The 40,676-nt window shown below is 70.3% G+C and carries 46 protein-coding genes and 1 tRNA gene (1 of these 47 cut by a window edge); 36 read left to right on the top strand and 11 right to left on the bottom strand.

Features of this window, described 5'->3' with window-relative positions; translation table 11 throughout:
* Nucleotides 1-458, top strand: a 458-nt coding sequence (locus G537_RS44335) for a hypothetical protein (protein ID WP_026872019.1), incomplete at its 5' end; no start/stop codon positions are given.
* Nucleotides 459-605: 147 nt separating this feature from the next.
* On the opposite strand, the gene rsgA is transcribed toward G537_RS44335, so the two are convergent.
* Nucleotides 606-1,676, bottom strand: a complete 1,071-nt coding sequence (gene rsgA / locus G537_RS39725) for a ribosome small subunit-dependent GTPase A (protein ID WP_034852901.1) — start codon at nucleotides 1,674-1,676, stop codon at nucleotides 606-608.
* Nucleotides 1,677-1,943: 267 nt separating this feature from the next.
* Between rsgA and G537_RS0124840 the strand changes: the two genes are divergently transcribed.
* Together G537_RS0124840 and G537_RS39720 are read left to right on the top strand one after the other, a co-directional pair.
* Nucleotides 1,944-2,876: a cyclase family protein gene (locus G537_RS0124840; protein ID WP_026872413.1), complete on the top strand. Its 933-nt coding sequence runs from the start codon at nucleotides 1,944-1,946 to the stop codon at nucleotides 2,874-2,876.
* A 23-nt stretch (nucleotides 2,877-2,899) separates the two neighbouring features.
* Entirely contained in the window at nucleotides 2,900-4,063 is a 1,164-nt protein-coding gene (locus G537_RS39720) for a dienelactone hydrolase family protein (RefSeq protein WP_051249084.1), read from the top strand.
* Nucleotides 4,064-4,091: 28 nt separating this feature from the next.
* Here G537_RS39720 and G537_RS0124830 read toward each other — a convergent pair whose 3' ends face one another.
* Complete coding sequence (locus G537_RS0124830) at nucleotides 4,092-5,285, bottom strand: phosphoglycerate kinase (protein ID WP_026872412.1); 1,194 nt, start codon at nucleotides 5,283-5,285, stop codon at nucleotides 4,092-4,094.
* Between the two features lie 153 nt (nucleotides 5,286-5,438).
* On the opposite strand from G537_RS0124830, the gene G537_RS0124825 reads away from it, so the two are divergent.
* Nucleotides 5,439-6,449: a DUF7986 domain-containing protein gene (locus G537_RS0124825; protein ID WP_026872411.1), complete on the top strand. Its 1,011-nt coding sequence runs from the start codon at nucleotides 5,439-5,441 to the stop codon at nucleotides 6,447-6,449.
* Between the two features lie 113 nt (nucleotides 6,450-6,562).
* On the opposite strand, the gene G537_RS0124820 is transcribed toward G537_RS0124825, so the two are convergent.
* Both G537_RS0124820 and G537_RS0124815 read right to left on the bottom strand, forming a co-directional pair.
* Nucleotides 6,563-7,747, bottom strand: a complete 1,185-nt coding sequence (locus G537_RS0124820) for a Gfo/Idh/MocA family protein (RefSeq protein WP_026872410.1) — start codon at nucleotides 7,745-7,747, stop codon at nucleotides 6,563-6,565.
* A gap of 24 nt (nucleotides 7,748-7,771) precedes the next feature.
* On the bottom strand, nucleotides 7,772-8,830 hold the full coding sequence (locus G537_RS0124815; protein ID WP_026872409.1) for a sugar phosphate isomerase/epimerase family protein: 1,059 nt from the start codon (nucleotides 8,828-8,830) through the stop codon (nucleotides 7,772-7,774).
* 270 nt (nucleotides 8,831-9,100) lie between these two features.
* Between G537_RS0124815 and G537_RS0124810 the strand changes: the two genes are divergently transcribed.
* Entirely contained in the window at nucleotides 9,101-9,556 is a 456-nt protein-coding gene (locus tag G537_RS0124810) for a hypothetical protein (protein WP_155888755.1), read from the top strand.
* On the opposite strand, the gene G537_RS0124805 is transcribed toward G537_RS0124810, so the two are convergent.
* Both G537_RS0124805 and G537_RS0124800 read right to left on the bottom strand, forming a co-directional pair.
* Nucleotides 9,553-9,876 carry a DUF167 family protein gene (locus G537_RS0124805; protein ID WP_342665229.1) on the bottom strand — a complete coding sequence of 108 codons (324 nt, stop codon included), beginning with the start codon at nucleotides 9,874-9,876 and terminating at the stop codon, nucleotides 9,553-9,555. The genes G537_RS0124810 and G537_RS0124805 overlap by 4 nt on opposite strands.
* Before the next feature lie 8 nt (nucleotides 9,877-9,884).
* On the bottom strand, nucleotides 9,885-10,187 hold the full coding sequence (locus G537_RS0124800) for a YggT family protein (protein ID WP_034852896.1): 303 nt from the start codon (nucleotides 10,185-10,187) through the stop codon (nucleotides 9,885-9,887).
* Between the two features lie 198 nt (nucleotides 10,188-10,385).
* Between G537_RS0124800 and G537_RS0124795 the strand changes: the two genes are divergently transcribed.
* From G537_RS0124795 to G537_RS0124725, 15 genes are all read left to right on the top strand, one after another.
* Nucleotides 10,386-10,472 (top strand) — tRNA-Leu (locus G537_RS0124795).
* 166 nt (nucleotides 10,473-10,638) lie between these two features.
* Nucleotides 10,639-11,253, top strand: a complete 615-nt coding sequence (locus tag G537_RS0124790) for a ribonuclease D (RefSeq protein ID WP_026872405.1) — start codon at nucleotides 10,639-10,641, stop codon at nucleotides 11,251-11,253.
* Nucleotides 11,254-11,407: 154 nt separating this feature from the next.
* Nucleotides 11,408-12,367, top strand: coding sequence for a KpsF/GutQ family sugar-phosphate isomerase (locus G537_RS0124785; protein ID WP_026872404.1), 960 nt, complete (start codon nucleotides 11,408-11,410; stop codon nucleotides 12,365-12,367).
* 2 nt (nucleotides 12,368-12,369) lie between these two features.
* On the top strand, nucleotides 12,370-13,071 hold the full coding sequence (gene lptC / locus G537_RS0124780; RefSeq protein ID WP_026872403.1) for an LPS export ABC transporter periplasmic protein LptC: 702 nt from the start codon (nucleotides 12,370-12,372) through the stop codon (nucleotides 13,069-13,071).
* Nucleotides 13,068-13,937, top strand: coding sequence for an LptA/OstA family protein (locus tag G537_RS0124775; RefSeq protein WP_064742206.1), 870 nt, complete (start codon nucleotides 13,068-13,070; stop codon nucleotides 13,935-13,937). The genes lptC and G537_RS0124775 overlap by 4 nt, the downstream gene beginning before the upstream one ends.
* A gap of 9 nt (nucleotides 13,938-13,946) precedes the next feature.
* Complete coding sequence (gene lptB, locus G537_RS0124770; RefSeq protein ID WP_051249080.1) at nucleotides 13,947-14,735, top strand: LPS export ABC transporter ATP-binding protein; 789 nt, start codon at nucleotides 13,947-13,949, stop codon at nucleotides 14,733-14,735.
* Between the two features lie 14 nt (nucleotides 14,736-14,749).
* Nucleotides 14,750-16,288, top strand: coding sequence for an RNA polymerase factor sigma-54 (gene rpoN, locus G537_RS0124765; protein WP_026872400.1), 1,539 nt, complete (start codon nucleotides 14,750-14,752; stop codon nucleotides 16,286-16,288).
* Between the two features lie 147 nt (nucleotides 16,289-16,435).
* On the top strand, nucleotides 16,436-17,020 hold the full coding sequence (gene hpf / locus G537_RS0124760) for a ribosome hibernation-promoting factor, HPF/YfiA family (RefSeq protein WP_026872399.1): 585 nt from the start codon (nucleotides 16,436-16,438) through the stop codon (nucleotides 17,018-17,020).
* 21 nt (nucleotides 17,021-17,041) lie between these two features.
* The gene (gene ptsN / locus G537_RS0124755; protein ID WP_026872398.1) at nucleotides 17,042-17,500 is read left to right on the top strand and encodes a PTS IIA-like nitrogen regulatory protein PtsN; all 459 of its coding nucleotides are present in this window, start codon (nucleotides 17,042-17,044) and stop codon (nucleotides 17,498-17,500) included.
* A gap of 57 nt (nucleotides 17,501-17,557) precedes the next feature.
* Nucleotides 17,558-19,075 carry an FGGY-family carbohydrate kinase gene (locus G537_RS39715; RefSeq protein ID WP_051249078.1) on the top strand — a complete coding sequence of 506 codons (1,518 nt, stop codon included), beginning with the start codon at nucleotides 17,558-17,560 and terminating at the stop codon, nucleotides 19,073-19,075.
* A 57-nt stretch (nucleotides 19,076-19,132) separates the two neighbouring features.
* Nucleotides 19,133-19,888, top strand: a complete 756-nt coding sequence (locus G537_RS39710; protein ID WP_051249076.1) for a GntR family transcriptional regulator — start codon at nucleotides 19,133-19,135, stop codon at nucleotides 19,886-19,888.
* The gene (locus tag G537_RS0124740; RefSeq protein WP_026872397.1) at nucleotides 19,885-20,628 is read left to right on the top strand and encodes an SIS domain-containing protein; all 744 of its coding nucleotides are present in this window, start codon (nucleotides 19,885-19,887) and stop codon (nucleotides 20,626-20,628) included. Before G537_RS39710 ends, G537_RS0124740 begins: the two co-directional genes overlap by 4 nt.
* Nucleotides 20,629-20,708: 80 nt before the next feature.
* Nucleotides 20,709-21,995 (top strand): ABC transporter substrate-binding protein, encoded by a 1,287-nt coding sequence (locus tag G537_RS0124735; RefSeq protein WP_026872396.1) that lies wholly within the window; start codon nucleotides 20,709-20,711, stop codon nucleotides 21,993-21,995.
* Nucleotides 21,996-22,310: 315 nt separating this feature from the next.
* The gene (locus G537_RS0124730; protein ID WP_034852894.1) at nucleotides 22,311-23,204 is read left to right on the top strand and encodes a carbohydrate ABC transporter permease; all 894 of its coding nucleotides are present in this window, start codon (nucleotides 22,311-22,313) and stop codon (nucleotides 23,202-23,204) included.
* Nucleotides 23,201-24,028, top strand: a complete 828-nt coding sequence (locus tag G537_RS0124725; RefSeq protein WP_051249074.1) for a carbohydrate ABC transporter permease — start codon at nucleotides 23,201-23,203, stop codon at nucleotides 24,026-24,028. Before G537_RS0124730 ends, G537_RS0124725 begins: the two co-directional genes overlap by 4 nt.
* Before the next feature lie 52 nt (nucleotides 24,029-24,080).
* Here G537_RS0124725 and G537_RS0124720 read toward each other — a convergent pair whose 3' ends face one another.
* Nucleotides 24,081-24,311 (bottom strand): DUF1150 family protein, encoded by a 231-nt coding sequence (locus G537_RS0124720; protein WP_051249072.1) that lies wholly within the window; start codon nucleotides 24,309-24,311, stop codon nucleotides 24,081-24,083.
* A 13-nt stretch (nucleotides 24,312-24,324) separates the two neighbouring features.
* Nucleotides 24,325-24,789: an Hsp20 family protein gene (locus tag G537_RS0124715; RefSeq protein ID WP_034852892.1), complete on the bottom strand. Its 465-nt coding sequence runs from the start codon at nucleotides 24,787-24,789 to the stop codon at nucleotides 24,325-24,327.
* A gap of 182 nt (nucleotides 24,790-24,971) precedes the next feature.
* Between G537_RS0124715 and G537_RS39705 the strand changes: the two genes are divergently transcribed.
* The gene (locus tag G537_RS39705; protein ID WP_051249070.1) at nucleotides 24,972-25,469 is read left to right on the top strand and encodes a Fur family transcriptional regulator; all 498 of its coding nucleotides are present in this window, start codon (nucleotides 24,972-24,974) and stop codon (nucleotides 25,467-25,469) included.
* A 2-nt stretch (nucleotides 25,470-25,471) separates the two neighbouring features.
* Here G537_RS39705 and G537_RS0124705 read toward each other — a convergent pair whose 3' ends face one another.
* Entirely contained in the window at nucleotides 25,472-26,260 is a 789-nt protein-coding gene (locus tag G537_RS0124705) for an MBL fold metallo-hydrolase (protein ID WP_026872391.1), read from the bottom strand.
* Between the two features lie 203 nt (nucleotides 26,261-26,463).
* On the opposite strand from G537_RS0124705, the gene G537_RS0124700 reads away from it, so the two are divergent.
* From G537_RS0124700 to G537_RS0124665, 8 genes are all read left to right on the top strand, one after another.
* Nucleotides 26,464-27,429, top strand: coding sequence for a CobW family GTP-binding protein (locus G537_RS0124700; protein WP_026872390.1), 966 nt, complete (start codon nucleotides 26,464-26,466; stop codon nucleotides 27,427-27,429).
* Entirely contained in the window at nucleotides 27,426-28,454 is a 1,029-nt protein-coding gene (locus G537_RS0124695; protein ID WP_026872389.1) for a WD40 repeat domain-containing protein, read from the top strand. Before G537_RS0124700 ends, G537_RS0124695 begins: the two co-directional genes overlap by 4 nt.
* On the top strand, nucleotides 28,451-28,747 hold the full coding sequence (locus G537_RS0124690; RefSeq protein ID WP_026872388.1) for a hypothetical protein: 297 nt from the start codon (nucleotides 28,451-28,453) through the stop codon (nucleotides 28,745-28,747). The genes G537_RS0124695 and G537_RS0124690 overlap by 4 nt, the downstream gene beginning before the upstream one ends.
* Nucleotides 28,748-28,787: 40 nt before the next feature.
* A complete protein-coding gene (locus tag G537_RS0124685; protein WP_211230499.1) occupies nucleotides 28,788-29,195 on the top strand; it encodes a GFA family protein in 408 nt (135 codons plus the stop codon).
* A 157-nt stretch (nucleotides 29,196-29,352) separates the two neighbouring features.
* Nucleotides 29,353-29,523, top strand: coding sequence for a hypothetical protein (locus tag G537_RS43895; protein ID WP_155888754.1), 171 nt, complete (start codon nucleotides 29,353-29,355; stop codon nucleotides 29,521-29,523).
* Nucleotides 29,520-30,266 (top strand): metal ABC transporter ATP-binding protein, encoded by a 747-nt coding sequence (locus tag G537_RS0124675; protein ID WP_026872386.1) that lies wholly within the window; start codon nucleotides 29,520-29,522, stop codon nucleotides 30,264-30,266. Before G537_RS43895 ends, G537_RS0124675 begins: the two co-directional genes overlap by 4 nt.
* Complete coding sequence (locus tag G537_RS0124670) at nucleotides 30,263-31,138, top strand: metal ABC transporter permease (protein ID WP_026872385.1); 876 nt, start codon at nucleotides 30,263-30,265, stop codon at nucleotides 31,136-31,138. Before G537_RS0124675 ends, G537_RS0124670 begins: the two co-directional genes overlap by 4 nt.
* A 24-nt stretch (nucleotides 31,139-31,162) precedes the next feature.
* The gene (locus tag G537_RS0124665; RefSeq protein WP_034852890.1) at nucleotides 31,163-32,110 is read left to right on the top strand and encodes a metal ABC transporter substrate-binding protein; all 948 of its coding nucleotides are present in this window, start codon (nucleotides 31,163-31,165) and stop codon (nucleotides 32,108-32,110) included.
* A 132-nt stretch (nucleotides 32,111-32,242) separates the two neighbouring features.
* On the opposite strand, the gene G537_RS39700 is transcribed toward G537_RS0124665, so the two are convergent.
* Both G537_RS39700 and G537_RS0124655 read right to left on the bottom strand, forming a co-directional pair.
* Nucleotides 32,243-33,268, bottom strand: coding sequence for a TIGR01620 family protein (locus G537_RS39700; RefSeq protein ID WP_051249068.1), 1,026 nt, complete (start codon nucleotides 33,266-33,268; stop codon nucleotides 32,243-32,245).
* A complete protein-coding gene (locus tag G537_RS0124655; RefSeq protein WP_026872383.1) occupies nucleotides 33,265-34,653 on the bottom strand; it encodes a YcjX family GTP-binding protein in 1,389 nt (462 codons plus the stop codon). Before G537_RS0124655 ends, G537_RS39700 begins: the two co-directional genes overlap by 4 nt.
* A gap of 150 nt (nucleotides 34,654-34,803) precedes the next feature.
* Between G537_RS0124655 and G537_RS0124650 the strand changes: the two genes are divergently transcribed.
* The 7 genes from G537_RS0124650 to G537_RS0124620 all read left to right on the top strand — a co-directional run.
* The gene (locus G537_RS0124650) at nucleotides 34,804-35,592 is read left to right on the top strand and encodes a YdcF family protein (RefSeq protein ID WP_026872382.1); all 789 of its coding nucleotides are present in this window, start codon (nucleotides 34,804-34,806) and stop codon (nucleotides 35,590-35,592) included.
* Between the two features lie 42 nt (nucleotides 35,593-35,634).
* Nucleotides 35,635-36,273, top strand: a complete 639-nt coding sequence (gene bluB / locus G537_RS0124645; protein ID WP_026872381.1) for a 5,6-dimethylbenzimidazole synthase — start codon at nucleotides 35,635-35,637, stop codon at nucleotides 36,271-36,273.
* An 89-nt stretch (nucleotides 36,274-36,362) separates the two neighbouring features.
* Entirely contained in the window at nucleotides 36,363-37,415 is a 1,053-nt protein-coding gene (locus tag G537_RS0124640; protein ID WP_026872380.1) for a zinc-dependent alcohol dehydrogenase, read from the top strand.
* A gap of 25 nt (nucleotides 37,416-37,440) precedes the next feature.
* On the top strand, nucleotides 37,441-38,769 hold the full coding sequence (locus G537_RS0124635; protein WP_026872379.1) for an ABC transporter substrate-binding protein: 1,329 nt from the start codon (nucleotides 37,441-37,443) through the stop codon (nucleotides 38,767-38,769).
* 181 nt (nucleotides 38,770-38,950) lie between these two features.
* Nucleotides 38,951-39,517, top strand: a complete 567-nt coding sequence (locus G537_RS43890; protein ID WP_026872378.1) for an SIS domain-containing protein — start codon at nucleotides 38,951-38,953, stop codon at nucleotides 39,515-39,517.
* Between the two features lie 6 nt (nucleotides 39,518-39,523).
* Nucleotides 39,524-40,411 (top strand): carbohydrate ABC transporter permease, encoded by an 888-nt coding sequence (locus G537_RS43885; protein WP_026872377.1) that lies wholly within the window; start codon nucleotides 39,524-39,526, stop codon nucleotides 40,409-40,411.
* On the top strand, nucleotides 40,411-40,676 hold the 5' end (the start) of the coding sequence (locus tag G537_RS0124620; RefSeq protein ID WP_051249067.1) for a carbohydrate ABC transporter permease. Its footprint extends 598 nt past the window's final position; 266 of the gene's 864 nt are visible here — the first part of the coding sequence; the start codon lies at nucleotides 40,411-40,413; its stop codon lies beyond the right edge, outside the window. The genes G537_RS43885 and G537_RS0124620 overlap by 1 nt, the downstream gene beginning before the upstream one ends.

The following is a 40,676-nucleotide window of genomic DNA, read 5'->3' as shown; positions in this document are numbered from 1 at the left end:
GCGCCGCGGCGAAGGAGACGCGCCGCCACCGGGTGGCCCGCGCCGTCGCCTGCTCGGTCGCCGCCAACCGCGACCTCGATGCCGAGACCTGCGAGGCGCAGATCGCCGCGATGTGGAAGCGGCTGGTCGACGACCCGGCGATCGACGCCGACCTCTCCCTCTCCGAGCATGCGCTGGAGGCGATCGTCTTCCAGCTCTGCCGCGACCTGCGCATCCGCCCCGACCCGGCCTGGCTGGACCCGGAGTATTCCGGCGCCGACTGGTTCGGACGGCGGAAGAAGGCGGCCAAGGACGGCGACAAGCCCCCCGTGCCCTGGTGGCCCGAGGACGGACCGGATGCCGGCCGCTACTGGCATCTCGACGAGAGCGACAAGATCCCGGTCCAGGGCTGGTATGACATCGAGACCGGCAAACGGCTCGACCGCGCTCCCTGGCTGCCGAAACCGGGCAGCGGCTGAGCGCGGCCTGCGGATCGTCTGCCATTCAGGGCCGAGATCCCTCAAGCCATCCTTCCTCGCCGCCATTGCGACAAGGCGAAGCCGTATCCAGGGCCGGTGCGGGCCCTGGATGGCTTCGTTATGCGCGCATGACGGCCCGCCCGTGCTTCAGCCCCAGTCCCCCCGCTTCTTGCCGGCGCGGTATTGCTTGTGCCGCTGGATCCAGACCTTGCGCGCCCGTTCCCGCGCCAGCGGATCCTCCTTGCGCTCCAGATGCGCCAGCTCGCGCTGCAGCTTGCCCCAGGCACGCCAGCGCTCCGGGTCCAGGCGGCCGTCCTCCAGGGCGGCGCGCACGGCGCAGCCCGGCTCGGTCTCGTGCCGGCAGTCGGCGAAGCGGCACTCCGCCGCCAGCGCCTCGATATCGGCGAAGGTCGCGGTGACGCCGTCCCCGGCGTCCCACAGCCCGAGCTCGCGCATGCCCGGCGTGTCCAGCACCAGCCGCCCGTCGGGTAGCAGCACCAGCTCACGATGGGTGGTGGTGTGGCGGCCGCGGGCATCGTCCTCGCGGATCGCGCCGGTCGCCATCAGCGCCGTCCCGGCCAGGGCGTTGACCAGGCTGGACTTGCCGACGCCGGAACTGCCCAGCAGCACCGCCGTCCGGCCCGGCGCAAAGCCGTCGCGCAGGCCGTCGATGCCTTCGCCGGTGACGGCGGAGACGACATGCACCGGCACGCCCAGCGCCACCGCCTCGATCTCGGCCAGCGCCCCGTCGCGGTCGGGGCAGAGGTCGGCCTTGGTCAGCACCACGACGGGCGCGGCGCCGCTTTCCCAGGCGGTGGCCAGGTAGCGCTCGATCCGCCGGGCGTTGAGGTCGGCGTTCAGCGAGGTCACCAGGAAGGCGACGTCGGCATTGGCCGCCACCACCTGGCCGGTCGGCCGGCCGGGACCGGCGGCCTTGCGGGTGAAGGCGCTGCGCCGCGGCAGCAGCGCCTGGATGGTGGCGCTGCCTTCCTCGGGGCGCAGGGCGGCGGCCACCCAGTCGCCGGCCACCGGGTAGTCGCCCTCCAGCGCCTCATGGGCGAAGCGGCCGGACAACGCGCCGGTCATCTCGCCGAGCGGGGTGACGAGGCGGTAGGCGCCGCGCTGCTGCACGGTGACGCGCGCGGGCTGGAGGCCGCGGGCGACGAAGGGACGGAAATCGTGCTGGAGCGCCGGACTCCAGCCATAGTGGTCGATCAATGTCGGATCCTCGATCGGGAAGCCTGTCAGGCGCCGGCCGAGGGACCCGGATTGTCAGACGGTCGGAACGGCGGCGCAGCGAAGGGAGGCGCGGAGCGCGCGGACAAGGACAGTCATCGTCACACCCTCCTTTCCGGGCCGTTCATAGGACGCCTCAAGCCTTATGCCGACGGGGGCGGGCCGTCAAGCCGGCCCGCGACTTCGTGCTTGGAGCGCGGCCGGGGCTCGGGCGATGCTCGTCCGCGCGAACCATCGAAGGGGGCTTCCATGCTGCGGATTTCGGCTGCGACGGCCGTCCTGTCCCTTGCGCTCGCGGCCGTGCCGGCGGCGCAGGCGGCGGAGGGGCTGTGGAGCGTCTACGACTCGACGCTGAAGAGCGCGAAATACATCGACCTGACCCACGCCTTCGCGCCGGTGCAGCCGGTCTGGCCGGGATTCGGCAATGCCGAGTTCAAGCCGGCGATCGCCGGCAACGAGCTGCCGGACTACGCCAAGAAGGGCGACGAGTTCACCTATGCCAAGCACGGCTTCGTCGCCTCGGCCTATTCGTTGCCGACCGACCAGTACGGCACCCAGCTCGACCCGCCGGCGCATTGGGACGAATACGGCGCCACGATCAGCGACCTGCCGCCGACCTTCGCGGTGCGGCCGCTGGTGGTGATCGACATCCATGAGAAGGTGGCGAAGGATCCCAGCTACGCCATGACGGTGGAGGACATCGCCGCTTGGGAGGGCAAGCACGGCACCATCCCGGAGGGCAGCGTCGTCATGGTCCGCACCGACTGGTCGAAGAAGTGGGAGGATGTCGAGCACTTCAATGACAAGCCGTTCCCGGGCGTGTCGCTGGACGCGCTGAAGTTCCTGCATCTCGAGCGCCGCATCCTGTTCCACGGGCACGAGCCGCTGGACACCGACGCCACGCCGACGCTGGAGGGCGAGGCTTGGCTGATGCACAACCACTTCACCCAGGCGGAGGGCGTGGCGAATCTCGACCAGGTGCCGGAGGCCGGGGCGCTGATCACGATCGGCTTTGCCAAGCCGCTGGGCGGCACCGGCGGCTATGCCCGCTACATCGCCATCGCCCCGGCCGACTGGCCGCACGGCGTCACCATCGCCGAGGCCCCGGGCGCGCCGCTGCCCAAGCAGACCGCCCCGCTGCGCCGCGGCCCCGACGGCGTGATGCGGCCGACGCCGCAATAGGCGAGGGAGGGGAGAGACGTCCGATGCGTGTCCGAGCTTTTGCGCAGGTGGCCGCGGCTGCGGCTGTGCTGACCTTTGGTGGGATCGCGATGGCGGCCGAGGCGGATCACGAGACGAAGGGGGTGACCGAGAACAACCTCCCGGTCTTCTACCAGAAGCTGAAGGACCAGCTGCATTTCGCCCTGGCCTGGGACCAGGCCGGCGGCGATTTCCCGCGCTGGCGGGCGGAGGCGCGGGCGAAGTTCTGGGATCTGCTGATCCAGCCGGACGACGCCACGCCCTTCGACGCGCAGGTGGTGGAGGAGCAGGACCGCGGCGGCTACGTCGCCCGCAAGGTCGTGCTCTCGATCACCCGCAACAGCCGCATCGCCGCCCTCCTCCTGGTGCCGAAGGGGCAGGGGCCGTTCCCGGCCGCGCTGGTGCTGCACGACCACGGCGGCAGGTTCGACATCGGCAAGGAGAAGATGGTCGAGCCCTGGGGCGACGAGGCGCGGCTGGCCTCGGCGAAGGCCTGGGTCGACAAGTACTATTCCGGCCGCTTCATCGGTGACGACCTCGCCCGCCGCGGCTATGTCGTGCTGGCGACCGACGCGCTGGGCTGGGGCGACCGGCAGAACAACGGCCCGGACTCGCAGCAGGCGCTGGCCTCGAACCTGTTCAATCTCGGCTCGTCGCTGGCCGGCACCATCGCGGTGGAGGATGTTCGCGCCGCCCGCTATCTCGCCGCGCTGCCCGAAGTCGACAAGGACCGGGTCGCGGTCATCGGCTTCTCCATGGGCGCCTTTCGCGCCTGGCAGGTCGCGGCCCTGACCGATACGGTCACGGCCGGCGTCGCGGTCAACTGGATGGCGACGCTGGATGGGCTGATGGTGCCGGGCAACAACCAGCTCAAGGGCCAGTCGGCCTTCAACATGCTGCACCCGGGCATGTTCCGCTGGTTCGACTATCCCGACGCGGCCGCGATCGCGGCGCCGAAGCCGATGCTGTTCTATGCCGGCGAGACCGACCACCTGTTCCCGGTGGCCTCGGTGCGCCAGGCCTTCGCCAAAATGGAGAAGGTCTGGGCCGATGCCGGCGCGCCGGAGCGCTTCGCCGCCAAGGTCTGGCCGAACGCCCACATCTTCCGGGCCGAGGCGCAGGCGGAAGCCTTCGACTGGCTCGACCGGCAGTTCGGCCGGCAGGAGTAGGGGGAGGGCAGGGCCCTCCCCATCGCGGTCAGCGCTTCAGCGCGGCGACTCCGGGCAGGTCCTTGCCCTCGAGCCATTCCAGGAAGGCGCCGCCGGCGGTGGAGACATAGGAGAAGCGGTCCTCCACCCCGGCATGGCCGAGGGCCGAGACGGTGTCGCCGCCGCCGGCCACGGTCAGGATCCTGCCGGCCTGGGTGAGATCCGCGGCCGCACGCGCCACCGCCACCGTGCCGGCGTCGAAGGGCTGCTTCTCGAAGGCGCCGAGCGGCCCGTTCCAGACCACGGTCGCGACCTTGGCCAGCCGGTCCTTCAGCTGCGCCGCGGTCTTCGGCCCGACATCCAGCATCATCGCATCGGCCGGGATGGCCGAGACGTCGACCGCCTCGTTCGGCGCGCCGGCCTCGAAGGCGCGGGCGACCACGCCGTCGACCGGCAGCACGATCTCGCAGCCGGCGGCCTCGGCCTTCTGCGCGATCGTCCGCGCGGCGTCGGCCATGTCGTGCTCGCACAGGCTCTTGCCGACATTCACGCCCCGGGCGGCCAGGAAGGTGTTGGCCATGCCGCCGCCCAGCACCAGCTGGTCGACCTTGGCGACGAGGTTGCCGAGCAGGTCCAGCTTGGTCGAGATCTTGGCGCCGCCGACGATCGCCAGCACCGGGCGCTTCGGCGCCTCCAGCGCCGCGGTCAGCGCGTCCAGCTCGGCCTGCATCAGCCGGCCGGCGACGGCCGGCAGGTGGCGGGCGATGCCCTCGGTCGAGGCATGGGCGCGGTGCGCCGCCGAGAAGGCGTCGTTGACGTAGAGGTCGCCGAGGGCGGCGAGGGCCTTGGCGAAGGCCGGGTCGTTCTTCTCCTCCTCCGGATGGAAGCGGACATTCTCCAGCAGCAGGATCTGGCTGTCCTTCAGCGCCTTCACCGCCGCCTCGGCCTTCGGCCCGACGCAGTCCTCGGCGAAGGCGACCGGCCGCTCCAGCACCTCCTCCAGCGCCGGCAGCACGATCGGCTTCAGGCTGAACTCCGGGGTCACGCCCTTGGGCCGGCCGAAATGCGACAGCAGCACGACGCGGCCGCCCTTCTCGGCGATCTCGGCGATGGTCGGGGCCAGCCGGTCCAGGCGGGTGGTGTCGCTGACATGCCCGTCCTCGACCGGCACGTTCAGGTCGCCGCGCACCAGCACGGTCTTGCCGCGCACATCCACGTCGTCGAGGGTCTTGAAGGCGCTCATCGGCTCGGCTCTCTGGTCTGGGGGACAAGATCGCCGGCACCGAACCACAGCCGCCGCCGCGACGCAACCGGGCCGGTGGATCGAGATCGGGGGGTGGAAGGCGACGGCATCGCGTGCTACCCGGACTCCCCGGCCTCTGACGAGGAATCTCCCATGGCGACCGGCATCGACCTTTCGGGCCTGATCAAGTGGGGCCAGCGCGACGACTGGAAAGCCGTCTGGGAGGACGTGTTCCTCGAGCACGTCCAGCCGGGCTGCGACTCGTTCGATCTGGAGCCGGACGAGCTCATGGCGATCATCGGCGAGCATGACTTCATGATGCTGTGGCGATGCGCCTTCGAGGATTTCCTGACCCGCAGCCGCGAGTCGGACGGGCAGACGATCGCCGCCGACTACATCAAGCGCCGAGGCTGGAAGGAGACGGTGCCCACGAAGCGCTACATACGGGAGCTCGAAACCTCGCTGATGGGCCTCTACGAGGTCAGCGACGTCGCCCCCGGCCAATCCTTCCTCGCCCGTGACCTGATCCGAAGCATCGAACCGATCCGTGTCAGCGAGCGCCGCGAGATCCGCACGCCTGAGCCCGGAGACAGGATCGGGGCTCGGCTGATCGAGTACGGCGGCAGGACCATAACAACCGGCGGCGTGCTGGTGTTCGATGCCGAGGCCGCGGACCGGCTCCTCGATGCCCTCGCCGAGATGCAGAAGCGGGTGCAGCAGGAACTCGGGGAAATCGCACGGAACGCCGGCAAACCCCAGTCCGATGCCGCCGCGCGGAGCGCGTCGCAGATACTCGTCAGCATGCGCGCGGCGCCGGTGTTCAGCCGGATCTGGCTTGAGCACAGTATACCGCGCCGGCTCGGCCTGCAGTGGCCGACGATCGTCGACGACGCTCCCGAACCGAGCGACCTGTCATCCGAGGCCGAGGAGCGCTTCCGTGACGAGCTGGACGCGTATTACCGGGAGATGCTCGACCTGCCCATGAGGATGCTGGACGGGGTGTCCCCGCGCGAGGCGGCGCGGACGGCCGAGGGCAAGGAGAAGGTGGTCGCTTGGCTGAACTTTCTCGAACACCGAAACCGTCTCGATCCTGACGACGAGATGCCGAGCTACGACTTCACCTGGATGTGGGAAGAGCTGGGCGTGCTCGACCGGCGGCGGTGACTGCATGGCAGACGTAGGTTGGGTTCGCGGTAAGCGAACCCAACACTCGCGAGCGCTGACGGCGGGATGTCGGGTTCGCCGGAAGGCGAACCCGACCTACGCATCTCCCGGCCTCAGATCTTCGTCCAGGCCGCGTCCTTCTGGGACGAGGCGACGCAGGCGGCGATGAAGCGCACGCCGGCCAGGCCGTCCTCGACGGTCGGCACCAGCATGCTGTCGGGTGCCGGGTCGCGCTTCTCCAGCCGGGCCAGGATCTGCTCCGCCGCGTCGCTGTAGATCTGGGCGAAGCACTCCAGATAGCCCTCGGGGTGGCCGGGGGGCACGCGGGTGGCGTGGGCCGCGGCCGGGCCGCTGCCGGGGCCGCCGCGGGTCAGGCGGCGATGCGGCTCGCCCAGCGGCATGAAGGTCAGATAGTTCGGGTTCTCCTGCGCCCATTCGAGGCCGGCCTTCTCGCCGTAGATGCGCAGGCGCAGCCCGTTCTCGTTGCCGCTCGCCACTTGGCTGGCCCAGATCATGCCGCGTGCGCCGCTGCCGTAGCGCAGCAGGATGTGGGCGTTGTCGTCCAGCCGCCGGCCGGGGACGAAGCTCTGCAGGTCGGCGGCCAGCGCTTCGGCGGCCTCGCCGATGACGAAGCCGGCCAGATTGTAGGCATGGGTGCCGATGTCGCCGACGCAGCCGGCCGGGCCGCTGCGGGCCGGATCGACCCGCCACTCCGCCTGCTTGCTGCCGGTGTCCTCGGTCTTGGTCGCCAGCCAGTCCTGGGCGTACTCCGCCTGCACCAGCCGGATCCTGCCCAGCGCGCCCTCGGCCACCAGCGCCCGGGCCTGCCGGATCATCGGATAGCCGGTGTAGTTGTGGGTCAGGGCGAAGACCTGGCCGCTCTTCTGCACCGCCGCCACCAGGTCCTCGGCATCGGCGACCGTCGTCGTCATCGGCTTGTCGCAGATGACGTGAAAGCCGGCCTCGAGGAAGGCCTTGGCCGGGGCATGGTGGACGTGGTTCGGGGTGACGATGGCGACCGCGTCGATCGCCGGCCCGCCGCCGTCGCGCAGCTTCGTCTCGCCTTCCAGCATCGCCTGCCAGCTCGGATAGGCGCGGCCGGGGGCGAGCCGCAGATCGGCGGCCGAGGCCAGGGCCTTCTGCGGGTCGCTCGACAGCGCCCCGGCCACGAACTCCCAGCGGTCGTCCATCCGCGCCGCCAGGCGGTGCACCGCGCCGATGAAGGCGTCGCGGCCGCCGCCGATCATGCCCAGACGCAGGCGCCGGCTGGGCGCCCGTTCCGCGGTTCCGGAAACCATGATGTCCTCCCTAGCTCTGGCCACTCAGCGGTCGATGCCGAGCAGGCGACGATTCGCCGCCTCGTCGGTGCCGCCGGAGGCGAAATCGTCGAAGGCGCGCTCGGTGACGCGGATCAGATGCGAGGCGATGAAGGGGGCGCCCTCGGCCGCGCCCTGCTCGGGGTGCTTGATGCAGCACTCCCATTCCAGCACCGCCCAGCCGTCGAAGCCGTACTGCGTCAGCTTCGAGAAGATGGCGCCGAAATCGACTTGGCCGTCGCCAAGCGACCGGAATCGCCCGGCCCGGTCGGCCCAGGAGGCGAAGCCGGAATAGACGCCCTGGCTGGCGGTCGGGTTGAACTCCGCATCCTTCACGTGGAAGGCGCGGATCCGCTCGTGGTAGCGGTCGATGTAGCCGAGATAGTCGAGCTGCTGCAGCACGAAATGGCTCGGGTCGTACAGGATGTTGCAGCGCGGGTGGTTGCCGACCCGCTCCAGGAACATCTCGAAGGTGTGGCCGTCGAACAGGTCCTCGCCGGGGTGGATCTCGTAGCAGACGTCGACCCCGGCCTCGTCGAAGGCGTTCAGGATCGGCGTCCAGCGCCGCGCCAGCTCGTCGAAGGCGGTCTCGATCAGCCCGGCCGGGCGCTGCGGCCAGGGATAGACATAGGGCCAGGCGAGGGCGCCGGAGAAGGTGGCGTGGGCCTTGAGGCCCAGGCGCCGCGAGGCCTGGGCGGCGTAGCGCAGCTGCTGCACCGCCCATTCCTGCCGCGCCTTCGGGTTGCCGCGCACCTCCGGCGCCGCGAAGCCGTCGAAGGCCTCGTCATAGGCCGGGTGCACGGCGACGAGCTGGCCCTGCAGGTGGGTCGACAGCTCGGTCAGCGCCAGGCCGTGCTGCTTCAGCGTGCCCAGCACCTCGTCGCAGTAATCCTGGCTTTCCGCCGCGCGCTTCAGGTCGAACAGGCGGGCGTCCCAGGACGGGATCTGCACGCCCTTGTAGCCAAGGCCGGCGGCCCAGCCGGCGATGGCGTCCAGGCTGTTGAAGGGTGGGGCGTCGCCGGCGAATTGGGCGAGAAAGATGGCCGGTCCCTTGATCTCTCTCATGTCTTCCTCCTCCGTGGGGTGCCGAGCACCCCCTCCCTGGGCGATGATTTGTTCGATGCGCGAAGCCTAACAACCCGTCCGGCCGACGCGCAATGCAATCGATTACAGCACGAGCGTGTTTGACTACCATCGTTTGGTTCCGCAGCGGGCTTGTCAAATTATTGTCCGATGAATGGTGGACTATTCACAGGAATCTGGTGCGGAAGCGAAGTACGGCGTAAGATAATTGCCCGAGTCGCCCGGAGAGGCGGGACGTGAATGGAGGCCAAGATGCGTTCGGTCGCGCTGGTCGCCGGTCTGGCGATCGTTCTCGGGCTCACCGCCTGCACGCCGCCCTCGGCGCTCGACACCAATCCGCAATATATCCGCATGACCCGGGCGGAGTTCGACCGCGTGGTGCTGGGACGGCCGTTCCTCGTGCAGGGCGTGCTCGGCGGGCCGGACCGTCTGTTCGAATACCGCCGCAACGGCAAGTACACGCTCAGCGGCCTGGACGGAAACGGCCGGCCGGTCCTGCTGCGCGAGGGCAATTGGCGCTTCGAGGCCGGCACGGTCTGCACCGGCCGGCTGAGCCGCAGCGAGCCCGGCGACAGCTGCGTCACCATCTTCTCATCCCCGCTGGCCGCAGCGCCGGACGTGATGAACTGCAATGTCCGCTGGGTCGGCGAGCGCGGCAGCCTCGACGACGGGACGGTGCATCGCTGCCGGGCCACCGTCCGGCGCTAGTTGCGGAAGCCGGCGGCCCAGGCTTCGAGGCGGGCGGCGAGGGCGGCGTCGCCGTCGATCTCGATCAGCTTGGTGCGGTCGGTGGCGCCGCCGACGATGGCCAGCGCCGATTTCGGCAGGCGCCAGCTCTTGGCCAGAAGCGCGACCAGCGCCTCGTTCGCGGCGCCGCGCTCCGGCACCGCCGTCACCGCGGCCTTCAGGAGCGGGGCGCCGTCGGCGTCGACCGCGCGCCCGGTCACCGCGTTGCGCCCGGCCCGCGGCGTCAGCCGCACCGTGACGCGCACGCCGCGCGGCCCGGCGACAAAGAGCGGGCCGGCCACGGCCAAGCTCATCCCGTCAGCAGTGCGACATAGATGTTCCGCAGCACCATCTGCAGGAAATAGATGATCAGCAGCAGCACCACCGGTGAGATGTCGATGCCGCCGAGATTGGGCAGGAAGCGGCGAATCGGCCGCAGCGCCGGCTCGGTCAGCCGGTAGAGGGCGTTGCCGATCTGGTAGACCACCTGGTTGCGCGCGTTGACGACGTTGAAGGCGACCAGCCAGCTCAGGATGGCGGCGGCGATCACCACCCAGACATACATCTGCAGCACGATGTCGATGATACGGAAGAGTGGGTCGATGACGATCATGCGCCTGTTCCAGAGGTGGTCCGTGCCGGCCCGGTCGCCGAATCCGCCCGTACCGTACCCATGCGGCCCCGGGGGAACAAGCGATGCGACGCGAAGGGACGGGCGCCCCGGCCGGCAAAATCACCAATCTTTCACAAAGCGCGAATTCCCCTGTTGACAGGGGGTGGGGTGGCATCCTACATCACGGCCCGCCGCATCGCCCAGGTGGCGGAATTGGTAGACGCGCAGGTTTCAGGTACCTGTGGCCGAGAGGTCGTGGAAGTTCGAGTCTTCTCCTGGGCACCATCTTCCTGATGGGCCCGACGATGCGATGCAGTGGCAACGACCCGCTTGTCCAAGCGGGTCTTTCCTTTTGGGGCCGACGTCCAGCTTCGGGGGAGGCCCAGGGCCGCGGCCGGATATGCGCCGCGGCCATACAGGTGCCGCGGCCGAAGACGGAAGGTGGCGACCGGTGTCCGAACCGATTCTGCATGACGGGGATCTGCCCGACGGCCTCGATCTCGGCGACGTGATCGCGATCGACACCGAGACCATGGGCCTGAACCCGGTGCGCGACCGGCTGTGCCTGGTCCAGCTCAGCGCCGGCGACGGCGACGTCCATCTCGTCCAGTTCCGCCGCGGCGCCTATCACGCGCCGAATCTGGCCGCGCTGCTGACCGATCCGGCGCGGCTGAAGCTGTTCCACTTCGCCCGCTTCGACATCGCCGCGCTGCAGGCCTATCTCGGCGTGGTCACGGCGCCGGTCTACTGCACCAAGATCGCGTCCCGGCTGGTGCGCACCTTCACCGACCGGCACGGCCTGAAGGATCTGTGCCGCGACCTGCTGGGGGTCGAGCTGTCCAAGCAGCAGCAGAGCTCGGACTGGGGCAGCGACCAATTGACGCCCGAGCAGCTGCGCTACGCCGCCAGCGACGTCCTGTATCTGCATGCGCTGAAGGCGAAGCTGGACGAGATGCTGCGGCGCGAGGGGCGCGAGGCGCTGGCCCAGGCCTGCTTCGGCTTCCTGCCGGCGCGAGCCGCGCTCGACCTCGGCGGCTGGGCGGATCTGGATATCTTCGCCCACTAGCCCGATATGGGGTCACATTCGTGCCGTCTTGTGGCGGTACGTGGATCGGCCGGGCCGACGGGGTTCGTCCGGTTCGATCCGGAATCGATGGTTCGTGGTCCACGCCTTCCGGACCGGCTATAGCAGCCGCGGCGTGAACCATTCGGGAGAAGGCATGGTGGCAACCGCAGGGATCGAGGCCGGCCGCAAGGCGCTGCTGGTGGAGCGTGACGCGCTCGACCGCCTCGCCGAATCGCTCGACGCCAGCTTCGACCGGGCCATCGACACGATCCTCGGCGCCGAAGGCCGGGTCGTGGTCAGCGGCATCGGCAAGAGCGGCCATGTCGCGCGCAAGATCGCGGCGACGCTGGCATCGACCGGCACCGCGGCGCTGTTCGTGCATCCGGCCGAGGCCAGCCACGGCGACCTCGGCATGATCCATCGCCAGGACGTGGTGCTGGCGCTGTCCAATTCCGGCAACACCGCCGAGCTGGCGGATGTCATCGCCTATACCCGACGCTTCGCCATTCCGCTGATCGGCATGACCAGCCGGGCGCCGTCGAACCTCGCGGACCAGTGCGACACCGTGCTGCTGCTGCCGCCGGCGCCGGAGGCGTGCCCGACCGGGCTGGCGCCGACCACCTCGACGACCATGATGATGGCGCTGGGCGACGCCCTGGCGGTGGCGCTGATGCATCGCCGCGGCTTCTCCTCCGACGACTTCCGGGTCTTCCACCCCGGCGGCTCGCTCGGCACCAGGCTGATCCGGGTGCAGGACATCATGCACGCCGAGGCCGAGCTGCCGCTGGTCACCCCGGAGACGCGGATGGACGAGGCGATCATCGAGATGAGCCGCGTCGGCTTCGGCTGCGTCGGCGTGATCGACGGCGGCCGCCGCCTGGTCGGCGTCATCACCGACGGCGACCTGCGCCGGCACATGAGCGCCGGCCTGCTCGGCCAGGTCGCCGGCGAGGTGATGACCCCCGGCCCGCGCACCATCCGCCCGGCGGCGCTGGCGGCGGAGGCGCTGGGGCTGATGAACCGCTACAAGGTGACCAACCTGTTCGTCACGACGGAGGACCGGCCGGTGGGCATCCTCAGGGTGCATGATTGCCTGCGGGCGGGGCTGAGCTAGGCATGGTGGTGGCGCCGCAGTCGCCGGGCCCGGACGGGGCGAACCGCAGCGCGACCGCTGCGGGCCGGCGCGCGCGCCTGGCCGCAGCCGGCCGCGCCGGCAGCATCAGCCGGTCCTACAGCCGCATGGTCGGCGTGCTGAAATACGCGCTGCCCGCGATCGGCTTGGTCATCGTCGCCCTGATCGTGCTGTGGCCGGAGCTGCAGCACACCCAGGTCGACATCTCCGATGGCGCCCCGCGCCCGGCCGCCGCCGCGGGCGAGATCCAGAATCCGCGCTACAGCGGCGTCGACGAGGCGGCCCGGCCCTATACGGTCTGGGCAACGCTGGCGAAGCAGGTGCAGGACGAGGTGTTCGACCTGAACCGTCCCAAGGGCGAGATGAAGCTGCCGAGCGGCATGGTGCTGAATCTCGACGCCCAGACCGGCAAGCTGGACCGCGGCGCCAAATCGGTGCATCTCAGCGGCAACGTCACCCTGCGCCGCAGCGACGGCACCACCATGGTCACCGACGCCGCGGATATCGATCTGGCCGACAAGGGCGCGCGCAGCAGCATGCCCGTGACGGCGGAAGGGCCTTTCGGTACGCTGTCGGCCGGGGGCTTCAAGGTCGAGCAGCAGGGCGACGTCATCATCTTCACCGGGCCGACCAAGCTGCTGCTGAAGCCCGGCGCCGACAAGGCCTTCCAGGGAACGCCGCAATGATCCGTCCGCTGATTCTCGCTGTCCTGCTCGCCGCCGTGGCCGTGCCGGCCGCGGCGCAACAGCAGCTGCAGCTCGGTGGCGGCAAGGGCGAGCCGTCGGAGATCCAGGCCGACGACGCGCTGGAGTGGCACCAGAACGACAAGACCTACGTCGCCCGTGGGAACGCCGTGTACAAGCGCGGCGACCTGACGGTGAAGGCCGACGTGCTGACCGCCTATTATCGCGAGCTGCCGGACAAGAGCACCGAGATCTTCCGGGCCACGGCCGAAGGCAACGTGCTGATCACCCGCGGCGAGACCACCAACGCCACCAGCGGCAAGGCGGTCTACGACGTTGACGCCCAGACCGTCACCCTGACCGGCGGCAACCTGAAATTCGTCAACAATGACGACGTGATCACCGCGACCGACAGCATGCAGTACCGCCAGGCCGAGGACGTGGCGATCGCCCGCGGCAACGCCACGGCGGTGCGCGCCAAGGAGCAGAAGACCCTGCGCGCCGACACGCTGATCGGCCATTTCGCCCCGAACGAGAAGGGCGAGAAGGAGCTGTCGGTGGTCGACGCCGAGGGCAATGTCAAGCTGACCACGGCTACCGACGTGGTCACCGGCCAGACCGGTCGCTATGACGTCAAGAGCCAGTTCGCGACCATCACTGACAATGTGCGCATGACCCGCGGCGGCAACCAGCTGAACGGCGACTATGCCGAGGTCGACATGGCCAGCGGCGTCAGCAAGCTGCTGACCCGGCCGGGTCAGGGCGGCCGCGCCCGGGCCTTGCTGGTGCCGGACGAGAGCCAGAAGACACCCGGGCAGCCCGCGGCGCCGGGCCAGGCCGCGCCGGCCCAGCCGGCGCCGAAGAAGTAGGGGGCGGGCATGGCCAGACCGATCACTCCGCCGCATTCGCCCGACTCGACAGCCGCGCCGCGCCTCGTCGCCAAGAATGACGGGCTCGTCGCTCGCAACCTCGGCAAGCAGTACAAGAAGCGCCCGGTGTTGCGGGGCGTCAGCCTGCAGGTGCAGCGCGGGGAGGCCGTCGGCCTGCTCGGCCCGAACGGCGCCGGCAAGACCACCTGCTTCTACATGATCACCGGGCTGATCCAGCCGGACTACGGCACGATCCTCCTGGACGGCCAGGATCTGACCGACCTGCCGATGTACCGCCGCGCCCGGCTCGGCATCGGCTACCTGCCGCAGGAGGCCTCGATCTTCCGCGGCCTGACGGTCGAGCAGAACATCCGCGCCGTGCTGGAGATCTCCGAGCCGGACCGCTCGACGCGGGAGGCGGTGCTGGAGGACCTGCTGGCCGAGTTCTCGATCAGCCATCTGCGGCGGACCCCGGCCCTGGCCCTGTCGGGCGGCGAGCGCCGGCGCGTCGAGATCGCCCGGGCGCTGGCCAGCCATCCGCATTTCATGCTGCTGGACGAGCCGCTGGCCGGCATCGATCCGATCGCCGTCGGCGACATCCGCGACCTGGTGGCGCATCTGCGCGACCGCGGCATCGGCGTGCTGATCACCGACCACAACGTGCGCGAAACGCTCGATATCGTCGATCGGGCCTATATCCTCCATGATGGGCGTGTCCTGGACGAGGGCAAGCCATCCGACATCGTCGGCAATGAGGAGGTGCGGCGCGTGTATCTGGGCGAACGCTTCAGCCTGTAAACTGTCGGGCGACCATGGCCATCTCGCAACGCCTCGGGCTTCGGCAAAGCCAGGCGCTGGTCATGACGCCGCAACTGCAGCAGTCGATCAAGCTGCTGCAGCTGTCCAATATCGAGCTCTCGACCTTCGTCGAGGCCGAGCTCGAGCGCAACCCGCTCCTGGAACGGGAGGAGGGCGAGCGCGATGACGACGGCGGCGACGGGACCGGCGACCGGATCGACATCGAGCCCCCGGATTCCGAATCTGGGCGGCCGGTGGCGGCCGATGTCGCGCTGACCGCGCCGGAGCCGCCGGCCATCGTCTCGACCGACGCCCCTCTCGACACCGACTGGAGCAACCTGTTCACCGGGTCCAGCGCCACCGACCGCAACGAGGACTACGGCGGTGAGGCGCAGTTCGCCGGCGCCGGGCGCGGCCGGACGGATTTCGCCGATGATCTGCCGGGCCTCGAGGAGACGCTGGCGGAGCGGCTGAGCCTGCGTGACCACCTGCTGAGCCAGATCGCGATCGAGATCCCCGGCCCGGCCGACCGGCTGATCGCGGCACGCCTCGTCGATCTGCTGGAGGAGACGGGCTATCTCGGCGTCTCGGTCGAAGAGGTCGCGGCCGGCCTCGGCTGCCCGCCCGAGCGGGTCGAGGCGGTGCTGCGCCGCTGCCAGCGTCTCGACCCGCCCGGCATCTTCGCCCGCAGCCTGGCCGAATGCCTGGCGATCCAGCTGGCCGAGCGGAATCGCCTGGACCCGGCGATGCAGACGCTGCTCGATCATCTCGACCTCCTGGCCCGGCGCGATCTGCCGGCGGTGATGCGGCTGTGCGGCGTCGACGCCGAGGACCTCGCCGAGATGATCGCCGAGATCCGCGCTCTCGACCCCAAGCCCGGCGCCGCCTTCGACCATGAGGTGGCGCAGACCCTGATCCCGGACATCCTGATGCGGCCGCAGCCGGAAGGCGGGTGGGTGGTCGAGCTGAACGCCGACACGCTGCCGCGGGTGCTGGTCAACCGCCGCTATCACGCCGAGATCAGCCGGGGCACGCGCAGCAAGGTCGAGCGCGACTATGTCGGCACCTGCCTGGCCGACGCCAACTGGCTGGTGCGCGCCCTCGACCAGCGCGCCAACACCATCCTCAAGGTCGCTTCCGAGATCGTGCGCCGGCAGGACGCCTTCTTCGTCCGTGGCGTGCAGCATCTGAAGCCGCTGACGCTGAAGGACGTGGCCGAGGCGGTCGACATGCATGAGAGCACGATCAGCCGGGTGACCACCAACAAGGTGATCGCCACCCCGCGCGGTGTGTTCGAGCTGAAGTACTTCTTCACCCAGGCGATCCAGGGGGCCGACGGCGCCGACGCGCATTCGGCCGAAGCGGTGCGGCACCGCATCAAGTCCCTGATCGACGCCGAGCCGGCGGACGCGATCCTGTCCGACGACCGGATCGTCGAAATCCTGCGCGGTGAGGGGATCGACATTGCGCGGCGGACCGTCGCCAAGTACCGTGAGGGGATGCGGATACCATCCTCCGTCCAGCGACGGCGTGAGAAGGGTTTGAGCCGATGAGCGCTCCCCCCGCAGCCCGGGTCCAGGCCCCCTTCGTTGACAGGAAGGCGCCCCATCCCTACGGTCGCCGCCCGAAGGCGGCCCCCCACGGCCGCCCCGTTGTTTTTGGGCGCCGATTTTTCATCGTGCAGCAGTGAAGCGACAGCCATGCAACTGACCGTCCGAGGCAAGCAGATCGACGTCGGTGACGCCTTGCGCACCCATGTCCGCGACGCCCTCACCAGCACGACCGCGAAGTACTTCAACAACGCGATCGAAGCGAATGTCGTTTTTTCGCGCAACGCGCATCTGATCCGGAGCGACCTGTCGGTCCATGTCGGCCGCAACATCCTTCTGCAGAGCAATGCGGAGGCCGAGAGTCCGTACCACGCCTTCGACGCCGCCGCCGACAAGCTGGCCAAGCGCCTGCGCCGGTACAAGCGCCGGCTGCGCGACCACCACCACAACGGCGAAGCTCAGCCGGCGCTGCCGGCCCAGGCCTACATCCTCGAGGCCGAATCCGAGGAGCTGCTGGAGGGCGAAGAGCCGAACCAGCCGATCGTGATCGCCGACGTCTCGACCACGATCGAGAGTCTGACGGTGCTGCAGGCGGTGATGCGCCTCGACCTCGGCGACCTGCCGGCACTGATGTTCCGCAACCAGGCCCATGGCCGGCTCAACATGGTGTTCCGTCGCCCCGACGGGAACATCGGCTGGGTCGATCCGAAAGGGACCGAGGATGTCGCCGCCTGAGGGCGGCGCCTCCGATCCGTCATGATCGATTTTCTTCGCCCCGAGGCGATTCTCGCCAATCTGAAGGCTGCCAGCAAGAAGCAGGCGCTGCAGGAACTGGCCCGCCGTGCCGCCGAGCTGACCGGCCAGCACGAGCGATTCATCTTCGACGTGCTGCTGGAGCGTGAGCGGCTGGGCTCGACCGGCGTCGGCCGCGGCATCGCCATCCCGCACGGCAAGCTGCCCAACCTGCAAGGGGTGTTCGGCGCCTTCGCCCGGCTGGAGCGGCCGATCGATTTCGATGCGGTCGACGAACAGCCGGTCGACCTGGTGTTCCTGCTGCTCGCCCCGGAAGGGGCGGGGGCGGACCATCTGAAGGCGCTGGCCCGGATCAGCCGCATGCTGCGCGACGAGGGCCTGTGCGAGAAGCTGCGCGGCTGCCAGAGCGCAGACGCGATCTACGCCCTCCTGTCGCAGAGCGAGTCGGTGAACGCCGCTTGACCCGATGCCCTCCGCTCCGCTAGCCGGAGCGGATCGGCTTTTGTCAGCGGTTCCGCCATGCCGTCGTTCCTGCTCGGCCTCGACGCCGGCACCTCGGTCATCAAGGCCGCGCTGTTCGGGCGCGACGGCCGGCAGCACGCCGCTGCGATCCGGCGCACCCAGATCTCGCACCCGCACCCTGCCTGGTCGGAAAGCGACCCGGAGACCGTCTGGGCCGCCACGACCACGGTCATCCGCCAGGTCCTGGCCGAAGCCGGGGTGGATGGTTCCGCCGTCGCCGCGATCGGCGTCACCGGGGCCATGGTCGGGGCCTGGGTGATCGACGCCGCAGGCCGGCCGCTGCGCCCCGGCATCCTGTGGGACGACGGCCGCAGCCAGCCCTGGATCGAAGCGATGCTGGCCGGTGATCCGGCCTTCCTGTCGCGCATCTTCGCCTCCTCCGGCTCGGTCATGCAGCAGGGCTGCACATTGCCGGTGCTGCGCTGGCTGCTGGATCACGAGCCGGGGGTCATGGCCCGGGCCGACACCGTCTTCGGCTGCAAGGACTATCTCCGCTTCCGCCTGACCGGGATGCGCGCCACCGACCCGACCGAGGCGGCGGTCGCGCCCGGCGACGCCAGGTCCCAGGACCGCAGCGAGGCGATGCTGGAGCTGTTCAATCTCGGCCCGCACCGTCACCTGCTGCCGCCGGTGCTGGCGTCCGAGGCGGTCGCCGGCACGGTGGCGGAGGCCGCCGCGGTGGAGACGGGGCTGCGCGCCGGCACGCCGGTCGTCACCGGCGCCGGCGACGTCGCCGCCAGCGTCATCGGCTCGGGCGGGCTCGAAGCCGGCTCGGCCTGCACCGTGCTCGGCACCACCTGCCTGAACGGCGTGGTGCTCGACGCCCCGTCCTTCGAACCGCCGGATCTCGGCCTGCTGTTCAGCCTGCCGGGCGGGCTGTGGCTGCGCTGCATGGTCAATGTCGCCGGCACCAGCAACCTCGACTGGTGCCTGCGCAGCCTGTGCCCCGACCTGGCGCGGGACCCCGACCCCTACGCCGCGCTGGAGGCGCTGGCCGAGGCCGCCCGGCCGGGCGCCGGCGGCGCCGTCTATCTGCCCTATCTCAGCGAGGTCGGCATCATCGCCCCCGCGGTCTCGGCCGCGGCCCGGGCCCAGTTCGCCGGGCTGGCCCCGGGGCACGGCCGGCCCGAACTGGTCCGCGCCGTCTATGAGGGGCTGGCCTATGCCATCCGCGACTGCTTCGCCGCGATGGCCGAGCGGCCGCAGAGCGTGCTGCTGTCCGGCGGCGGCGCCCGCAGCCGCTTCTGGGCGCAGATGATCGCCGATGTCCTCGGCCTGCCGGTCGAGATCCCGGACGGCGGCGAATACGGGGCCTGCGGCGCGGCCCTGTTGGCCGGGACCGGCATCGGGTGGTATCCCTCGATCGGCGAAGCGTCGCGCCGGGTCCGCATCATCCGGCGCACGCATCGTCCCGATCCGGCGCTGCGGGAGGAATACGATGCCGCCTACAGGCGCTACGGCGGACATCGCGATGCGCTGTTGCGCATGGCCGCCGGTATGTCCGACCTTTCTTGACGGGGGGCGGATCGGCCTCCATCATGCCAATTGTGGTCTAGACCACCAGGGCCTGCCATGACCGACCTACAGCCCACGTCGACGGACAAGCCGATCTATCAGCAGATCGCCGAGGATCTGGCCGACCGCATCCGCAACGGCGGCTTCGCCGTGGGCGACCGGCTGCCCTCCGAGCGCGATCTGGCCGACCAGCTCGGCATCAGCCGGATGACCGTGCGCCAGGCCTTCAAGAGCCTGACCGATGCCGGGCTGATCGAAAGCCGGATCGGCCGCGGCTGCTTCGTCGCCCGGCCGAAGGTCGACCAGCGGCTGCAGCGGCTGACCGGCTTCAGCGAGGATATGGCCCGGCTCGGCCGCCGCGCTGCCAGCGTGATCCTGCGCCAGGCCGTGGTGCCGGCGACGGGCGAGCCGCGCGAGGCGCTGGGCGTGGCCGAAGGAGCGCACTTGGTGCTGCTAGAGCGAGTCCGCCTGGCCGATGCCGTGCCGATGGCGTTCGAGATCACCTGGCTGCCGGAGGCGCTGGTGCCCGGCATCCTCGACCGCAACGATTTCCGCAACGCCTCGCTGTACGAGGTGCTGCGCCGCGACTACGGCCTGGTGCCCTGGCAGGCGGAGCAGACGGTCGAGGCCGACCTGCCCGACGTCATGACCGCCAGCGCCCTCGATATCCCGCGCAGCGCGCCGATCCTGGTCTTCACCCGCCGCACCGTCGACGCCGCCGGCCAGGCCATAGAATTCGTCCGCTCCGCTTATCGCGGCGACCGTTACAAGATGCGGGCGCGGCTTTCCCCACCGGACACCACGGAGCCATGACCGCAGCCGCCACGCTTCCGGGCGCCGCCGCCTATCTCGCCGGCATCGCCGACCGCATCGCCGCCCTGACCGCGACCCAGGGCGAGGCGATCGGCGCCGCGGCCGCGGCCTGCGTCGAGACCATCCGGCGCGACGGGCTGATCTACATCTTCGGCACCGGCCATTCGCATCTGATGGCGGAGGAAGGGCATTTCCGCGCCGGCGGGCTGGCCTGTGTGGTGCCGATCCTGGCCTCCTCGGTGATGCTGCACGAGGGGGCGGTGGTCTCGGGGGCGCTGGAGCGGATGTCGGGCCTGGCCGCGCCGCTGCTGAGCCGTTATCCGATCGGTCCGGACGACACGCTGTTCGTGTTCTCCAACAGCGGCGTCAACGCCGTGCCGGTGGAGGCGGCGCGCCATGGCCGGGAGAAGGGGGCCCGGGTCGTGGCCGTGACCTCGATCGCCTATTCCCGCGCCGCGGCGGCAGGCCGCCCGACCCTGGCCGAGACCGCCGAGATCGCCATCGACAACCAGGGTCCGCCCGGCGACGCGTCGGTGACGGCGGCGGACGGGCTGATCGTCGGGCCGATCTCGACGGTGCTGGGCGCCGCCATCTGGAACGCGGTGCTGAGCGAGACGGTGGCGCGGCTGGTCCGGTCGGGCGAGGTGCCGCCGGCCTATATCAGCGCCAACATGCCGGGGGCGAAGGAACGCAATGCCGCCCTGGTGGAACGCTACCGGGCGCGCAACCCGCATCTGTAACCGAACGGGGCGGCCCCGGCGGACGCTCGGCCAACGACGCGCCGCATCCGGAGCCGCCGGATCAAACAGGGGAGAGGGCAATGGCGACGAAGTGGTCGATCGTGACGGGCGTGGCCGCGGCCGCGCTGATCTGGGGCGCCGCCGCCCAGGCGGCGCCGGTGCAGCTGGTGCTGTGGCACATGGAGCAGCCGCCGCACCGCGTGGCGCGGGTGCAGGAACTAATCGACGCCTTCAACAAGAGCCACCCCGAGATCGCGGTGAAGCAGGAGCCGCAGAGCTGGGGCGAGATCTACGCCAAGGCACCGGCCGCGCTCGCCGCCGGCAACGCGCCGGACCTGCTGTTCGCGATCCCGGACTTCACCCCGATCCTGAAGGATCTCGGCGCGCTGCAGTCGGTCGAAGGCTTCGTCAAGCAGCTCGACGCGCAGCACCATTTCGTGCCCAGCGCGCTGGCGCCCTACAGCTATGACGGCGGGGTCTGGGCGGTACCGCTGTACAATATGGCGATGTCGCTGTGGTACCGGAAGAGCGTCTTCGAGGAGGCCGGGCTGACGCCGCCGAAGACCTGGAGCGAGTGGAAGGCGGCGGCGGAGAAGCTGACCGCGGACGGCCGCTTCGGCATCGGCCTGCCGGCCAACAAGCATCTCTACACCGACCAGACCGTCTACGACCTGATGGTCAACGCCGGCGCCGCCGACATCTACAATCCCGACGGCACGCTGCGCTTCGACAATCCGCAGACGGTGAAGGCCTACGACTTCTACAGGGATCTCTACCAGTACTCCTCCGCCGACGCGCCGGGCTGGACCTGGGGTGAGGCCGAGGCCTGCTTCGCCAGCGGCGGCTGCGGCATGATCCTGCAGTTCACCGTGATCAGCACCTATGACAGCCAGGCCGAGGGCGACGCCCAGGATCTCGGCGTGGCCCCGATTCCGCACGCCGACGACCGCAAGGAGTCCGGCACCATCGCCTATTCCAATGCGGTGATGATCCTGGCCAAGGACGAGGCGAAGCGGAAGGCGGCCGAGACCTTCATCGCTTGGCTGCTGGAGCCGGAGACCTATGGCCGCTTCCTGAACATGGAGCCGGGGCTGTTCCTGCCGGTCACCGCCGACGGGGCCAAGGCGAAAAGTCTGTGGAGCGACCCGCTGGTGGTGAAATACAAGCCGCAGATCGAGGCGATGATCGCCAACAGCCGCAACGGCGCACTGTTCGGCTTCACCGGCGGCCACACCTTCCCCAGCATCGCCGCCATCTCGGCCCAGAACATCCTGGCCGAGACGCTGCAGAAGGTGGTGATCGACGGGGTGCCCGCCGCGGAGGCGGTGAAGCAGGGCCAGGCGAGAATGCAGGAGGCGGTGAAGTAAGGGAGGGGAGCGTCGCGGCTCCGTTGCGCCCCGTCGCCATCCCATGACCTTCACGGATCTCTCGGCAGTCGTTCGCGCAACCTCTCCCGCTTGCGGGAGAGGTCGGACATCCGAAGGATGTCCGGGTGAGGGCATGCCGGCCTGGCCGAAAGCACAGGCGTTCCGCGAGCGAGCGTGTGATCCTCTCTTTCTCCTGAAGCTGTGGTTCCAGGCGTCTCGGCCGCATCGCCCTCACCCGGTCTCGCTGCGCGAGCCCGACCTCTCCCGCAAGCGGGAAAGGCAACGCGCTCCAGCACCGACGGTGGGCACCGGCCGATGAGGTCTGCGCGAACACGCGCCCGGGCCGAGGCGGTGGCCGGCGGGCTGATGGTGGCGCCGGTGCTGGTGTGGCTGGCGGCGACCATCCTCTATCCGCTCGGCGCCGCGGTCGCGATCAGCCTGCGCGACATCCGCGTCATCGGCTCCGACGGCGGCTTCGTCGGGTTCGGCAACTACGCGGATGTGCTCGGCATGGCCCGGCTGTGGGCGGCGCTGGGCCGCAGCCTGGTGTGGGTCGCCGGCAACGCCGTGCTGCAGACGCTGCTGGCCCTCGGCACCGCGCTGCTGCTGAACCAGCGCTTCCGCGGCGTGCGCCTGGTGCGGGTCTGGGTGATCCTGTCCTGGATCGTGCCGACCGTCGTCGTCGTCATCATCTGGCGCTGGCTGCTCGGCACTTCGGGCGGCGTGGTGAACTACCTCCTGGTGACGCTCGGATTGACCGATCGGCCGGTCGGCTTTTTCGCCGGGCCGGGCAGCGCCATGGCCTCCCTGATCGTGATCAACTCCTGGCGCTGGTTCCCCTTCGTCGCGGTGATGCTGCTGGCCGGGCTGCAGCGCATCCCGGCCGACCTCTACGAGGCCGCGGCGATCGACGGCGCCGGCCCCTGGCAGCGCTTCCGCCGTATCACCTGGCCGCTGCTGCAGCCGACCATGCTGGTGCTCGGCGTCATCGGCACGCTGCTGTCCTTCAACGTCTTCGACATCATCTGGCTGACCACGGCGGGCGGCCCGTCCGGCGCCACACAGACCCTGCCGGTGCTGATCTACGAGACGGCCTTCAGATCCTACCGGCTGGGGCAGGCGGCGGCGATGTCGGTGCTGGTCAGCGTGGCTCTGATGGTCCTGGCCGTCCTCCTGACCCGGGCCCTGGCGCCGAAGGGGGACGGGTGAGGCGGAGCCTCGGCCAGAGCCTGGCGATCGGCGGCGGGCTGCTGGGCCTCGCCGTGCTGGTGCTGCTGCCCTTCTGGTGGATCGTCACCGGCTCGATCAAGGCGCCGCGGGAGATCATCGCCCGGGCGCCGACCCTGGTGCCGGAATCCTTCACCCTGCGTCATTTCGAGAAGCTGCTCGGCGCCTCGGACTATCCGCGCTATCTCGGCAACAGCCTGCTGGTCGGGCTCGGCTCGACCGCGATCACCGTGCTGCTCGCCGTGCTCGCCGCCTACGGCTTCTACCGGCTGCGCTTTCCCGGGCGCGAGCTGCTGTTCCGCGCCGTGCTGGTGGCCTATGCCTTCCCCGGCATCCTGATCCTGATCCCGCTCTACGGGATGATGTCGCAGGCGGGGCTGATCGATACGCCGGCGGCGCTGGTGGTGGTCAACGTCACCTTCGCCTCGCCCTTCGCCATCTGGATGATGCGCAGCTTCTTCGCCGCGATCCCGGCGGAGCTGGAGGAGGCGGCACTGATCGACGGCGCCTCGCGCCTCGCCATCCTGGTCCGGATCATGGTGCCGCTGGCCGCGCCCGGCATCGCCAGCGTCGCCATCTTCGCCTTCATCGCCAGCTGGACCGAATATCTCTTCGCCTCGGTGCTGATCCTGTCCGACGCCAACCGCACCCTGCCGGTCGGCTTCGCCGGCATCATCGGCCAGTACCAGATCGACTGGGGCCTGCTCCTCGCCGGGGCGACGCTGGCGACCGTCCCGGTGGTCCTGCTGTTCGGCATCGTCGGCCGCTGGTTCATCGCCGGGCTGACCGCGGGCGCCGTGAAATAGAAAGCCCCGCCGGTGGCGGGGCTTTCGCGTCGGTTCAGCGGGAGAGGCCGGGTCAGTGGGCGCTGACCGGCTCCATGTCGTTCTGCCGGACCACGGCGAAGGCCAGGTCGCGGTCCTTGACCACGGCCAGCGGGGTGCCGTCGGCGCCGTGCACGGCGAAGGCGGGCTCACCCTCGACCTCCACCGGCTTGACGAAGGCGATCTGGTTCAGGCCCAGCGCCGCGAAATCGGTCGGCGACATCTGGGTGAAGGTGGGGATGGCGTTGGTGTTCATGATGGTCATCACGGGTTTCGGTTCAGCCTTCGGCGTCGGTGGTGACGTCGATCGCGGTCTTGCCGTCGGACTTCGCCGCGGAGCGGTTGATGGCGATCGTCCGGACCTTGGCCTCCGGCACCGGCCGGCGAAGGTCGATGTTCAGGAGCCCGTTGTCGAGCGAAGCCCCGGTCACCTCGATGCCCTCGGCCAGCACGAAGGCGCGCTGGAACTGGCGGGCGGCGATGCCGCGATGCAGGAACATGCGCTCCTTGTCGTCGGTCTGCTTGCCGCGGATCACCAGCTGGTTGTCCTCGATCTGCACCGACAGGTCTGCGTCGGTGAAGCCGGCGACCGCCAAAGTGATGCGAAGCTGGTCCTCTCCGATCTGCTCGATGTTATAGGGGGGATAGCCGTCGCTCGGCGTCCTGCCGATCCGGTCGAGCGTCCGCTCGAACTGCTCGAAGCCGAGCAGAAGCGGGCTGTTGAACAGCGACACCCGCGTCATCGTCACTCCTCCTGAGAGCGAGCTGCCGGAACCCCCGGCTCGGGCGGCCCGGTTCCCCGGCGCCTGCGGAGAAGGACCACGCGGCATCCCTCTCCCGTTAGTAAGGAAATGGGGGGTGACCGGTCGGTTTCAAGATCGGCCGACATGGCGTTGGGGCGATGCCGCATGCTATCACTGACGGCATGAGACAGAAGCTGGAAGGCTCGCCGGCGGCGCCGAAGGGCAAGGCCGTCGCGGCACCGAAAACCGCCCGCCGCGGCCGGCCCCCGCGCGCCGGCCTGTCACACTGGCAGCAGCGGGTGCTCGACCTGGTGCGGGCGAGCGCCGAGCCCGCCAGCGCCTACGACATCCTGCGCGAGATGAAGGGCGACGGCATCACCGCCCCGCCGGTGGTGTACCGGGCGCTGAAGGGGCTGCTCGACCGCGGCCTGGTGCACCGGATCGAATCGCTCAACGCCTATGTGGTGTGCGGCGGGCCGGACCACCATCACACCCATCCTGCGCAATTCGCCATCTGCCGCGACTGCGGAAGGGTGGAGGAGATCACGGATTCCGCGGTCGACGGGCTGATCGAGGCCTGGACCGGGCGGATCGGCTTCGTCGCCGACAGCCGCACCATCGAGATCCTCGGCCGCTGCCGCGACTGTGTCGCCCGCACCGCGGCTGCCGCTGCGGGCTGAACTCAGCCGGCCGGGCTGCAGCTCTTCGCGGCTTCCGCCTTGGCCAGTTGATGGGTGCGGGCCAGCAGCTCGGCGTCGCCGGGCTCGCCACCACCGGGCACAGCGATCTTCGCCGCTTTGCCGTAGCGGGCGATCACCGCCTCGACCGATTGCGGCCAGCGGCAGAGGTCGGATTCGGCGATGGTGCCGAGCGTGTTCCGCTCGGCCGCCCGTATCATGCAACTGCCGAACAGCACAGCGCTCTCCGGCAGGAAGGCGACGGTGTTGTCGCGGGTGTGCGCCGGGCCCGGGTAGAACAGCTCGACCGTCCGGCCGGCAGCGGTGATCGTGGTCGATTCGCCGCTCCAGCTCCGCTGGATCGTGCCGGCGCCCTGCGCCGCGGCGGCTTTCACCGTCTCGTCGCGGGCCAGCGACCAGCCGCCGCGGGCATGCACCGCCGCCAGCCCGGCCAGCCGGTCGTCATGCGCATGGGTCACCACCAGATTGACCGGCCGGTTCGGCGCCACCTCCGCCAGCCGCCCCAGCAGCGCCACGGTCTGCGCCGGCGTCCAGGCGGTGTCGATCAGCAGCGCCTCCTCGGGCCCGATCACGGCCAGGCCGTTGGTCGGGACCCAGTCCTGCTCGAGCTTCTTCCAACTCGTGTGCATCCAGACGCCGTCGGCCAGCTCGCGGAACCCGAGCGGCGGCGGGGTCTCCCCGTCCTGCGCCCGGACCGGCCGCATCAGGGCCAGCGACAGGCCGGCGGCGCAACCGCACAGGAAGGCGCGGCGGGACGGGACGGAAGCGGGCATGTCGGTCCTCGGCTTTTAGGGGCGGCGGGACTGGCCGCCCTGCCTCGTGCCTCGCGGAAAATTTGGGCGATTCTGGGGCACGATGCAGGACCGGCGCCGGACGCAGTCCTGTGCATACCATCCCATCGGCCAATGGGCGATAGGCTTGCGTTCTGTTAATATGTTATATAGTAACAATTAGATATCCGAACCCCGAGGCCGTCATGTCCCGCATCCCCGTCACGCTGCTGACCGGCTATCTCGGCGCCGGCAAGACCACGCTGCTGAACCGCATCCTCTCCGAGGCTCACGGCAAGCGTTACGCCGTGATCGTCAACGAGTTCGGCGAGATCGGCATCGACGGCGACCTCGTGGTCGGCGCCGACGAGGAGGTGTTCGCCATGAACAATGGCTGCCTCTGCTGCTCAGTGCGCGGCGACCTGATCCGGATCATCGGCGGGCTGATGAAGCGGGCGGGCGGGTTCGACGGCATCCTGATCGAGACGACCGGGCTGGCCGACCCGGCCCCGGTGGCCCAGACCTTCCTGGTCGACGACGAGGTGCGCGAGCGCACCGCCCTCGATTCGATCGTCACCGTGGTCGACGCCCGGCACATCGAAGCGCGGCTCGACGACAGCGACGAGGCGGAGGAGCAGGTGGCCTTCGCCGATACCATCCTCATCAACAAGACCGACCTCGCGGACGAGGGCGGCCTGGCGGCGGTCGAAGCGCGGTTGCGCGCCATCAACCCGATGGCGCGGCTGCTGCGCACGCGGCGCTGCGACATCGATCTCGGCGCGGTGATGGGCAGCGGCGCCTTCGACCTCGACCGGCTGCTGGCGCTCGACCCCGACCTGCTCGACGGCCACGCCCATCACCATGAGCACGACGAGGGCGTCGGCAGCGTCTCCTTCCGGCTCGACCGGCCGCTCGACGGCCGCCGCTTCGTCGACTGGATCGGCATGCTGCTGGCGATCCGCGGCGCCGACATCCTGCGCAGCAAGGGTATCCTCGATTTCGCCGGCGAGGACCGGCCCTTCGTGTTCCAGGGCGTGCACATGCTGCAGGAGGGCGATTTCGCCCCGGCCTGGCGGCCCGGCCAGCCGCGCGAGAGCCGCTTGGTGCTGATCGGCCGCAACCTCGACGCCGCCGTGCTTCGCGCCGGCTTCGAGGGTTGCGCCGCCGCATGAGCCTGCTGCTGCCGCCGAAGGCCCTGGCGGAGGAGAAGGGCACGATCTGGGCCTGGCCGGCGCCGGTCGTGGCCGCCGCCTTCGATACGGCCGGGCATGTCGCCTTCGGCCTGGGCGACGGCACCGTCCGGCTGGCGGACCCCGCCGCATCGGAGGCGACGGCCGTGCCGGCGCATGGCGGTGCCGTCCTGGCGCTGGGGCCGGACGTCGCCGAGGGCTTCCTCAGCGGCGGCGACGACGGCCGCCTGCTGCGCATCGGGCCGGACGGGACGGTGGCGGAGATCGCCGCCGTGCCGGGCCGCTGGATCGCCGCCGTGGACGCCGCACCCGCCATCGGGCGCCGCCTCGCCGTCGCCGGCCGCGAGATCCTGGTGTTCGATGCCGCGGGCTCGCCGGTCACGCGGCTGCAGGGGCCGGCCGCGATCGACGGCGCCGCCTTCGATCCGCGCGGCCGGCGTGTCGCCGCGGCGCATTACGGCGGCGTCACCGTCTGGACGCCGCGCAAGCGCGAGTGGACGGCGAAGCTCTTCGCCTGGCAGGGGGCGCATCTCGCCGTCACCTGGCATCCGCGGTCGCGCTTCGTCGTCTCGGCCATGCAGGAGAAGGCGCTGCACGCCTGGCGCCTGTCTGACGGCGTGCACATGCAGATGCCGGGCTATCCGGCCAAGCCGCGGTCTCTCGCCTGGGCCGATGGTGGGAAGGCGCTGCTGACCTCCGGCTCGGAAGGCGTCGTATCCTGGCGCTTCGCCGGCCGCGACGGCCCGATGGGCGGCACCGCCAGCGAAAGCGGCTGGGCCCGCGGCGTGCCGATCACTCGCGTCGCGGCGCATCCGCAGCTTCCGGTCGCGGCCGCCGGCGCCAAGGACGGCTTCGTCGCGCTGATGCCGCTCGACGGCAGCGGCTATGTCCCGGTGCTGCGCCCGAACGGCGCCGCGGTCGAGGCACTGGCCTTCTCGCCGGACGGGCGCTGGCTGGCGGCGGGCGATGCCGGCGGCCGGGCGGCGCTGGTCGACCTGCAGCCATGATGGACCCGTCCGATGTCGCCACGCGCCGGGCCCGGCACTGGCCGGAGGCGCGGCGAGTGCTGAGCCATCCCGATTTCCACCACGGCTTCCGCGAGGCCCAGTCGGGCCGTCCCTTCGACCATCGCCGCGCCGACGCCTTGCCGCGGCTCGGCCAGATCCGCTACGAGAACGGGCGGCAGATCGCGGCCGAATGCGCCGTCCTCGGCCTGGCGGTGGACTGGCGGTCGCCCGGCCATATCCCGCCGGCGCTGAAGCATCTGGTGCTGCGCCGGCTGCGGACCGGCCGGCGATAGGCTAGGGTGGAGCTCTGGTCCATGCGGGGCGGGGTGCGCCATGATGCGGATCGACGGCCGGTGCCATTGCGGCCATGTGGCCTACGAGGCGGAGATCGACCCGGAGCGGGTGGGGATCTGCCACTGCACCGATTGCCAGATGCTGACCGGCTCGCCGTTCCGGGTCACGGTGACCGCTTCGCGCGACCGGATCCGGCTGACCGCGCACGAGCCGAAGGTCTACATCAAGACCGGCGACAGCGGCCGCCGGCGGCTGCAGTACTTCTGCCCGGAATGCGGCTCGCCGCTCTTCGTCACGGGCGAGGGCGCCGATGCCGAGATCTGGGGCATCCGCTGGGGCAGCATCCGGCAGCGCGACCAGCTGGTGCCGACGCGGCAGGCCTGGTGCCGTTCGGCCCTGCCCTGGATCCATCACCTGAAGGACCTGCCGGGCAAGCCGGCCGACTGACGCCGAAGCCGGCGCGACACCGGTCTTCTCCCGAAGAACGAGCCGATCGGCCCGGCCGGCGCTTTCCGATATCGCAAAGATGTTATACATTAACGTCAATGGTGCCGCGCCCGCCGGGCGCTAAGGTGCCGGACCATCCCACGCCAATGGCTGACCCATGACCGTGTCGCATCATCACCCCGCCCATGCCGCCCGCCGGGCCGGGGAGATCGGGCCGTCGGCCCTCACCGCACCGGTCGGGGCGCGCCTGCTCGTCGCCCTCGCGCTGATCGCCGTGCTCTGGCTCGCCGTGGCCTGGGCCATGGGCTGGTTCGGGGGCGCGTCGTGACCGCCGGCCGCATCCGTCTCGTCAACCTCACCGCCGGTTATGAGCGGCACCCGGCGGTGCATCACGTCGACGGCAGCTTCGAGCCCGGGACGCTGACCGCCATCGTCGGCCCGAACGGCGCCGGCAAGTCGACCCTGCTCAAGACCATCGCCGGCCTTCTGAAGCCGCTGTCCGGACGTGTCGATCTCGGCGGGCTGCGCCGGCGCGACATCGCCTATCTGCCGCAGCTGGCGGAGATCGACCGCAGCTTCCCCATCTCCGTCGCCGACACCGTGCTGCTCGGCGGCTGGGCCCGGACCGGGATCTTCGGCGGGGCCTCGAAGGAGCTGCGCCGCCGTGCCGCCGAGGCGCTGGAGGCGGTCGGCCTCGGCGGGTTCGAGGCGCGGCCGATCGGAAGCCTCTCCGCCGGCCAGTTCCAGCGCGTGCTGTTCGCCCGGCTGCTGCTGCAGGACGGGCGGGTGATCATGCTCGACGAACCCTTCACCGCGCTCGATGCCAAGACGACGCGCGACCTCGTCGATGTGGTCCGGCGCTGGCATGGCGAGGGCCGGACGGTGATCACCGTGCTGCACGATTTGGACCAGGTGCGCGAGGTCTGCCCGGACACGCTGCTGCTGGCCCGCGATCCGATCGGATGGGGCCGCACCGGCGACGTGCTGTGCGCCGAGAACCTGCTGCGGGCCCGGGCCATGGCCGAGGCCTGGTCCGAGCGCGGCGAAGCCTGCCGGCGGAGCGCGGCGTGACGGCGGTGTGGGATTTCCTGGTCACGCCCTTCCTCGACTACGCCTTCATGCAGCGGGCGCTGGTGGCTTGCCTGGCGCTGTCGCTGGGCTGCGGTCCGGTCGGCGTGCTGCTGGTGCTGCGGCGGATGAGCCTGGTCGGCGATGCCATGTCGCATGCGGTGCTGCCGGGTGCCGCGGTCGGCTTCCTGGTCTCCGGCCTGTCGCTGTGGTCGATGGGACTGGGCGGGCTGATCGCCGGTCTGGCCGTCGCGCTGATGGCCGGTGCGGTCACCCGGGTCACGGCGCTGCGCGAGGACGCCGCCTTCGCCGCCTTTTACCTGATCGCCCTGGCGTCGGGCGTGCTGATCGTCTCGACCCGCGGCAGCAATGTCGATCTGATCCATGTGCTGTTCGGCACCATCCTCGCGGTCGACGATGCGGCGCTGCTGCTGATGGCCGGCATCGCCACGGTGACGCTGATCGCGTTGGCGCTGCTGTACCGGCCGCTGGTGGTCGAATGCTTCGATCCCGGCTACCTCCGCATGGTCGGCGGCGTCGGGGCCCTGGTCCACTTCGCCTTCCTGGTGCTGGTGGTGCTGAACCTGGTCGGCGGCTTCCAGGCGCTGGGCACGCTGATGGTGGTCGGGCTGATGATGCTGCCGGCGGCCGCGGCGCGGTTCTGGAGCCGGTCGCTGTGGTCGCTCTTCGCCTGGGCCGCCGGGATCGCGCTGCTGTCCGGCTATTCCGGCCTGCTCGTCTCCTACCACGGCAGCCTGCCCTCCGGCCCCAGCATCGTGCTGACCGCCGGCGGCTTCTACGTCCTGTCCCTGGTCTTCGGGACGCATGACAGCCTGCGGGCCCGATACCTGCCGACGCCCCATTTCGCGCAGTAGTTCACCCCGTAACGGAGCCATCGCATGAGGATACCGTTTCGCGCCGGCCTGCTCGGCCTGTCCCTTGTCGCCCTGTCTCTGCCGGCCGCGGCGGCGGAGAAGCTGTCGGTCGTGACCAGCATCACCATCCTCGCCGACATGGTGCGGCAGGTGGGCGGCGACGATGTCGAGGTCCGCAGCCTGGTCGGCCCCAATGGCGACGCCCATGTCTACGAACCGACGCCGCAGGACGCCGAGGCCATGGCGAAGGCCGACCTCGTCGTCGTCAGCGGGCTGGAGCTCGAGGGCTGGATGGACCGGCTGGTCGCCGCCTCCGGCACCAAGGCCAAGGTGGTGGTCGCGAGCCAGGGCATCGCAGTCCTGCACGCCGAAGACGAAGGCGCCGAAGGGCATGAAGCCCATGACCACGACGACCACGACCATGAAGGCCATGACCACGGGGGCCTCGACCCGCACGCCTGGAACAGCGCCGCGAACGGCGCGGTCTACGCCGCCAACATCGCCAAGGCGCTGGAGGCCGCGGATCCGGCCCATGCCGCGACGTATCAGGCCAACGGCGCCAAATATGTGGCCGAGCTGAAGGACCTCGACGCCTGGGCCCGGCGCGAGGTGGCGACCATCCCCGAGGGCAAGCGCAAGGTCATCACCAGCCACGATGCCTTCGGCTATCTCGGCGCCGCCTATGGCATCGAGTTCCACGCCCCGGTCGGCTTCTCGACCGAGAGCGAGGCTTCGGCCGGCGACGTCGCCAAGCTGATCGACCAGATCAAGCACGAGCACATCAAGGCGGTGTTCATCGAGAACGCGACCGATCCACGCCTGGTGCAGCAGGTGGCCAAGGCCACGGGCGCCGAGATGGGCGGCGAGCTCTACGCGGAGTCGCTGTCGACCGAGGACGGGCCGGCTTCGACTTACGCCAAGATGTTTCGGTATAACATTTCGACCCTGGTCGCGGGGATGAAGCAGAACTGAGGCTGGCAACCGAAACCACTAACCCGTCATGGCGAGCCCCGAAGGGGCGTGGCCATCCAGCGGCACCGGCCCCCTGGGTCGCCACGGTGCTTCGCACCTCGCGATGACGGGTTAATATCTCGGGCCGTTGCCCTAACCCTTCCCCTTCGGCGCAGCCTCCACCCCGAAGATCGCCTTGGCCAAGCTCATCGCGCCGGGCGGGGTGTCGCGCAGATAGGGCAGGGGGCGGCACACCTTCATCGCGGCGACGCCGATGCGGACGCTGAGGATGCCGTTGATCGCGCCCTCGCCGGCGCGGCGGCCGAAGGCGCGCAAGAGGCCGGCGCCCAGGAAGTCGCCGAGATAGTCGTTGGCGGCCTCGATGCCGCCGGCGATCAGCAGCGTCGTCGCCACCCGCCGGACCAGCGCCAGAGTTGCGAACAGGCCGGGGCGGAAACCCTGGATCTCGGCGATGCGCCGGATCATCCGCAGGTTCAGCGCGCCGGACGCCACCATGTCGACGACGGCGAACGGCGTGACCGTGGTGATCAGCGCGGTGCGCCGTGCGGTGGCGGCGATGGCGGCGCGGCAGGCGGCGTCGATCGGACGTTGGGCGTGCAGCTCCAGGAGACCGATCAACTCCTCCGGGTCGCGCAGCTCGTCGCGCTCGCGCTCGAGGCGAGCCAGCCCGTCGGCCGCCGGCCCGTCGGCGTGCAGGCGGCGGAAGCGGGCGATCACGGCATCGGCCGCGGCGGCGTCGCCGCTCGCCGCCGCCCGGCCCAGGCTGCGGATCTCCTCGACCCGGCCGAGCCGGCGCAACGCCAGCAGCTCCCAGCCGGCCCAGACCAGGATCCCTGCCCCGGCGACCGCCAGCAGCACCAGCGCCGCCGCCTGCAGCGGCCCGCCGCGGCTCATGAGATCGGTGACCAGCCGCTCGACCCACAGGCCGATGCCCAGCCCGATCAGCCCGACCAGCGCGCCGAAGGCGATGCGCAGGGCCACGCTGCCCGGACTGCGGCGGCGACGCAGGCCGGGTTCGACCAGCTCGGGGGCGGCCGGGGCGGGGGCGTCCTCCACCGGCACCGCTTCGGCCTCGTCGAGCGCGAACACGGCCGGCGCCCGGCCCGGCTCGCGCTCCGGCTCCGACGGCTGGTCCAGGATCAGCGGCGGCCGGCTCATGCCAGGTCCTCCCCGAGCAGGAACTGCAGCGCCCCGTCCAGCCGGATATGCGGCCAGGGCTGGCCGTCGGCGCTGAGGTCGGCCGGCGGCAGGAAGCGCTGGGCGCCGAAGCGGCCGCCGCCGCGCGCCTCGCGCAGGCTGCGCGGCAGCGCCCCGGGATAGGCGGCGACCGGCTTGCCGCCCGGCTCGATGATGCCGGCGACGCAGCGCAAGGTCTCGCCCTCATGCTTGACGTCGACCTCGCGGGTGGCACGCAGCGAGGCGATCGCCATCGACCGGGCGGCGGCGCCCTGGAAGGCCGTGCGGCGGACGCTCTGCTGCAGCAGCTCGTCCATCAGCCCGACCAGCGGTTCGTGCCCCTCGCGCGGCAGGTGGTCGGCCTTGGTGGCGGCGAACAGCACCTTGCGGATGCGGGTCTCGAACGGCCACAGCCAATTGATGCCGCCGGTCTTGAAGCAGGTCAGGATGTCGTCCATCGCGCGGCCCAGATCCTGCAGGCTTTCCGGCCCGGCGGCGAGATGGGCCAAGAGGTCGACCAGCACGATCTGGCGGTCCAGCCGGCTGAAATGGTCGCTGAAGAAGGGGCGCACGACCTTGGCCTTGTAGGCTTCGAACCGCTCCTCCATCAGCCGCCACAGCGATCCGCGCGGCGTCTCGCGCGGCCGCGGCAGCGGGCAGAAGGTGAGGGCGGGGGACCCCTCCAGGTCGCCCGGCAGCAGGAAGCGCCCGGGCTGCAGCCGGCTCAGGGGAATCGCATGGGTGCGGCAGCCGCGCAGATAGTCGGTGTAGAGCCGCGCCGCCTCGATCGCATCGGTCTCCTTCGCCGGGCCGGCCGGGTCGAGCTTGGCGATCGAGTCGCGCCACGCCTGTGACAGCGCCGACCGCACCCCGGTGCCGGAGAGGGCCAGCGCCTCCTCCGCCCAGGCCGCGTAGTCGCGCTGCAGCAGCGGCAGGTCGATCAGCCATTCGCCCGGATAGTCGAAGATGTCGAGATGCAGCACTTGGTCGCCCAGCAGGCTGCGCAGCCCGCCCTTCGGGGCGAAGCGCAGCGACAGGCGCAGCTCCGCCACATTGCGGGTGCTGGCCGGCCAGTCCGGCCAATTCTGGAGTCCACTTCCGCCGGCGCCGGTCAGCCGGGCCACCGCCTCCTCATAGGGGAAGCGCGGCAGCTCGAGATGCGGCTGCGGCCGCAGCACCGCGGCGCGCAGCCGCTCCTCGGCCACGGCGTCGAGCAGCCCGAAGCGCCGCGGATCGGTCAGCCCATGCACCAGGGCGGCGATGAACACGGATTTGCCGGAGCGGCTCAGCCCGGTGACGCCGAGACGGATGCGACGGTCGAACAGCTCGCCGGCCCGATCGAGAAGGTCGGTGGGGAACAGCTCCATGAGCGGGCGGCGGTCTCCGGTGGCCGTGGGATGAACAGCCTAGCCCATGTGCGGGCGCGGCGTCCCCGCTTCAAGCCGCGCCGGTCCGGGCGGTTGCATCTTCCGCCGCGATCCGCCATTCCTCGGAGGCGAGGGCCGGGTGGGGGACCAGTGTTCTTTTTCCTGTCGAAGCTGATCTGGTTCTTCATCCAGCCGCTGGGCCTCGTGCTGCTGGCGCTGCTGCTGGCCACGGCCGGCTTCCTCTATCGCTCTCGGCGTCTGGCCCGGCGGCTGGTGATCGCGCTGACCCTGGCCTTCGCCGCCGTCTGCCTGCTGCCGGTCGGCGACCTGATGATCCTGCCGCTGGAGAATCGCTTCGCGAAGCCGCACGAGCTTCCGGCCACGGTGGACGGGGTCATCGTCCTCGGCGGGGCCGAGCTGACCGTGCTGTCCGGCGCGCGGGGCGAGCCGATGCTGAACGGCAATGCCGAACGGCTGTTCGCCGGACTCGACCTGGCTCGCCGCTTCCCCGAGGCGCAGGTCGTGTTCTCCGGCGGGCTGGGTGATTCGTGGAACGGCGTCCCGGCGCAGTCGGACATCTTCCGCGACGTCATGCGGATGGCCGGGCTGCCGGAGGAGCGGCTGGTGCTCGAAGGCCAGGCCCGCAACACCGATGAGAACGTGCTGCTGCTGAAGCAACTGGTGCAGCCCCAGGCCGGGCAGCACTGGGTGCTGGTCACCAGCGCCTACCACATGCCGCGGGCGATGGGCCTGTTCGCCAAGGCGGGATGGGCCGTGGTGCCGTGGCCGGTCGACTATCGCGGCCTGCCGCCGGCTCTCTTGCCCCGGTCCGAGCTGGGGGAGCAGGTCGACGTGCTGAGCACCGCCCTGCACGAATGGATCGGGCTTCTCGCCTACTGGGCGACGGGCCGCATCGACACGCTGTTCCCCGGACCGTGACCGGCCGGCTATAGCTGGGCCACCGCTGCCCGGAGGACTGCTGTGGCCGCCCCCGACTTCCCGCCCGAGTTCCGCGACCGCTTCACCGAGCTGCTGCGCTGGCGCCGCGACGTGCGCCGCTTCCGCCGCGCCCCGCTGCCGCCCGGGCTGCTCGACCGCCTGCTCGACTTGGCCTGCCTGGCGCCCTCGGTCGGCAACAGCCAGCCCTGGCGCTTCGTCCTGGTCGAGGACAAGGCGCGGCGGGCCGCGGTGCGGACGGTGTTCGCCCGCTGCAACGACGCCGCGGCGGCCGGCTACGGGGGCGAGCAGGCGGCCCACTACCGCCGTCTCAAGCTGGCCGGGCTGGAGGAGGCGCCGGTGCAATTGGCCGTGTTCTGCGACCGCTCGACCGGGCAGGGGCACGGGCTCGGACGGCAGACCATGCCGGAGACGCTGGACCATTCTGCGGTGACCGCGATCCACACGCTGTGGCTGGCCGCCCGGATCGAGGGCGTCGGGCTCGGCTGGGTCTCGATCCTCGACCCGCAGGCTGTGGCCGCGCTGCTGGAGGTGCCGCCGGACTGGCACCTGATCGGCTATCTCTGCCTCGGCTATCCGGAAACGGAGGAGGCAGCGCCGGAGCTGGAGCGGGAAGGCTGGCAGTCGCGCCTCGGCGCCTGCCGCGTGGTGCTGAGGCGGTAGCGGCCCCGGCTTGACTCTCGCGCGACTGCTGGACGATTGTATCGGTCGAGATACAAAAGTTCCCCAACGGTGCGGGAGGAGAGTTCAGCGTGCAGGCCGCTTTTCTGCATGGGATCCGGGACATCCGGCTCGGCGATCTCGAATCGCCGCTGCGGGAGCCGGGCGACGTGCTGCTGACGGTCAGCGCGGTGGGCCTCTGCGGCAGCGATCTGCACTACTATCTGGAGGGCGGGATCGGGGCCGCGCAGGTGCGCCGGCCTTTCGTCCCGGGCCACGAGTTCGCCGCCCGTCTGGCGGAGGACCGGCCGGATCTCGGCCTCGCTGCCGGCCAGCTCGTCGCGGTCGATCCGGCCAGGCCCTGCGGCCACTGTGAATGGTGCCGTCGCGGCCACCACAATCTCTGCCCCGACACCGTCTTCGCCGGCGCGCCGCCGCAGAACGGCGCCCTGACCGAGCAGATCACCGCGCGACCCGACCAGATCTTCGCGGTGCCGGAGCGCTTCACCCCGACCCAGACGGTGATGCTGGAGCCGCTGGGCGTCTGCATCCATGCGATCGACCTGGCCAAGCCGCGCCTGCTGGAGACCGTGGCGCTGCTCGGCTGCGGCCCGATCGGCCTGGGCGTTCTTCAGCTGCTGAAGCTGTCCGGCGTCGGCAGGATCTGGGCGATCGACCCGCTCGACTACCGCGCCGCGCTGGCCGGGCGGCTGGGCGCGGATGCGACGGCGCCCTCCTACCAGGCCGTGCTGGACGACACCGACGGTCGCGGCGCCGATCTGGTGATCGAGGCCACCAACGCGCCGGAGGGCTTCCAGCATGCGGCGGAAGCGGCGGCGATCGGCGGACGCGTCGTGCTGGTCGGCATCCCGGAGGGCGACCGCTACACGGTCGAGGCTTCGCTGATCCGCCGCAAGGGGCTGAAGATCAAGACCTCGCGCCGCATGGGCAGTGTCTATCCGCGGGCGATCGCCCTGGTCGCCGGCGGACGCGTCGATGTCGACGCGCTGGTCAGCCATCATTTCGATCTCGACCAGACGGCGGAGGCGTTCGCCATGCAGGCGGACTATCGCGATCACGCGATGAAGAGCATCGTCCATCCGAATGGGCGGGAGAACCGCCCGGCCGGCACGGGCCGGGCATGACGTGTCAGAAAGGGAGGTCAACCCAATGAAGAAGCTTCTGTTTTCCGGCGCTGCGATCGCCGCGCTGCTGACCGCGGGCCAAGCCATGGCCTGGAGCCTGAAGGAGGCGGCGGAGCCGTACAAGGGCACCACGATCAAGGCGATCTTCCTCGACCGCCCGGGCTATCGCGCCGCGATCCAGCTGCTGCCGCAGTTCGAGCAGGAGACCGGGATCAAGGTCGAATACGAGATCCTGCCCTATGAGAACAGCCGCGAGCGCGAAGTGCTTGATTTCACGGCCGGCGGCGAGATCGACGTGGTCCTGACCGACGTCGTCTGGATCGGCGAATACGCCGACAGCGGCTGGCTGGTGCCGCTCAAGACCTTCACCGAGGACCCGGCCCTGGCTGATCCGAACCTCAACCTGAAGGGCTTCTTCCCGATCCTGCTGGAGAGCTTCGGCACCTGGAACAAGGAGCTCTACGGCCTGCCCTTCGACAACTATTCGGGGCTGCTGTTCTACAACAAGTGCATGCTGAAGGATGCTGGCTTCGACAAGCCGCCGGCGACCTGGGACGAGCTGCTCAACACTTACGGGCCGAAGCTCACCCAGAACGGCAAGTATGCCTACGCCCTGCAGTCGCGCCGCGGCGAAACCCAGTCGGCCGACAGCTTCATGCGCGTGCTGTGGCCCTTCGGCGGCTCGCTGCTGAACGCCGACTTCAAGTCCAACCTCACCTCCGAAGCGTCGCAGAAAGGGCTGAAGTTCCGGCAGGAGCTGATGAAGTACATGCCGCCGGGCATCGTCGACTACGACCATGCCGAGGCGGTGAACGCGCTGGCCCAGGGCCAGGTGGCGATGATCACCGAATGGTCGTCCTTCTATTCGACGCTGGTCGACCCAGCGACCTCGAAGCTGGGCGACTGCCTCGGCGTGGCGACCGAGCCGAAGGGCGAGGCCGGACTGAAGCCGGCGCTCGGCGGCTTCTCGCTCGGCGTCGCCTCGCAGTCCAGCGAGGCGGAGCAGAAGGCGTCCTGGCTGTTCATCCAGTGGGTGACCTCCGAGGCGATGGCCAAGCCCTATGTCGAGGCCGGCGGCGTCTCCGGCCGTACCGCGGTCTATGACGACCCGGCGATCAAAGCGAAATATGCCTTCGTCGAGCCGACCGTGGCGTCCTGGCAGGGCGGCGTGCCGTCCTTCCGGCCCCGCTTCCCGGAGTGGCCGGCGATCTCCGAGATCGTCGCCGAGTTCGGCACCAAGATGATGCTGGGCGAGGAGACCACCGAATCCGGTGCCCAGAAGATTGGCGAGCGCATGGAGGCGGTGCTGCAGAAGGCCGGCTACTATGACGGCAAGAAGGAGAAGCTGCAGTAAGCTCTTAGCCCGAAAGGCCGGAGCCACCCCTCACCCGAAATCGCCAAGGCGATTTCGACCTCTCCCCGAGGAGAGGTGAATGATTCCTCTCCTCGGGAGAGGGAGGGGCCCGCGGCGAAGCCGTGGGAGGTTGAGGGGGCAGGCACCGGCCCATCCGTTCGTCGATTTTGGAGACCATCCCATGCCCGACAGCCTGGGCGCCCTGGCGGAAGGGGCGCTGGACGAGATCCGCGGCGTGTTCCGCCGGCTCGCCCCCGGCGCCCTCGACCCGGTGCTCGACGCCCTGGCCGGCGCTCGCCGCATCGTCTGCCACGGCGTCGGGCGCGAGGGGCTGATGATGCGGGCGCTGGCGATGCGCCTCTATCATCTCGGCCTCGACGCCCATGTCGTCGGCGACATGTCGGCGCCGCCGGTCGGGCCGGGCGATCTGCTGGCCGTCAGCGCCGGGCCGGGCGGCTTCTCCACCGTCGACGGGCTGCTGCGCGTTGCCCGCGACGCCGGGGCGCGAACCCTCCTGTTCACCGCCCAGCCGAAAGGCAGCGCCGCGACCCTGGCCGACACCGTTTTCGTGCTGCCGGCCCAGACCATGGCGAACGACACCGGCGCGGCTGCGACCTCCGTGCTGCCGATGGGCAGCCTGTACGAGGGCGCGCAATTCCTGCTGTTCGAGCTGGTCGTGCTGGCGCTGCGCGACCGGCTCGGCGTCGCGCCCGAGGCGATGCGGGCGCGGCACACCAATCTCGAGTAGACCCGCATGGCGCACCGTCTCGAAAGCCGCTGGACCCCGGTCTGGTTCCTCGCCCCGGCCGTGATCGCCCTGTTCGCGATCGGCATCTTCCCGACGCTCTACGCGCTGTGGAACTCGCTGCACCAGGTGATCCTGCCGAAGATCCCGCGCGAGGGAACGCCCTTCGTCGGCCTCGGCAACTATCTCGCGGTGCTGGCCGACCCGACCTTCTGGGACGCGCTCGGCCGGACCCTGCTGTTCCTGGCCGTCGTGCTGCCGGCGGAGCTGCTGCTCGGCCTCGCCATCGCCCTGCTGCTGCACAAGCCCGGGCTGCCGCTGCTGAAGACCCTGGCGCGCCTCAGCCTCGTCATCCCGATGGCCACGACCTACGCCGTGGTCGGGCTGATCGGCCGGCTGATCTTCAACCGCGATTTCGGCGTGGTGAACTGGTTCCTCGGCCTCGTCGGGATCGGCCCGGTCGAATGGCTGGGCGATCCGACCTACGCCTTCGTCTCGATCGCACTGATGGACATCTGGCAGTGGACGCCGTTCTGCGCCCTGGTGCTGCTGGCCGGCCTGACCATGGTGCCGCCGGAGATCGAGGAGGCGGCGCGGCTGGAGACCAAGCGGTTCCGGCACATCCTGTGCCATGTCCAGCTGCCGTTCCTGATGCCGGGCATCACCGCCATCCTGATCCTGCGCACGGCCGACACGCTGAAGCTGTTCGACATGATCTTCACCCTGACCCGCGGCGGCCCGGGCGCGGCGACCGAGCTGATCTCGATCACCATCCAGCGCATCGGCTTCCGGGTCTTCGACCAGGGCGTCGCCTCGGCCCAGGCGATCCTGCTGCTGGTCCTCACCATCGTGCTGTCGCGGATGTATATCCGCCTGGTCTATCGGGAGGTCGAGTGATGGCCGCGTCGGTGACGGCGGAGCGGGTGGAGATTCGGCCGGCAGGCGCGCGCGTCCGGGTCTCGCCCTGGCACGCGATCGCGCTGATCGCGATCGCGGTGGCCTGCGTCTTCCCCTTCTACTGGATGGTGACGACCAGCCTGAAGGACCAGGCGGTGGCGCTGGCCTCGCCGCCGGTGTGGCTGTTCGAGCCGACGCTGGACCACTATCGCACGGTGCTGGGCCCGAAGGACGTCGGCCCCAGCCTGCTCAACTCGATCATCGT

The organism is Inquilinus limosus DSM 16000, from assembly GCF_000423185.1.
GTDB lineage: Bacteria > Pseudomonadota > Alphaproteobacteria > DSM-16000 > Inquilinaceae > Inquilinus > Inquilinus limosus.
Note: the sequence above shows the minus strand (reverse complement) of the source record. Positions and strands in the feature narration are given on the sequence as shown.

Bases quoted from the DNA above. Each gene is read 5' to 3' on its own strand.
- G537_RS0124840 (WP_026872413.1), top strand. From the start codon at position 1,944: ATGCTGCGGATTTCGGCTGCGACGGCCGTCCTGTCCCTTGCGCTCGCG.
- G537_RS39720 (WP_051249084.1), top strand. From the start codon at position 2,900: ATGCGTGTCCGAGCTTTTGCGCAGGTGGCCGCGGCTGCGGCTGTGCTG.
- G537_RS0124830 (WP_026872412.1), bottom strand. From the start codon at position 5,285: ATGAGCGCCTTCAAGACCCTCGACGACGTGGATGTGCGCGGCAAGACC.
- G537_RS0124825 (WP_026872411.1), top strand. From the start codon at position 5,439: ATGGCGACCGGCATCGACCTTTCGGGCCTGATCAAGTGGGGCCAGCGC.
- G537_RS0124820 (WP_026872410.1), bottom strand. From the start codon at position 7,747: ATGGTTTCCGGAACCGCGGAACGGGCGCCCAGCCGGCGCCTGCGTCTG.
- G537_RS0124815 (WP_026872409.1), bottom strand. From the start codon at position 8,830: ATGAGAGAGATCAAGGGACCGGCCATCTTTCTCGCCCAATTCGCCGGC.
- G537_RS0124810 (WP_155888755.1), top strand. From the start codon at position 9,101: ATGCGTTCGGTCGCGCTGGTCGCCGGTCTGGCGATCGTTCTCGGGCTC.
- G537_RS0124800 (WP_034852896.1), bottom strand. From the start codon at position 10,187: ATGATCGTCATCGACCCACTCTTCCGTATCATCGACATCGTGCTGCAG.
- G537_RS0124785 (WP_026872404.1), top strand. From the start codon at position 11,408: ATGGTGGCAACCGCAGGGATCGAGGCCGGCCGCAAGGCGCTGCTGGTG.
- lptC (WP_026872403.1), top strand. From the start codon at position 12,370: ATGGTGGTGGCGCCGCAGTCGCCGGGCCCGGACGGGGCGAACCGCAGC.
- G537_RS0124775 (WP_064742206.1), top strand. From the start codon at position 13,068: ATGATCCGTCCGCTGATTCTCGCTGTCCTGCTCGCCGCCGTGGCCGTG.
- lptB (WP_051249080.1), top strand. From the start codon at position 13,947: ATGGCCAGACCGATCACTCCGCCGCATTCGCCCGACTCGACAGCCGCG.
- rpoN (WP_026872400.1), top strand. From the start codon at position 14,750: ATGGCCATCTCGCAACGCCTCGGGCTTCGGCAAAGCCAGGCGCTGGTC.
- hpf (WP_026872399.1), top strand. From the start codon at position 16,436: ATGCAACTGACCGTCCGAGGCAAGCAGATCGACGTCGGTGACGCCTTG.
- ptsN (WP_026872398.1), top strand. From the start codon at position 17,042: ATGATCGATTTTCTTCGCCCCGAGGCGATTCTCGCCAATCTGAAGGCT.
- G537_RS39715 (WP_051249078.1), top strand. From the start codon at position 17,558: ATGCCGTCGTTCCTGCTCGGCCTCGACGCCGGCACCTCGGTCATCAAG.
- G537_RS39710 (WP_051249076.1), top strand. From the start codon at position 19,133: ATGACCGACCTACAGCCCACGTCGACGGACAAGCCGATCTATCAGCAG.
- G537_RS0124740 (WP_026872397.1), top strand. From the start codon at position 19,885: ATGACCGCAGCCGCCACGCTTCCGGGCGCCGCCGCCTATCTCGCCGGC.
- G537_RS0124735 (WP_026872396.1), top strand. From the start codon at position 20,709: ATGGCGACGAAGTGGTCGATCGTGACGGGCGTGGCCGCGGCCGCGCTG.
- G537_RS0124730 (WP_034852894.1), top strand. From the start codon at position 22,311: ATGAGGTCTGCGCGAACACGCGCCCGGGCCGAGGCGGTGGCCGGCGGG.
- G537_RS0124720 (WP_051249072.1), bottom strand. From the start codon at position 24,311: ATGACCATCATGAACACCAACGCCATCCCCACCTTCACCCAGATGTCG.
- G537_RS0124715 (WP_034852892.1), bottom strand. From the start codon at position 24,789: ATGACGCGGGTGTCGCTGTTCAACAGCCCGCTTCTGCTCGGCTTCGAG.
- G537_RS39705 (WP_051249070.1), top strand. From the start codon at position 24,972: ATGAGACAGAAGCTGGAAGGCTCGCCGGCGGCGCCGAAGGGCAAGGCC.
- G537_RS0124705 (WP_026872391.1), bottom strand. From the start codon at position 26,260: ATGCCCGCTTCCGTCCCGTCCCGCCGCGCCTTCCTGTGCGGTTGCGCC.
- G537_RS0124700 (WP_026872390.1), top strand. From the start codon at position 26,464: ATGTCCCGCATCCCCGTCACGCTGCTGACCGGCTATCTCGGCGCCGGC.
- G537_RS0124695 (WP_026872389.1), top strand. From the start codon at position 27,426: ATGAGCCTGCTGCTGCCGCCGAAGGCCCTGGCGGAGGAGAAGGGCACG.
- G537_RS0124690 (WP_026872388.1), top strand. From the start codon at position 28,451: ATGATGGACCCGTCCGATGTCGCCACGCGCCGGGCCCGGCACTGGCCG.
- G537_RS0124685 (WP_211230499.1), top strand. From the start codon at position 28,788: ATGATGCGGATCGACGGCCGGTGCCATTGCGGCCATGTGGCCTACGAG.
- G537_RS43895 (WP_155888754.1), top strand. From the start codon at position 29,353: ATGACCGTGTCGCATCATCACCCCGCCCATGCCGCCCGCCGGGCCGGG.
- G537_RS0124665 (WP_034852890.1), top strand. From the start codon at position 31,163: ATGAGGATACCGTTTCGCGCCGGCCTGCTCGGCCTGTCCCTTGTCGCC.
- G537_RS39700 (WP_051249068.1), bottom strand. From the start codon at position 33,268: ATGAGCCGGCCGCCGCTGATCCTGGACCAGCCGTCGGAGCCGGAGCGC.
- G537_RS0124655 (WP_026872383.1), bottom strand. From the start codon at position 34,653: ATGGAGCTGTTCCCCACCGACCTTCTCGATCGGGCCGGCGAGCTGTTC.
- G537_RS0124635 (WP_026872379.1), top strand. From the start codon at position 37,441: ATGAAGAAGCTTCTGTTTTCCGGCGCTGCGATCGCCGCGCTGCTGACC.
- G537_RS43890 (WP_026872378.1), top strand. From the start codon at position 38,951: ATGCCCGACAGCCTGGGCGCCCTGGCGGAAGGGGCGCTGGACGAGATC.
- G537_RS43885 (WP_026872377.1), top strand. From the start codon at position 39,524: ATGGCGCACCGTCTCGAAAGCCGCTGGACCCCGGTCTGGTTCCTCGCC.